This is a genomic window from Billgrantia sp. NRB1 (genome assembly GCF_056921725.1).
Genome location: NZ_CM167783.1, coordinates 2,144,181 through 2,199,937, shown reverse-complemented (window position 1 = coordinate 2,199,937; position 55,757 = coordinate 2,144,181). Strand labels below are relative to the sequence as shown.

The 55,757-nt window shown below is 67.0% G+C and carries 50 protein-coding genes (2 of these 50 cut by a window edge); 12 read left to right on the top strand and 38 right to left on the bottom strand.

Going from position 1 to position 55,757, the window contains the following annotated elements; all coding sequences use genetic code 11:
- Together ACZIYR_RS10090 and ACZIYR_RS10085 are read right to left on the bottom strand one after the other, a co-directional pair.
- A protein-coding gene (locus ACZIYR_RS10090) for a methyl-accepting chemotaxis protein (protein WP_483526597.1) crosses the window boundary here: on the bottom strand, window positions 1-504 show its 5' portion. Its footprint begins 1,320 nt before the window's first position; only the first 504 of its 1,824 coding nucleotides appear in the window; its start codon is at window positions 502-504; the stop codon falls past the left edge of the window.
- Between the two features lie 109 nt (window positions 505-613).
- A complete protein-coding gene (locus tag ACZIYR_RS10085) occupies window positions 614-1,618 on the bottom strand; it encodes a cytochrome-c peroxidase (protein ID WP_473033627.1) in 1,005 nt (334 codons plus the stop codon).
- Window positions 1,619-1,843: 225 nt separating this feature from the next.
- Here ACZIYR_RS10085 and msrP point away from each other — a divergent pair, with 225 nt between their 5' ends.
- Complete coding sequence (gene msrP / locus ACZIYR_RS10080; RefSeq protein ID WP_483526596.1) at window positions 1,844-2,809, top strand: protein-methionine-sulfoxide reductase catalytic subunit MsrP; 966 nt, start codon at window positions 1,844-1,846, stop codon at window positions 2,807-2,809.
- 36 nt (window positions 2,810-2,845) lie between these two features.
- A complete protein-coding gene (locus tag ACZIYR_RS10075; protein ID WP_473033625.1) occupies window positions 2,846-3,442 on the top strand; it encodes a protein-methionine-sulfoxide reductase heme-binding subunit MsrQ in 597 nt (198 codons plus the stop codon).
- A 44-nt stretch (window positions 3,443-3,486) separates the two neighbouring features.
- Here the strand turns inward: ACZIYR_RS10075 and ACZIYR_RS10070 are convergent, their stop codons facing one another.
- From ACZIYR_RS10070 to xdhA, 5 genes are all read right to left on the bottom strand, one after another.
- Window positions 3,487-4,842, bottom strand: a complete 1,356-nt coding sequence (locus ACZIYR_RS10070; protein ID WP_483526595.1) for an NCS2 family permease — start codon at window positions 4,840-4,842, stop codon at window positions 3,487-3,489.
- 342 nt (window positions 4,843-5,184) lie between these two features.
- A complete protein-coding gene (gene guaD, locus ACZIYR_RS10065; RefSeq protein ID WP_483526594.1) occupies window positions 5,185-6,501 on the bottom strand; it encodes a guanine deaminase in 1,317 nt (438 codons plus the stop codon).
- 143 nt (window positions 6,502-6,644) lie between these two features.
- On the bottom strand, window positions 6,645-7,547 hold the full coding sequence (xdhC, locus tag ACZIYR_RS10060) for a xanthine dehydrogenase accessory protein XdhC (protein ID WP_483526593.1): 903 nt from the start codon (window positions 7,545-7,547) through the stop codon (window positions 6,645-6,647).
- Window positions 7,547-10,030: a xanthine dehydrogenase molybdopterin binding subunit gene (gene xdhB, locus ACZIYR_RS10055; protein WP_483526592.1), complete on the bottom strand. Its 2,484-nt coding sequence runs from the start codon at window positions 10,028-10,030 to the stop codon at window positions 7,547-7,549. Before xdhB ends, xdhC begins: the two co-directional genes overlap by 1 nt.
- Window positions 10,014-11,471: a xanthine dehydrogenase small subunit gene (gene xdhA, locus ACZIYR_RS10050; RefSeq protein ID WP_483526591.1), complete on the bottom strand. Its 1,458-nt coding sequence runs from the start codon at window positions 11,469-11,471 to the stop codon at window positions 10,014-10,016. Before xdhA ends, xdhB begins: the two co-directional genes overlap by 17 nt.
- 260 nt (window positions 11,472-11,731) lie before the next feature.
- Here xdhA and ACZIYR_RS10045 point away from each other — a divergent pair, with 260 nt between their 5' ends.
- From ACZIYR_RS10045 to ACZIYR_RS10035, 3 genes are read left to right on the top strand one after another with little or no spacing between them, the layout of a single operon-like run.
- The gene (locus tag ACZIYR_RS10045) at window positions 11,732-12,409 is read left to right on the top strand and encodes a TetR/AcrR family transcriptional regulator (RefSeq protein ID WP_473033621.1); all 678 of its coding nucleotides are present in this window, start codon (window positions 11,732-11,734) and stop codon (window positions 12,407-12,409) included.
- Between the two features lie 37 nt (window positions 12,410-12,446).
- Window positions 12,447-12,635 (top strand): hypothetical protein, encoded by a 189-nt coding sequence (locus tag ACZIYR_RS10040; protein WP_473033620.1) that lies wholly within the window; start codon window positions 12,447-12,449, stop codon window positions 12,633-12,635.
- Window positions 12,620-12,925 (top strand): type II toxin-antitoxin system RelE/ParE family toxin, encoded by a 306-nt coding sequence (locus ACZIYR_RS10035; protein ID WP_483526590.1) that lies wholly within the window; start codon window positions 12,620-12,622, stop codon window positions 12,923-12,925. The genes ACZIYR_RS10040 and ACZIYR_RS10035 overlap by 16 nt, the downstream gene beginning before the upstream one ends.
- 3 nt (window positions 12,926-12,928) lie before the next feature.
- Here ACZIYR_RS10035 and arsJ read toward each other — a convergent pair whose 3' ends face one another.
- Window positions 12,929-14,131, bottom strand: a complete 1,203-nt coding sequence (gene arsJ, locus ACZIYR_RS10030; protein WP_483526589.1) for an organoarsenical effux MFS transporter ArsJ — start codon at window positions 14,129-14,131, stop codon at window positions 12,929-12,931.
- On the bottom strand, window positions 14,128-15,144 hold the full coding sequence (locus ACZIYR_RS10025) for an ArsJ-associated glyceraldehyde-3-phosphate dehydrogenase (protein ID WP_483526588.1): 1,017 nt from the start codon (window positions 15,142-15,144) through the stop codon (window positions 14,128-14,130). The genes arsJ and ACZIYR_RS10025 overlap by 4 nt, the downstream gene beginning before the upstream one ends.
- A 79-nt stretch (window positions 15,145-15,223) precedes the next feature.
- Here ACZIYR_RS10025 and hrpB point away from each other — a divergent pair, with 79 nt between their 5' ends.
- A complete protein-coding gene (hrpB, locus tag ACZIYR_RS10020) occupies window positions 15,224-17,674 on the top strand; it encodes an ATP-dependent helicase HrpB (RefSeq protein ID WP_483526587.1) in 2,451 nt (816 codons plus the stop codon).
- A 10-nt stretch (window positions 17,675-17,684) separates the two neighbouring features.
- Here the strand turns inward: hrpB and ACZIYR_RS10015 are convergent, their stop codons facing one another.
- The 13 genes from ACZIYR_RS10015 to hutC form a co-directional block, all read right to left on the bottom strand.
- Window positions 17,685-20,600: a proton-conducting transporter transmembrane domain-containing protein gene (locus ACZIYR_RS10015; RefSeq protein ID WP_483526586.1), complete on the bottom strand. Its 2,916-nt coding sequence runs from the start codon at window positions 20,598-20,600 to the stop codon at window positions 17,685-17,687.
- Complete coding sequence (locus ACZIYR_RS10010; RefSeq protein WP_483526585.1) at window positions 20,597-20,881, bottom strand: NADH-quinone oxidoreductase subunit K; 285 nt, start codon at window positions 20,879-20,881, stop codon at window positions 20,597-20,599. Before ACZIYR_RS10010 ends, ACZIYR_RS10015 begins: the two co-directional genes overlap by 4 nt.
- Window positions 20,878-21,801 carry a hydrogenase subunit MbhD domain-containing protein gene (locus tag ACZIYR_RS10005; RefSeq protein WP_483526584.1) on the bottom strand — a complete coding sequence of 308 codons (924 nt, stop codon included), beginning with the start codon at window positions 21,799-21,801 and terminating at the stop codon, window positions 20,878-20,880. The genes ACZIYR_RS10010 and ACZIYR_RS10005 overlap by 4 nt, the downstream gene beginning before the upstream one ends.
- Window positions 21,801-22,151, bottom strand: coding sequence for a monovalent cation/H(+) antiporter subunit G (gene mnhG, locus ACZIYR_RS10000; protein ID WP_473033607.1), 351 nt, complete (start codon window positions 22,149-22,151; stop codon window positions 21,801-21,803). The genes ACZIYR_RS10005 and mnhG overlap by 1 nt, the downstream gene beginning before the upstream one ends.
- Entirely contained in the window at window positions 22,144-22,443 is a 300-nt protein-coding gene (locus ACZIYR_RS09995; RefSeq protein WP_473033606.1) for an MrpF/PhaF family protein, read from the bottom strand. The genes mnhG and ACZIYR_RS09995 overlap by 8 nt, the downstream gene beginning before the upstream one ends.
- Window positions 22,440-22,931, bottom strand: coding sequence for a Na+/H+ antiporter subunit E (locus tag ACZIYR_RS09990; protein WP_473033605.1), 492 nt, complete (start codon window positions 22,929-22,931; stop codon window positions 22,440-22,442). The genes ACZIYR_RS09995 and ACZIYR_RS09990 overlap by 4 nt, the downstream gene beginning before the upstream one ends.
- A gap of 5 nt (window positions 22,932-22,936) precedes the next feature.
- The gene (locus ACZIYR_RS09985) at window positions 22,937-25,714 is read right to left on the bottom strand and encodes a cation-translocating P-type ATPase (protein WP_483526583.1); all 2,778 of its coding nucleotides are present in this window, start codon (window positions 25,712-25,714) and stop codon (window positions 22,937-22,939) included.
- 150 nt (window positions 25,715-25,864) lie between these two features.
- Window positions 25,865-27,211 (bottom strand): Na+/H+ antiporter family protein, encoded by a 1,347-nt coding sequence (locus ACZIYR_RS09980; RefSeq protein WP_483526582.1) that lies wholly within the window; start codon window positions 27,209-27,211, stop codon window positions 25,865-25,867.
- A gap of 107 nt (window positions 27,212-27,318) precedes the next feature.
- Window positions 27,319-28,866 (bottom strand): histidine ammonia-lyase, encoded by a 1,548-nt coding sequence (gene hutH / locus ACZIYR_RS09975; RefSeq protein ID WP_483526581.1) that lies wholly within the window; start codon window positions 28,864-28,866, stop codon window positions 27,319-27,321.
- A gap of 463 nt (window positions 28,867-29,329) precedes the next feature.
- Window positions 29,330-31,024, bottom strand: a complete 1,695-nt coding sequence (gene hutU / locus ACZIYR_RS09970) for a urocanate hydratase (RefSeq protein WP_483526580.1) — start codon at window positions 31,022-31,024, stop codon at window positions 29,330-29,332.
- 64 nt (window positions 31,025-31,088) lie between these two features.
- Window positions 31,089-32,036, bottom strand: coding sequence for a formimidoylglutamase (hutG, locus tag ACZIYR_RS09965; protein WP_483526579.1), 948 nt, complete (start codon window positions 32,034-32,036; stop codon window positions 31,089-31,091).
- Entirely contained in the window at window positions 32,029-33,246 is a 1,218-nt protein-coding gene (gene hutI, locus ACZIYR_RS09960; RefSeq protein ID WP_483526578.1) for an imidazolonepropionase, read from the bottom strand. Before hutI ends, hutG begins: the two co-directional genes overlap by 8 nt.
- 339 nt (window positions 33,247-33,585) lie before the next feature.
- Window positions 33,586-34,302: a histidine utilization repressor gene (gene hutC, locus ACZIYR_RS09955; protein WP_483526577.1), complete on the bottom strand. Its 717-nt coding sequence runs from the start codon at window positions 34,300-34,302 to the stop codon at window positions 33,586-33,588.
- Between the two features lie 229 nt (window positions 34,303-34,531).
- Here hutC and rluF point away from each other — a divergent pair, with 229 nt between their 5' ends.
- Window positions 34,532-35,590, top strand: a complete 1,059-nt coding sequence (gene rluF / locus ACZIYR_RS09950) for a 23S rRNA pseudouridine(2604) synthase RluF (protein ID WP_483526576.1) — start codon at window positions 34,532-34,534, stop codon at window positions 35,588-35,590.
- Between the two features lie 41 nt (window positions 35,591-35,631).
- Entirely contained in the window at window positions 35,632-36,225 is a 594-nt protein-coding gene (locus tag ACZIYR_RS09945) for a DUF938 domain-containing protein (RefSeq protein WP_483526575.1), read from the top strand.
- A gap of 2 nt (window positions 36,226-36,227) precedes the next feature.
- On the opposite strand, the gene ACZIYR_RS09940 is transcribed toward ACZIYR_RS09945, so the two are convergent.
- From ACZIYR_RS09940 to ACZIYR_RS09920, 5 genes are all read right to left on the bottom strand, one after another.
- Window positions 36,228-36,422: a hypothetical protein gene (locus ACZIYR_RS09940; protein ID WP_473033599.1), complete on the bottom strand. Its 195-nt coding sequence runs from the start codon at window positions 36,420-36,422 to the stop codon at window positions 36,228-36,230.
- Between the two features lie 95 nt (window positions 36,423-36,517).
- Window positions 36,518-37,777 (bottom strand): TRAP transporter large permease, encoded by a 1,260-nt coding sequence (locus ACZIYR_RS09935; RefSeq protein ID WP_483526574.1) that lies wholly within the window; start codon window positions 37,775-37,777, stop codon window positions 36,518-36,520.
- Window positions 37,774-38,316, bottom strand: coding sequence for a TRAP transporter small permease (locus tag ACZIYR_RS09930; RefSeq protein WP_483526573.1), 543 nt, complete (start codon window positions 38,314-38,316; stop codon window positions 37,774-37,776). The genes ACZIYR_RS09935 and ACZIYR_RS09930 overlap by 4 nt, the downstream gene beginning before the upstream one ends.
- Window positions 38,317-39,312 carry a TRAP transporter substrate-binding protein gene (locus tag ACZIYR_RS09925; RefSeq protein ID WP_473033598.1) on the bottom strand — a complete coding sequence of 332 codons (996 nt, stop codon included), beginning with the start codon at window positions 39,310-39,312 and terminating at the stop codon, window positions 38,317-38,319.
- A gap of 59 nt (window positions 39,313-39,371) precedes the next feature.
- On the bottom strand, window positions 39,372-39,893 hold the full coding sequence (locus ACZIYR_RS09920; RefSeq protein WP_483526572.1) for an N-acetyltransferase family protein: 522 nt from the start codon (window positions 39,891-39,893) through the stop codon (window positions 39,372-39,374).
- 166 nt (window positions 39,894-40,059) lie between these two features.
- Here ACZIYR_RS09920 and ACZIYR_RS09915 point away from each other — a divergent pair, with 166 nt between their 5' ends.
- Window positions 40,060-40,533: a Spy/CpxP family protein refolding chaperone gene (locus ACZIYR_RS09915; protein ID WP_473033595.1), complete on the top strand. Its 474-nt coding sequence runs from the start codon at window positions 40,060-40,062 to the stop codon at window positions 40,531-40,533.
- A gap of 136 nt (window positions 40,534-40,669) precedes the next feature.
- On the opposite strand, the gene ACZIYR_RS09910 is transcribed toward ACZIYR_RS09915, so the two are convergent.
- The 8 genes from ACZIYR_RS09910 to ACZIYR_RS09875 all read right to left on the bottom strand — a co-directional run bounded on the left by ACZIYR_RS09910 (window position 40,670) and on the right by ACZIYR_RS09875 (window position 49,694).
- Entirely contained in the window at window positions 40,670-41,776 is a 1,107-nt protein-coding gene (locus ACZIYR_RS09910) for a pyridoxal phosphate-dependent aminotransferase (protein WP_483526571.1), read from the bottom strand.
- A 34-nt stretch (window positions 41,777-41,810) separates the two neighbouring features.
- Entirely contained in the window at window positions 41,811-42,269 is a 459-nt protein-coding gene (locus ACZIYR_RS09905; protein ID WP_483526570.1) for an N-acetyltransferase family protein, read from the bottom strand.
- On the bottom strand, window positions 42,266-43,189 hold the full coding sequence (locus ACZIYR_RS09900; protein ID WP_483526569.1) for a DMT family transporter: 924 nt from the start codon (window positions 43,187-43,189) through the stop codon (window positions 42,266-42,268). The genes ACZIYR_RS09905 and ACZIYR_RS09900 overlap by 4 nt, the downstream gene beginning before the upstream one ends.
- A 7-nt stretch (window positions 43,190-43,196) precedes the next feature.
- Window positions 43,197-44,588, bottom strand: coding sequence for an FAD-binding oxidoreductase (locus ACZIYR_RS09895; protein ID WP_483526568.1), 1,392 nt, complete (start codon window positions 44,586-44,588; stop codon window positions 43,197-43,199).
- 17 nt (window positions 44,589-44,605) lie between these two features.
- Window positions 44,606-46,222, bottom strand: a complete 1,617-nt coding sequence (locus ACZIYR_RS09890; protein WP_483526567.1) for an ABC transporter ATP-binding protein — start codon at window positions 46,220-46,222, stop codon at window positions 44,606-44,608.
- A gap of 13 nt (window positions 46,223-46,235) precedes the next feature.
- The gene (locus tag ACZIYR_RS09885) at window positions 46,236-47,072 is read right to left on the bottom strand and encodes an ABC transporter permease (RefSeq protein ID WP_483526566.1); all 837 of its coding nucleotides are present in this window, start codon (window positions 47,070-47,072) and stop codon (window positions 46,236-46,238) included.
- Entirely contained in the window at window positions 47,069-48,046 is a 978-nt protein-coding gene (locus ACZIYR_RS09880; protein ID WP_473033590.1) for an ABC transporter permease, read from the bottom strand. Before ACZIYR_RS09880 ends, ACZIYR_RS09885 begins: the two co-directional genes overlap by 4 nt.
- An 88-nt stretch (window positions 48,047-48,134) precedes the next feature.
- A complete protein-coding gene (locus ACZIYR_RS09875; RefSeq protein ID WP_473035030.1) occupies window positions 48,135-49,694 on the bottom strand; it encodes an ABC transporter substrate-binding protein in 1,560 nt (519 codons plus the stop codon).
- Between the two features lie 211 nt (window positions 49,695-49,905).
- On the opposite strand from ACZIYR_RS09875, the gene ACZIYR_RS09870 reads away from it, so the two are divergent.
- The gene (locus ACZIYR_RS09870; protein ID WP_473033589.1) at window positions 49,906-50,589 is read left to right on the top strand and encodes a GntR family transcriptional regulator; all 684 of its coding nucleotides are present in this window, start codon (window positions 49,906-49,908) and stop codon (window positions 50,587-50,589) included.
- 17 nt (window positions 50,590-50,606) lie between these two features.
- On the opposite strand, the gene ACZIYR_RS09865 is transcribed toward ACZIYR_RS09870, so the two are convergent.
- Window positions 50,607-51,521 carry a hydroxymethylglutaryl-CoA lyase gene (locus tag ACZIYR_RS09865; RefSeq protein ID WP_473033588.1) on the bottom strand — a complete coding sequence of 305 codons (915 nt, stop codon included), beginning with the start codon at window positions 51,519-51,521 and terminating at the stop codon, window positions 50,607-50,609.
- Window positions 51,522-51,557: 36 nt separating this feature from the next.
- On the bottom strand, window positions 51,558-52,763 hold the full coding sequence (locus ACZIYR_RS09860) for a CaiB/BaiF CoA transferase family protein (RefSeq protein ID WP_483526565.1): 1,206 nt from the start codon (window positions 52,761-52,763) through the stop codon (window positions 51,558-51,560).
- 142 nt (window positions 52,764-52,905) lie between these two features.
- Here ACZIYR_RS09860 and ACZIYR_RS09855 point away from each other — a divergent pair, with 142 nt between their 5' ends.
- Window positions 52,906-53,826 carry a LysR substrate-binding domain-containing protein gene (locus ACZIYR_RS09855; protein WP_483526564.1) on the top strand — a complete coding sequence of 307 codons (921 nt, stop codon included), beginning with the start codon at window positions 52,906-52,908 and terminating at the stop codon, window positions 53,824-53,826.
- Here the strand turns inward: ACZIYR_RS09855 and ACZIYR_RS09850 are convergent.
- Window positions 53,797-54,567, bottom strand: a complete 771-nt coding sequence (locus ACZIYR_RS09850; RefSeq protein WP_483526563.1) for an SDR family NAD(P)-dependent oxidoreductase — start codon at window positions 54,565-54,567, stop codon at window positions 53,797-53,799. The two genes, ACZIYR_RS09855 and ACZIYR_RS09850, sit on opposite strands and share 30 nt — an antisense overlap.
- Window positions 54,568-54,809: 242 nt before the next feature.
- On the opposite strand from ACZIYR_RS09850, the gene ACZIYR_RS09845 reads away from it, so the two are divergent.
- Window positions 54,810-55,757 carry the 5' portion of a TRAP transporter substrate-binding protein gene (locus ACZIYR_RS09845; RefSeq protein WP_473033586.1) on the top strand. It continues 33 nt past the right edge of the window, so the window shows 948 of its 981 coding nt (coding positions 1-948); it begins with the start codon at window positions 54,810-54,812; the stop codon falls past the right edge of the window.

Genomic DNA, 55,757 nt, shown 5'->3' with positions numbered 1-55,757 from the left:
ACCGCCACCCTGCTGGGCGATCTCGATCATATCGCGGATCAGCGGTTTGCCGTCAGCATCCGTGGCGTTGAGCATCGCGGTGCCTTCCTGATCGGGCACGGCGGGCTGCACCAGCATGGTGCCGTCGTAGTCGAAGACGAACACATAGTTGTCGCCCTCGAAGCGCATCTCCCTCAGCAGGCTGCTGGCGGCCGCTTGGGCCTCTCGCTCGCTGTCGGTGCTCTGGGCGATCTGCTGCACCATCGACTGGGCCAGCTCGACGATGCTTTCGACCCCGCGCTGGCGGGAGGCCAGCATCAGCTCGCGCTGTTGATCGAGCTGGGCGCGATTGTCGGCGATCCGCTCCCTGGCTTCGAGGAGCAGCAGGCAGGAAGAAGAGATGATCAGCGGTACCAGCACCAGCAGCAGGATCTTGTTCTGCAGGTTTAGGCTGAAAAGTCGTTTGAGGCTGGCGGCAATGGGTGAGGAGGCAACGGGCTTGCGGTGTGTTTCGCTGGGCGTCATGTGCAGGTGATTCCGTTGTTATTGGTGGCCAATGAAAAAAACCCCCGGCCGGGCCGGGGGAGGGGGGCGTCGTGAAGCGTGATGACCGGGTGTTATGCCCGCGTCTCCCTTACGGCAGAGCCGGTACCTGGAAGTCTGGCATCTCGCCGGTCAGGGTGTGCAGGAAGGCGGTGATGTCGGCGATGGTGTCATCTTCGAAGTCGCGGCCGAGCATCTCGGTACCCATGATGGCTACGGCCTCTTCGAGGGTCTCGGTGGCGCCGTTGTTCATGTACGGGTAGGTCACGCCCACGTTGCGCAGGGTCGGCGTGCGGAACTTGTACATGTCGTCTTCATCGCCGGTGACCTCGTAGCGGCCCACGTCGGTGGAGCCGGGCACCTGAATCGCCCAGAAGTTGCTGTCGGTCATCGCCGGTCCGCTATGACAGGCGATGCAGCCGTTGTCGACGAAGGCCACCATGCCGCGCTTTTCCTGCTCGTCGAGCGCTTCAATGTCACCGCGCAGGTAGCGGTCGAAGGGCGAGTTGGGGGTGTTCAGGGTGCGCTGGAAGCTGGCCAGCGCCTTGGCCAGGTTGTCGGCGTTGATCGGGCTGTCGTCGCCCGGGTAGGCGGCGGCAAACTTCTGCTGGTAGAGATCGAACTCTTCCAGGCGCTCCAGCGCCATGTCCAGATCCATGGCCATTTCGATATCGGCCTCGATGGGGCCCAGCGCCTGGCCTTCCAGGTCGGGCTCGCGACCGTCCCAGAACTGGGCGCCGAGGAAGCCGGAGTTGAGCACGGTCGGGGTATTACGCTCGCCAACCTGACCGTCATGACCGGTGGCGCGTGGAATGCGGTCGGCCCAGCCCAGCGCCGGGTTGTGGCAGGTGGCGCAGCTGATCACGCCGCTGGAGGAGATGCGCGGCTCGAAGAACAGCATGTTGCCGAGCTCGACCTTTTCCGGGGTCAGGGAGTTGTCGGCCGGGATCGGCGGGAAGTGCGGCAGCGGCTCGAAGCGGTCGCGGTACTCCCCCAGGCCGTCGTCGGCAACCACGCTTCCGGAGAAGGCAAGTGCAGCGCCAAGCGACACCGCGGCGGCGAGTCGGGCGGGCCGTGTAAGAGCGTTATAGGTCATGGCGGTTCTCCCTGGTAGGCGATGCGTTACGGTCTATATTCGTTATCGCGGAATCAGGTTATTCCTTATCCTTGAGACATATCAACCAAGTGCCAAAGTCGGAATAGACCCGATCTTGCGCTGGGTCAAGTTATATGAGGATACTGAACGATAGAGATGGACAGGTCTTGTACAGAATGGCAAGGCTATCCGTCCTGCTGGCTTGGGTTCGAGGAGGCCGTTGACATGCCGCGCTATCGCTATCCGCAAATTGCCGAATCGGAAGTGACCCCCAGGGCGCTGTTCGAGACGCGACGCCGCTTCCTGCGCCAGGGGGTGGCGCTCGGCATGGCGGCGGCTGTGCCGGGTCTGCTCTGGTCGCCCAGCGCCAGGGCCTGGCCGGGCGTGCTCGATGACAAGCTAGGCGGCGATCTGCCGAGCCGGGAGCTGGCCGGCGGCGAGTCATTGACGTCGCTGCGTGACATCACCACCTACAACAATTTCTATGAATTTGGCACCGGCAAGCGTGACCCGGAGATCTATGGCCATACCCTGGTGACCGACCCCTGGTCGTTGACCATCGAAGGGGAGGTGGACAAGGCGGGCACATTCGCCCTTGAAGACGTCCTCAAGGGGCAGGATCTGGAGGAGCGTATCTATCGCCTGCGCTGTGTGGAAGCCTGGTCGAAGGTCGTGCCCTGGATCGGCTTTCCGCTGGCGGAGCTGTTGAAGCGCCACGAGCCGACCTCCCGGGCGAAATATGTGGTATTCGAGTCGATCCATGACCCCGACAACCTTCGCGGTCAGCGACGGGGCGTGCTCGACTGGCCCTATCGCGAAGTGCTGCGTATCGACGAGGCGATGCATCCACTGACGCTGATGGCGGTGGGACTCTACGGGGAAACCTTGCCCAATCAGAGCGGTGCGCCGATCCGCCTGGTGGTGCCCTGGAAATACGGGTTCAAGAGCATTAAGTCGGTGGTGCGGATCGCGCTGGTAGAGGAGCGACCGCTCAGCTCCTGGGAGGAGCGCAGCCCGGAGGAGTACGGGTTCTATGCTAACGTCAATCCCGAGGTGGATCATCCGCGCTGGTCCCAGGCCCGGGAGCGACGCATCGGCGAGAGCGGCCGCCGTGAGACGCTGATGTTCAACGGCTATGCCGACGAGGTCGCCCATCTCTATTCCGGCATGGACCTGCAGCGTCATTACTGAACGAAACGCAAGGAACGCTAAAGGAGTGCCGGCAGGATGAGCCCACGTATCGCGATCAATGCCTTTCGCCTGCTGGTACTGGTGGGTTGCAGCGCCCCGGCCGTGTGGCTGATCTGGCAGTGGTGCTACGGCGACCTGGGGGCGGTGCCCGGTGAGGCCGTGGTGCATTACACCGGCAATACCGGCTTGATCCTGCTGCTGGTGACCATCGGGTTCAGTCCCGCCTTTCGCCTGACCGGCTGGGTCGGTTTCATGATCGCCCGCCGCCAGATCGGCCTCTGGGCCTTCTTCTGGCTGGTGGCGCACATGCTGAGCTGGATGGGGCTCGACCAGTACTGGGACTGGCCCTGGATTCGTCGGGAGATGATTGAGCTGGAGTATGTGCGCTACGGGGTGGCGGCGCTTGCGCTGCTGGTTCCGCTGGCCGTGACCTCCTTCCAGCGCGTCCGGGTGGCCATGGGCAACCGCGCCTGGCACTGGCTGCATCGACTGGTGTATGTCTCGGCGGGCCTTGGCGTCACCCACCTATGGATCCTGACCCGCGCCGACTATCTGGTGCCGAGCCTCTATCTCGGGGTATTGGCCGCGCTGGTGGCGTTTCGTCTCGTGGATGCCATCATCCATCGTCAGTAAAGGGGCCGGCCTTCAGCCGGCCCCGGGCCTACTGTCGCCTGTCATTACTGGGTGGTCACCAGCATCACCACGCTGAGGGCCGCCGAGATCCACATGGCGGGCTTGATCGCCTCGATACGCCCGGTGAAGACCTTGATCAGCACGAAGCTGAGGAAGCCGAAGGCGATCCCCAGGGTGATCGAGTAGGTCAGCGGCATCAGGATGATCGCCAAGAAGGCGGGGAAGGCCTGCTCGAAGCGCGACCACTCGATCTTGCTGATCGGCGCCAGCATGAACAGCCCCACCAGCACCAGCGCCGGCGCCGTGGCGATTCCCGGCACCAGCGAGAGCAGCGGCGAAAGGAACAGGAAGGGCAGGAACAGGCAGGCGATAACCACGGCCACCAGGCCGGTACGCCCGCCCTGGGCGACACCGGCGCCCGATTCGATAAAGGTCTGAGCCGCGCTGGTGCCCAGCGGCGCGGCGATCATGGAGGCGAAGGCGTCCACGGTCATGGAGCGCTTGAGGTTGCGGGGATTGCCGTCCTTGTCCTTCAGGTCGGCGGACTCCGACAGCGCCATGAAGCAGGAGAGTGCGTCGAAGAAATTGGTGAACAGCATCACGAAGATGAACGGCAGATAAGCGACCTTAAGCGCGCCCCAGATGTCCACCTGCATGACGGCGCTAAAGTCGGGCCAGGCAGCCAGGCCACTCCATTCTACTACCACGTCACCGCCCCACAGGCGCCCCATCGGCGTGGCCAGCAGCGTGGTCAGGGCGATCCCCAGGATCAGGGCGCCATTGAGACGCATGATGACCATGATCGCCGTGGCCATCATGCCGACGAAAAAGGTGATCAAGGCCGGGTCCATGTTGCCCAGCGTTACCAGGGTGGCGTCGCTGCCGACGATGAAGCCCGCATTCTTGAACCCGATGAAGGTGATAAACAGGCCGATCCCGCAGGTAATGGCATAGCGCAGCGAGGCGGGAATGGCCTCGATGATGGCCTTGCGCACGTTGAAGGCGGCCAGCGTAGCGAACAGCACGCCGGACCAGAACACACAGCCCAGCGCCACCTCCCAGGAGAGCCCGGCTCCCTGCACCAGGGTGTAGGTGAACAGGGCGTTCATGCCCATGCCGGGGGCCACCAGGATCGGGTTTCTGGCATACAGCCCCATGGCCAGGCTGCTCATGAAGCTGATCAGCACGGTGGCCGACAGCGCGGCGGAGAAGGGGATGCCGGCATCGGAGAGAATCGCCGGGTTGACCACGATGATATACATCGAGGCCAGGAAGGTGGCGATGCCTGCCAGGACTTCGGTACGCAGCGATGAGCCGCGGCGTGTCACCCCGAAGTAGCGGTCGATCCAGCGGGTTGGCGCATCGGTATTGTCGTCAAGAGAAGTGGAGGTCGGTTCCATAGCAGCTGATCCATTGTTGTTGGAGGTCGGGATGGAATGAGGCCTTGAGGTTGTCCCGCAGAGTAAATGCGGTCTTGTCGGTCCAGCGTGGGTTAACAGCTCACTGTCTGACCATTCGGTCAGCATTGCTCGGAGTACAGCCTAGACAATTATTGACCGATTGGACAGTGCTGTTTCGACCATAGTGGTAGAGGCAAAATATCCCTAGGTTGTCATGGGAATTGGCGCCTGGTGCTTGACGGAGATGAGGCTGAAAGAGCACCGGTAGGTAACGTCCCGGCGCGTAACAATACGGCGATGACCGAGAGGCCATCGCCGTTGCATAGACACCATTCGAGAGACCTAGTCGCGACGATGCTGTCGCCTGCCGCCGGCCCAGGTCTCGGCCACGGTGCGATCATCCCCCAGCATCATCAGGGCGAACAGCTGCTCGGATAGGCCCCGACACCGCGCCGAACGTCGCGCCAGCAGCGGGGTGGCGGCGGGGTCGAGCACCACGAAGTCGGCCTCCATGCCCGGGGCGAGTCGACCGATGCGGTCGTCGAGAGAGAGCGCCCTGGCGTTGCCCAGGGTGAGCCCGTAGAAGCCCTGCCAGGCGGTCAGCGGCTGGCCCCGCAGCTGGCCTACCTGGTAGGCCGCCTTGAGGGTGGCAAGCCCCGAAAGATCCGTACCGCCGCCTACGTCGCTGGCGTAGGTGATCTGCAGTCCGGCGTCGCGAGCGGCCAGGCGATCGAAGAGCCCGCTGCCGAGGAACATATTGGAGCTGGGACAGAACGCCAGATTGGCGCCGCGCGCGGCGAGCCGTCCGCGCATCTCCTGGTCGAGATGGATGCCGTGGGCGAAGGTGCTTCGCGGCCCCACCAGACCGGACTGCTCGTAGACCTCAAGATAGTCGCGGCTACCGGGAAAGAGCTCGGCGACCCAGTCCAATTCTCCGGTATTCTCGGCCAGGTGAGTCTGAAGCCACAGGCTCGGGTCGTTGCGCAGCAGCCCGCCGGTGGCGTCGAGCTGCTCGCGGGTGGAGGTCGGCGCGAAGCGCGGCGTCAGGCTGTAGCCGAGGCGGTTCTTGCCGTGCCAGTCGCCGATCAGCCGTTCGCTGTCGCGGATGCCACCCTGAGTGTCGTCGGTCAGTGCCTCAGGGGCGTGACGATCCATCAGCACCTTGCCGGCCAGCATGCGCAGGTCGCGACGCCGGCTGGCCGTGAAGAAGGCATCCACCGACGCCGGGTGGCTGGAGCAGAACACCTGGGCGGTGGTGGTACCGACCCGCAGCATCTCGTCGAGAAAGGCGTTGGAGAGGGCCTCGGCATGCTCGCGCTGCGCGAACCGACACTCTTCCGGAAAGGTGTAGTCGTTGAGCCAGTCGAGCAGCTGGCGCCCGTAGGAAGCCATGATCTCGAGCTGTACATAGTGCACGTGGCTGTCGATAAAGCCGGGCGTGATCAGCTTGTCTCGATGGTCGATGATCTCGATCCCGGCGGGCAGCTCGGCGGCCAGTCTGGCGTAGTCATCGATGGCGCGGATGCGTCCGTTCTCTATCCATAGGATGCCGTCCACGATGTGGCGAACGCTGCCCTCGGCGGGAGTGTCCTGCTCGCCGGGGTCGGCGTCGAAGCTCAGCAGTTCGGCGCGTATCACGCGCGAGTCGTTCGTTGTCATGGTGTCAGAAGCTCTTTCGTGTCAGCCGTTATCGGAGCTGTTCCGGCGGCAGGCTTGCGAGGAGGCGCTGTGAATCCTTCCCTGGACGCTACATTCTTCATCCATGAAGAATGACCTCCTCTTCGGCCAGCCCCCGGCGCTCCTCAGGAGAGTCCGCTTCGACTCGCCTTCTGCGTTGATGCGTTGAACAGGGCGCGCAGGTCAGCCGGGTCGAGACCACGCTGATCGGGGCGCTCGGCGTGACCCATCAGCGGCAGCAGCTCGGCCAGGGTGGCCAGTGCAATGGCGTAGGGCGTCTTGTCGCCGCCGGTACCTCCGCAAGCCGTGCCGATGGGGCAGCGCACCTGAGCCAGGGCCGCCTCGTCATGGCCGGCGTCGGTGAGCCGCGACCGGAAGCTGGCCCACTTGCTCTTCGAGCCGATCAGGCCGATGGAGGCCATATCGCCCCGCCTGAGCAGGGCGTCGACCAGGGCGCGATCCTCGGCGTGGTCGTGGGTCAGCACGAGGGCATGGCTGCCCGCTGGCAGTGCCGCCACGGCAGCCTCGGGATCGGGGCTTGGCCGGCACTCGAGCCGGGGCTGCTGGGCGGCCCACTCCGGGAAGGCGTCGTCGCGACTGTCGTGCCACAGCACCCGCCAGGGCAGCGGGGCGGCCAGGCGCACTAGCTCGGTGCCGACGTGCCCGGCGCCGAAGATCGCCAGGGTCGAGGCGCTGCCGGGGAAGACCTCGATCAGCAGGTTGACGAAGCCGCCGCAGCACTGGCCGCTGCGCCCGCCCAGGGGAAAGGCCTCCAGGCTCATGCCGCCTTCCCCTCGATCCAGGCGCCCGCGGGCCAGCGCGATGGCCTGCCACTCGAAGGTGCCACCGCCCAGGGTGTCGAAGACCGCATGCTCGGTGATCACCATCCGCGCCCCGGGTTCCCGGGGCGTGGAACCAGCGCTGGTCACCTGGGTGACCAGGGCGTGGGGCAGCCCGTCGCGCTGCAGGCGGTGCAGCGCGGTGTGCCAGCTCTCCGGGCGCCGGGCCGGGTCGTGCGCGGGAGCCATCAGGCGTCCCCCTGTTCCAGCGGCCAGGGGTGGTACTTGGCGCGCAGCGCCTCGGCGGCGAGCAAGACGCGCTCCGGCGTCGCCGGGGTGTCGAGCCTCGGCGCCTCGGCATAGTCGGCCAGGCTGGCCAGGGCATCGCGCAGCGCTGACCACACTGCCATGCCGAGCATGAAAGGGGGTTCGCCTACCGCCTTGGAGCGGTAGATGCTCGCCATGGAGTTAGGGTGACCCTCCATCAGGGCAACGTTGAACACGGGCGGCAGATCGCCATAGGTCGGGATCTTGTAGGTGGCCGGGCCGTCGGAGATCAGCCGGCCGGCCTCGTTCCACTTCAGCTCCTCGCTGGTCAGCCAGCCCATGCCCTGGATGAAGCCCCCCTCCACCTGGCCGATATCGATGGCCGGATTCAGCGAATCGCCCACGTCGTGGAGAATATCGACTCGCTCGACCTGGTACTCGCCGGTGAGGGTGTCGACGCTGACCTCCGCCGCCGCGGCGCCGAAGGCGTAGTAGTAGAAGGGACGACCTTGACCGACGTTGCGGTCGTAGTGGATCAGTGGGGTGGCGTAGAACCCCTTCTCGGAGAGCGAGATGCGATTGAGATAGGCTTCCTGGACCAGTTCGCCCCAGGGAATGCGCCGCTCGCTCTCGCCGTGGCCCGCCACCAGGTGACCGGCTTCCAGGCGCATCGCCTCGCGGTCGAGCCCCTGATCCTTGTACAGATGGGTATGGGCGAAGTCGAACAGCCGCTGCTTGAGCTTCACGCAGGCGTCCCGGGCGGCCTGACCGTTGAGGTCGGCACCGCTCGAGGCCGCGGTGGGCGAGGTGTTGGGCACCTTGTCGGTGCGCGTGGCGGTGATGCGTACCTCGTCGACGTCAAGCCCCAGCTCGCGGGCCACCACCTGACAGATCTTGGTGTGCAGCCCCTGGCCCATCTCGGTGCCGCCGTGGTTGATCATCACGCTGCCGTCGGTGTAGACGTGGAGCAGCGCGCCGGCCTGGTTGAGGTGCTTGGCGGTGAAGGAGATGCCGAATTTCACCGGCGTCAGCGCCAGGCCGCGCTTGACGATCGGGCTGCCCGCATTGAACTCGGTGATGGCCTGGCGACGAGCCCAGTAGTCGCTGCTGCTCTCGAGTCGCTCGACGAGCTCATGCAGCAGGCCGATCTGATCCACCTGCTGGCCATAATGGGTGGTCTGGCGGCCGGCGCGATAGAAGTTGCGCTTACGCACCGTCAGCGGGTCCTCGCCGATGCGTCGGGCGATGTCGTCCATCGCCGCTTCGATCACCATCATCCCCTGGGGGCCGCCGAAGCCGCGGAAGGCGGTGTTGGAGGCCGTATGGGTGCGGGCGCGATGGCCGGTGACTCGCGCCTCGCCCAGCGAGTAGGCGTTGTCGCTATGGAACATGGCGCGGTCGACGATGGCATCCGAGAGGTCCGGCGAGTAGCCGCAGTCGCCGATCACGGTGATCTCGCCGCCCTGGATCACGCCTTGTTCATCGACCCCGAGGCGGTAGCGGTTGTGGAACGGGTGGCGCTTGCCGGTGACGCGCATGTCGTCGGCGCGGGGCAGGCAGACGCGGGCGCCGCGTCCGGTGCGGCGGGCGATCAGCGCGGCCATGCACGCCCATGGCGACGCCTGGGTCTCCTTGCCGCCGAAGCCGCCGCCCATGCGGCGCACTTCTACGGTCACCGCGTGGAAGGGGATACCCAGCACCTCGGCGACCAATTTCTGAGTCTCGCTAGGGTGCTGGTTGGAGGTGTAGACCGTGACGCCTTCGTCCTCGCTGGGCAGCACCAGGCAGGCCTGGCCCTCCAGATAGAAGTGCTCCTGGCCGCCGACGAACTGCTCGGACTCGACCACATGGGCGGCACCGGCCAGTGCCTGCTCCCAGTCGCCGCTCTGCTGCACATGGGTGGGGCGCACGAACTCCCCGCGCTCGGCGGCAGCCACGGGATCCAGGCGGGGAGCGCCCTCCTCGATCTCGGCGATCTCGGCTATCACGGCGGGGCTGGTCGCCTCGCGGGCGGCGCGCTGGCTCTCGGCGGCCACGGCGAAGAGCACCTGACCGGCGTAGCTGATCTCGTCCTCGACGAAGATAGGATCGCCGGGGAACACCGGGCCGATATCCGTGTGGCCCGGCACCTCGCCGATGGCGATGACGTCGACCACGCCGGGCAGTGCCCGTACCCGGTCGAGGTCTAGCCCCTTGAGCCGGCCGTGGGCCACCGGCGAAAGTCCCAGGGCGACGTAGAGGGTATCCGCCGGCGCCTTGAGGTCATCGATGTAGGCGGCGCGGCCGGTGACATGCTTGACCGCGCTCTCGTGGGCGCGGGCGTGGGGGCCTGCCCCGGTGGCGAGGGTGTCGCGGGCCAGGGGGCCGTCGCCCTTGATGCGCCCTACCTGCTCCTGCCGGGCCTTGGCGGATTCAGCGCTGACGTCGGCGTCGGCCATTGTGTCGAGCTTAGTGAGCGTACGCATGGAGCATGACCTCCCCCGGAGAGTGGCTTTCTTGCTGATTCATGACCAGCCGCAGGCGTTCCAGCAGGTTGGCCGCGGAGAGCTGGCGATAGTGTGCGCTGCCGCGGACATCGGACATCGGCTGGAAGTCCTGCTGCAGGGCCAGCCGGGCGGCCTGAAAAGCGGCCGGCGAGGGCGGCTGTCCCTCCAGCGCGGCTTCTGCCCTCGCGGCGCGCTTGGGGGTCGCGGCCATGCCGCCGAAGGCCAGGCGCACGTCGCGCATCTTGCCGGCCTCGCGCTTCCAGCTGAAGGCGCCGAGTACCGCCGAAATATCATCCTCTCTACGCTTGGACAGCTTCCACACCTTGAGGGTTTGTCCCTCTTCGAGCCGCGGCAGAAACACGGCGCGGATGACTTCACCTTCGCCCAGGGCGGTCCGCTTGTAGTCGAGGAAGAAGTCCTCCAGGGGGATCTCGCGCTCGCCCGCGGGGCCGGCTAGCCGCAGCCGCGAGCCCAGCGCCAACAGTACCGGCGGGGTGTCGCCGATCGGCGAGGCGTTGGCGATATTGCCGCCCAGCGTGCCGCGGTTGCGCACCTGAGCCGAGCCCAGGCGATGCAGCAGGTGGGCGAAAGGCTCGAGGTGTTGCGCCAGCAGGGGCTCGAGGCGGGTATAGGTCACGGCAGCGCCGACCCACCAGCCCTGGCGGCCGTCTTCCAGGGTCGCCTCGTCAATGGCGTTGAGTTCGGCAACGCGGGTGGTATCGATGAGATGTGCGAAGCGCTTCAGTCGTTGCGTCACCTCCAGCCAAAGATCGGTGCCGCCGGCCACCAGCGGGGCATCGGGGTAGCGACGGCGGTCCTCAACCAGCTCGGCCAGGGTGGCGGGCTGCGCAAAGGCGGTGTCGTTGTCGTCGGTTGCCTTGGGGGCGGTGGCGTCGGTCGCCAGATCCAACCAGTCGGGGCGCTGATGGGGATGGTCGCTCATGGAGAGTGCGGCATCGCGGATCGGCCGATAGCCGGTGCACCGGCACAGGTTGCCGCCCAGCGCGGCTTCCAGGCGCTCGGGAGTCAGCGGCGCCGGGCGATGTCGCTGCTCCTCGTGAAGGGTGAACAGCGACATCACGATCCCCGGCGTGCAGAAGCCGCACTGGCTGGCGTGGCACTCGACCATGGCCGCCTGGGCCGGGTGGAGGGCCTCGCCTTGGGCCAGTCCGTCCACCGTGACCAAATGGCGGCCGTTGAGCTGGTGGGCAGGGGTGATACAGGCATTGGCGCTGTGATAGTGCAGCTGACCGTCAGGACCCGGTTCACCGATAGCCACGGTACAGGCACCGCAGTCGCCTGAGGCGCAGCCCTCCTTGGTGCCGGTGCTGCCGAGGGTATCGCGCAGCAGCTCCAACACGCTGGTGTCGGGCGTGACGCTGCATTGCTGCGGCTGCCCGTTGAGCTTGAAGTTGATCATCGCCGTGTCTCGAGTTGGCTGTTGATGTTGTTAGGGGATCGCGCAAGCTGTCAGCTTGTTGACCATGTGGTCAGGATGCTTTCAGCATGGGACAGATTGTCGCGCTTTGCAAGTCGCAGCCGGTCGATTCCGACAAAATCCGCTGATCCTCGGGGAATGTCGCCGGCAGCGCGGTGCCAAGGAGGCTATGGGAGGATTTGCAGGCCGAAGCGGGCTGGGGCACTCTTTGCATTCCGAAACTTAGGGTGGGGAGCCTGTCGATGCCACAAACGCCAAGCCCAGAGAAACCGCGTACGCGAATCGTGAGTGTCAGCAACGGTGCCACCCGTGAGCGCAATGAGCGCGAGATTCTCGCCGCCGCCGAGCGGGTGTTCGCTCGGCACGGCTACCGTGGGGCCAGCGTGCAGGCCATTGCCGAAGCGGCGGGGCTGCCGAAGTCCAACGTGCTCTACTATATGGGCAGCAAGCGGGGCCTCTATGTACGGTTGCTGGAGCGCATGATGGCGCGCTGGAATGCGCTCTTGGATGATATCTCGGTGGAGGACGATCCCGCCGAGGTGCTCGAGGCCTTTATTCGTAGCAAGATGGAGCTGTCGCGGCGCCACCCGGAAGGCTCCCGGCTGTTCGCCGCCGAGATTCTCGGCGGTGCGCCTTTTCTGCAGGAGTATCTGAGCGGTGAGCTACGTGCCTGGGTGGAAGAGCGCGCGCGTATCTTCGAGCAGTGGGCCGAGCGCGGCCTAATGGACCCGGTAGATCCGGTGTGGCTGATCTTTTTGATCTGGTCCGCCACCCAGCACTACGCCGACTTCGAGGCCCAGGTGCTGGGGATTACCGGCAAGGAGGCGCTGACCGACCGCGACGTGGAACAGATCACCGCCTTCCTGACCCAGGTGATCCTCAAGGGGTGCGGGGTGAGACCGCCTGGGAGCGGGGCATGATAGAGTGTTGTCAGGCGCATGTTGAAAAGGTGAAGCCATGAATACGGCAAAGGACGATGTGCGGCAACTGCTCGAGTCCCTTCCCGAGGACTGTACGATGGAAGATATCCAGTACCATCTCTACGTCGTAGAAAAAGTACAGCGAGGCAGTCAGCGCGCCGAGACCGAGGGGGCTCTGAGCCAAGAACAGGTCGAGAGGAAGCTGGCAAAGTGGCTCGACCGCTAGCCTGGTCACCAGAAGCGCTCGAGGATCTGGCACTCATCGCTGAGTATATCGAGCGAGATTCGGCCTTCTATGCACGGGCTGTCGTAACCAAGTTGGTGGATACGGCTCGGGCGCTAGGGGAGTTTCCTGAGCTAGGCAGAGTCGTGCCCGAGCTTGCTGAGGTGAATATTCGTGAGCGCTTTGTCTATAGCTACCGCCTGATTTATCGCGTGGAGGCTGAGCGTATCCTGATTCTGGCAGTCATCCATGGGCGTCGACTGTTGGAAAATACAGAGCGCTTCCCTCAATAGACGTCAAGCCTCCCTCGGCAGGGCCAGGCTGATCGCCACCGTCGCCGCGAGCATCGCACTCGACACCCACAGCGTGGCGGTGAGGCCGCCGGTCATGTAGAGCCAGCCGGAGAGCAGGGTGCCGATCAACCGTCCCATGGCGTTGGCCATGTAGTAGAAGCCCACGTCCAGGGAGACCCCGTCGCTTCTGGCCAGCTTCACGATCAGGAAGCTGTGCAGGCTGGAGTTCACCGCGAAGACCGCGCCGAAGAGCAAGAGCCCTCCCAGCAGTACGACGTGTGGTTGAACCTCCATAAGGAGAGCAATCAGCGCCGGCAGGGCGGCCAGCGCCCCGGCCCAGGCGATGGCGGCGCCGCGCCCCGCGCTCCGTCCGGTGATCCTGGGGGCTGCGGCCTGCACCGCCCCGTAGCCGATCACCCAGAGCGCCAGGAAGCCCCCCACCCGCCAGCTGTCCCAGCCGAACTGGGTGGCCAGGAAGACCGGCAAGGCCACCACGAACCAGACGTCCCGGGCGCCGAAGAGACACAGCCGAGCCGCCGAGAGGATATTGATGGCGCGGCTCTTGGAGAGCATCTCGCGAAACTTCGGCTTGGCCTTGGCGCGGCCAAGGTCGCCGTCCAGGCGCATGAGAGAGAGCGCCAGCACCCCGGCCAGCATCACCGCCATGGCGAGTATCGCCCCCTGGAAGCCGATCAGGGTCAGCAGCAGCCCCCCCAGGAAGAAGCCCACCCCCTTCAGCGCGTTCTTGGAGCCGGTGAGCAGCGCCACCCAGCGGTAGAGCGAGGCGTGTCCGGCGTCGCCGGCCGGCACCAGGGTCTTGATGGCGCTCTTGGCGCTCATCTTGTTGAGATCCTTGGCGATGCCCGAGAGCGCCTGGGCGGCCATCACCCAGGGCACCGAGAGCCAGGCCACCGGCACCAGCAGCATGGCCAGTGCCGCCACCTGCAGGCCGAGCCCCAGGTTCATGGTGCGGTTGAGCCCGAGGCGCGCCCCCAGCCAGCCCCCCACCAGGTTGGTCACCACCCCGAAGAACTCGTAGAAGAGAAACAGCAGCGCCACCTCGAGTGCCGAGTAGCCGAGTCCATAGAAGTAGAGCACCACCAGCATGCGCAGGGCGCCGTCGGTGAGGGTGAAGGCCCAGTAGTTGCCGGTGACCAGCAGGTACTGGCGGATCTCCCGGGGCAGGGCGGCGACGCGGGCGATCATGCGTCCGCCATCCCCACCTTGGCGGCCAGCTCCGCAGTGCGGCAGGCGTAGCCGTACTCGTTGTCGTACCAGGCGTAGAGCTTCACCTGGGTGCCGGCCACCACCATGGTGGAGGGCCCATCGACGATGGCGCTGCGCGGGTCCGTGCGGTAGTCGATGGAGACCAGCGGACGCGCCTCAAAGCCCAGGATGCCGGCGAGCTCGCCCTCGGCGGCGGCCTTCAGCAGGGCGTTGACCTCCTCCTCGGTGGTCTCGCGGGCGACCTCGAAGACCATGTCGGTGAGCGAGGCGTTGGCGAGCGGCACGCGCACGGCGTGGCCGTTCAGCTTACCCTCGAGCTCCGGGAAGATGGCGGTGATCGCCTTGGCGGAGCCGGTGGTGGTCGGGATCAGGCTCATGCCGCAGGCCCGGGCGCGCCTGAGATCCTTGTGGGGAGCATCCAGAATCGTCTGCGTGTTGGTGATGTCGTGGATGGTGGTCATGGAGCCGTGGCGGATGCCGAGGTTCTCGTGGATCACCTTGACCACCGGGGCCAGGCAGTTGGTGGTGCAGCTCGCCGCGGTGACGAGGCGGTGCTCGGCCGGGTCGAACAGATGATCGTTGACGCCCACCACCAGGTTGAGCACGCCCTCGTCCTTTACCGGGGCGCTCACCACCACCCGCTTGACCCCCTGGTCCAGGTAGCGCTGGAGCTTCTCTCGCGTCTTGATCCTGCCAGAGGCCTCGATCACCACGTCACAGCCGGACCAGTCGGTGTCATCGATCTCGCGGTGTGACGTGAAGGCGATGTGCCGGCCGGCCACCGTCAGGGAGGACTCGTCCGCCGTGATATCATCGCCGCCGCCCGTCCACTGGCCGTGCACCGAGTCGAACTGCAGCAGGTGGGCGAAGGTGGCGGCGTCGCCGCCCGGGTCGTTGATCTGCACGAACTCAAGCTCCGGGTTCGTCCAGCCGGCGCGCAGGGCCAGGCGGCCGATGCGGCCGAAGCCGTTGATGCCGATGCGTATCGCCATGGGGGGCTCCTTGGGTGTCGCAGGAAAAAGCAGGAAGAGCATATATGGCGAATCGTATATGAAACAGGATGACAGTTCGATGACAGCGTCGCTGCCCATCGAGGCCAGGCTCGACGCCATCGGTGCCGCCCTGGCGGACCACTCCCGGGCGCTGCTGGTAGCCGAGCCCGGGGCCGGCAAGACCACCCGGGTGCCCCTGGCGCTGCTCGAGGCCCCCTGGGCCCGCGAGGGGCGGCTGCTGCTGCTGGAGCCGCGGCGGGTGGCGGCGCGGCTCGCTGCCGGCTTTATGGCGGAAAGCTTGGGGGAGAAGGTCGGCGAGACCGTCGGCTACCGGATGCGCGGGGAGAGCCGGGTGGGGCCCGCCACGCGCCTCGAGGTGGTCACCCAGGGGGTGCTCACCCGCATGCTCCAGGAGGATCCGCTGCTGGAGGGGGTGGCCGGCATCCTCTTCGACGAGTTCCACGAGCGCAGCCTGGAGGCGGACCTCGGCCTGGCGCTGGCCCTGGACGCCCAGTCGGTGCGCGACGACCTGCGCCTGCTGGTGATGTCGGCGACCCTGGACGTCGAGGCCCTGCTCGGCGTGCTGGGGGAGGGCACCCCGGTGATCGACTGCCCCGGGCGTACCTTTCCCGTCGCGACCCGCTACCGCGCCCTCAACGCCCGGGAGGAGGCCGCGCCCCAGCAGGCCCGGGCGCTGCTCGACGCCATGGGGCAGCAGGAGGGCGACGCCCTGGTGATCCTCCCCGGTGTGGCGGAGATCCGCCGCCTGGCCCGGGAGCTCTCGCACCGCTCGCCCGAGCTTGCCGTCATGGAGCTTCATGGACGCCTGCCCCTCGAGGCTCAGCGCCGGGCCCTGCGCCCCGACCCCGAGGACCGCCGTCGGGTGGTGCTGGCCACCGCCATCGCCGAGTCCAGCGTCACCGTGGACGGCGTGCGCCTGGTGGTGGACGCCGGCCAGGAGCGGGTGCCGGTGTTCCAGCCGAGAAGCGGCCTGACCCGCCTGACGACGCGCCGGGTCAACCGCGCCAGCGCCGACCAGCGCCGGGGCCGTGCCGGCCGCCAGGGCCCCGGCCTCTGCCTGCGTCTCTGGGCCGAGGAGCAGCCGCTCATCCCCCACGGCGAGCCGGAGATCCGCCAGGCCGATCTCGCCCCGCTGGCCTTCGAGCTGGCGCGCTGGGGCGTCACCGACCCGGGTAGCCTCGCCTGGGTCACCCCGCCCCCCGCCGCGGCGCTTTCCGCCGGGCGCGAGCTGCTCCGGCGCCTGGGGCTGCTGGATGCCGAGCACCACCTGACCGAGCTGGGACGGCGAGCGGGTCGCTGGCCCACCCACCCGCGTCTCGCGGCCATGCTGGAGCGCGCCCGAGGGCTCGACGCGCTGCCGCTGGCCTGCGCCCTGGTGGCGCTGCTGGAGGGGCGCGGCCCGGACGACGAGCGGGACCTGGAGCAGGCGCTGCGGGGCCGGCTGCGCGAGCCCCGGGAGCACCGCCAGTGGCAGCACGACGCCAAACGCCTGGCGCGCATTGTGGGGGTGTCACTGGACGTGGCGAGCCTTTCGCCGCTCGGCGAGCTGCTGGCGCTGGCCTATCCGGAGCGCATCGCCCAGCGCCTGGACGCCCCGGGCCGCTTTCGCCTGGCCGGCGGGGGCCTGGCGACCCTGCCCGACCGCCACCCCCTGGCCCACGCCGAGCTGCTGGTGGCGGTGGAGCTCGACGGCGAGGCGAGCGGGGCGCGCATCTTCCGCGCCGTGGGGCTCTCTCGGGAGCGGCTCGAGGCGCTCTATCCAGAGTGCGGCCAGTGGCGAGCGAGCCTCGAGTGGTCCGACGACCAGGGCCGTCTGCTCGGCGAGCAGGTGCGTGGCCTGGGCGCGGTGGTGCTAGAGCGCAAGCCCCTGTCCAAGCTGCCTCCGGAGGCAGTGAGGGCGGCGCTGCTCGAGGCGCTGCGCCGCCGGGGCCTGCCCCGGGATGACGCCCTGACCCAGCTGCAGGGGCGGGTGGCGCTGCTGCGATGGAGGCTGGGTTCCGACGGGCCGGCGGCGTGGCCCGACTGGTCCGACGAGGCCCTGCTGGCGAGCCTCGAGGCGTGGCTGGGGCCGCACCTCGACGGCATCACCCGGCTCGACGCCGTGGAGCGCCTGCCCCTGGCGCGACTGCTCCTCGACACCCTCGACTGGCGCCTGCGCGCCCGCCTTGACGAGCTGGCCCCGGCGCGACTCCCGGTGCCCAGCGGCGCCAGCCACCGGATGGACTACGCGCCCTGCCGGGAGGGCAAGCCGCCGGTGCTGGCGGTGAAGCTGCAGGAGTGCTTCGGCTGGCAGGCCTCGCCTCGCGTCGCCGACGGCCGCGAGGCGGTGCTGCTGCACCTGCTCTCGCCGGCCCGACGCCCGCTGCAGGTCACCGCGGACCTTTCGAGCTTCTGGGCGGGCGGCTACCCGGAGGTACGCAAGGAGATGCGCGGCCGCTACCCCAAGCACCCCTGGCCCGAGGATCCCACCACCGCCCAGGCCACTGCGCGCACCAAGCGGCGGGGGTAGTGCCAGTCGCCTAGGCGGTCACCAGGCTCACCGCGCCCATGGCCAGCGCCAGCAGCCCCAGGCTAATGCCGAAGGCGGGCCAGGGCAGCAGCCTGGCGTCAGCGCGGCGTAGTTTCCAGCCCAGCAGGCGTAGCTGGCGAGCCAGCCGCTGGTGGCGCTGGCCAAGGTGGCGGTGATAGGCCGCTCGCCGGGCGGCAAGGTGGGCCTGCAGGCGTGTTGCCGGCAGCACCAGGGCAGCCAGTGCCAGGGCCGTCAGCGGTGCCACGCTGCCCTTGGCCAGCGACTGGGCGGGGGCATCGGTCAGGGTGGCGGCCGCCTGCCATGCCCAGGGTAGCAGGGCGGCGGCAGCGCCTAGCCCCCACCAGCCGAGCCACAGGCCGAGCGGCAGCGGCGTCGCCAGCGCGGTGGCTGGCTGTCGACGCAACAGCCAGAACAGCCGCAGCATCAGCAGGGCGGTGGCCACGCCGCTGAGAGTGATTGGCCAGCTGGGCAGGCCGCTGCCCGTCAGCGCCGCATCCATTCCGGCCTTGATCAGCACGCCGCCGGTGACCGGGACGCCGGCCAGCGTCAGAGCGGGCAGGAGCATGCCCAGAATCACCCAGCGGCGAGTGGCCGGCAGGGCCCGGAGCAGCATGCCGACGCCGAGAAACAGCGCCGCCTTGGCGAGGGCGTGGACCGCCACCAGCAGCAGCAGGACGCCGAGTGCCTTGCTATTGGCGCCTTCCATCAGCGCTAGCCCGAGCAGCGCGGTGATCAGCCCCATCTGACTTACGCTCGACCAGGCCAGCAGTGTCTTGGGATCGTCCTGGGGGAGCCCGCGAAGGGCGCCGTAGAGGGCGCCCGCGAGCCCAGCCACGACCAGCGGCGGGCCCCAGGCGGCCATCTCCCCGGCGGCCGGCAGCAGGCGCAGCACACCCAGCACGCCGGCCTTGATCATCAGTCCCGAGAGCAGTGCACTGGCCATGGGAGGCGCCACCGGGTGGGCCAGCGGCAGCCAGGCATGCACGCCGATTACCCCGGCCTTGATGGCGAGTCCCGCGGCCAGGCAGGCCATCGCCAGCGGCGGCAAGCCGCTTGCTGCCAGCGCGGTGAAGCGCAGATCGCTGGTGGCGGTGACCGTCAGCGCCAGGCCCGCCAGCATGGCCACTTCGGCCAGCAGCATCATGGCCAGGTAGCCGCCGCCGGCGCGCCTGGCCTGCGGAGTACCATGATGCTGCACCATCGCCCAGCAGAGCAGGCCGAGCAGGGCGATGCCGGTGTAAAAGCTCAGCAGGTCCTGGGCCAGCAGCGTCAGCGCGTGCGCTGCGGCCGTCGCGGCCAGCACCCACAGCAGTCGGCCGGGAGCCGGGATATGCGCGTGGCTGCGGGCGGCAAAGGCGATAGCCAGGGGCCAGATCGCCAGCGCCGGCAGCACGAAGGCCAGGCCGAGCGGATCGGGCCAGGGCATCGCCAGCTGGGGGGCGCCACCGGACAGCAGCGCGGCGGGGCCCAGCAGCCAGGCCAGCAGGGCCAGGCCCAGCCCCAGCGCAGAGAGCCGGACGATACGCGGATTCCGGCCGTCGCTGGTAAAGGGGTCAGGTGGCGTCGTCGATCGTGACGCGGTCGGGCTCAGGGCCAGATCGAGCAGCCGGCACAGCCAGGCGGCGGTCAACAGGGTGCCCAGCAGCAGGCTCAGGGCGATTACCGCCTGGCCCTCGACCAGGGCCGCCTGCAGCAGCCCCCACTTGCCGATGAAGCCGCCGGTGGGGGGGATGCCCACCAGGCTGATCCCGCCCAGCGCCACGGCGCACCAGGCCTGCGGCAGCGATGCGGCACTTCCGGTCAGACCGGCCAGGCGGTCGTGTCCGTGGGCGGCGGCGATGGCGCCGGCGGCCAGGAACAGCGCCGCCTTGGCCAGGCCGTGGGCCAGCAGCATCAGCAGCGCGCCCTGCGTGGCTAGGAGGGTAGCGTCACTGCCGCTGGCCCAGCCGGTGTCGCCGGCGAATCCCAGGAGCAGCAGGGCGTAACCGCTCTGTGACAGGGTGGACCAGGCGATCAGTCGCTTGAGGCGCGACTGCAACAGGGCCTGTATCCCGCCCCACACCAGCGCGGCGCTGCCCAGCAGCATCAACAGCGTCGCCAGGGGGAGCCGGAGGTGGGCGAACGGGCCAAGCCACAGCTGCCACAGCACGAACAGCGCCACGGCGACCACCACCGCCGAGAGCATGGCGCTGACCGGCGGTCGGGCGCGGGCATGGGCGTCGGGGAGCCAGGCGTGCAACGGCACCATGGCGGCCTTGATCAAGAGTCCCAGGCTGATGGCGACCGCCGCCAGTCGCGCGGCGCCTCCGTCCTCGAGGGCCTCGGCAAGCAGCGTCATGTCCAGGCGGGCGGTCTGGCCGTAGAGCAGGGCGACACCTAGGAGATAGAGCAGTGAGGCGAGCAGCGAGGCGAGCAGATAGCGTAGCGCGGCACGCCCCCGAGGGTCGTCTCGCGACATGGCGACCAGACCCACCGCCGCCAACGCCACCAGCTCCAGGGTCACGTAGAGGTTGAAAAGATCGCGGGAGAGCAGCAGGGCATTGAGCCCACCCCATAGCAGCCACCACAGGCTCCACAGATAGCGATCCTGGCGGATGTCGTGTTCCAGCAGCAGGGCGAGGCTGCTGGCGCCGGCCACCAGCGCCGTCATCGCGAGCATCAAGGCGCGCGGCGGGTCGAGCTGCCAGAGGATGCCGACCGGGGGATGCCATCCGCCCAGGGCGATGTGGCTGTGGAGGTCTGGCAGCAGGGAGAGGGCGGCACTGCCCAGGGCGATCGGCATGATCGTCAGGCCGAAGGCCACCTGACGGCGTGGGCTGGCAAGCCCCAGGAAGGCCGTCAATGCCAGGGTCAGCGGGATGACCACGACCAGCGGCAGCGCCCAGGCCGTCAGCGTCTCGGTCATGGCGACTCCTCGGGGTCGCGGTGATGCCTCTGGCCGCGCACGATCAGCGCCAGGGCCGCCGCCGTGGTGCTGATCGCTACCACGATCCCGGTCAGCACCATGGCGTGGGGCACCGGATCGATCCCCTCGGCACTGTGAGCCAGGGTGACGAGGAGCAGGAAGATGGCGCTGGCCAGCACGTTGAGGGCCAGCACCCGGCGCAGCAGGTCGGCGAAGCGGAACAGGCCGACCAGGGCCATCCCGCACAGTACGGCCGAGAGCAGGGCGTAGAGTGGGGTCATCGTCCCGGGTCCCCGTAGAGGTAGAAGGCCATCATCATCAGAGCGATGGAGAGCGCCGTGGCCACCTCCACGGCCAGGATCAGCGTCGGCGCCAGGGAGGAGGGGATGGCGAAGAAGGTGCCGGTGAGCAGCAGACCCCCCAGGGCCACGCAGAGAAACATCAGCAAGCCGGCGGCCAGCAGGCTCCGCAGCAGCCACTGGTGCTGCGCCCGGTGCATCCAGGGCACGCTGCCGGCGAGCAGCAGCAGCACCCCGCCGGCGCCCAGCACGGCCCCGGCGGGGAAGGCGCCTCCTGGGGCGTGACTGCCACGCCACAGCAGGTAGGCAGGCACCAGCAGGAACAGCGGATGCAGCAGGTGCGACAGTGCCGGTAGGCCCGGCAGGGCGGTGGCTGGAGCGAAGGGGCGTAGCGCCGGCCCCAGCGACCAGACCAGCGCCACCGCGGTCAGCATCACGGCCACCTCCAGCAGGGTGTCCAGGCCGCGCAGGTTGAGCAGCACCGCCGTGACCGCATGGCTGACGCCGGAGGCCTCCAGCTCGCTGGCCACCTCTGCGGCGAGGCCCGGCCGCGGCAGCCGGTGGGCGACCCAGCCGAGCCAGGCGGCGATCAGCCCGGCTGCCGCCAGGGCCGGATAGAGTAGCCGTCGCTGCAGGGGACGAAGACCAGCGGTAGGCCATGGGTGTGCCGGTAACCGGCCCAGCGCCGAGAGCAGCAGGGCGCCGGTGACGCCGGCGCCGATGGCGGCTTCGGCCAGGGCGATATCGGGAGCGTTCAGGCGTACCCAGACCAGGGCCATCAGCAAGCCGAAAGCCATGAAGCTGACCACCGCCGCAAAGCGGTGGTGGCCAAACAGGGTCTGCCAGGCCAGCCCGATCAGGCTGGCGGCCAGCAGCAGGTCGAAGGCCCAGCTCAGTACCATCACCGTGTCGATGGCCTCGGCGGCTCCGACCGCTCGGTTTCAGGCTGAGACGCGGTACGCGGCCTGATGCCGCAGGCCAGCGCGGTGGCGGCGATCAGGGTGGCGCCGACGCTGGAGGCCACCAGCATCAGCACCCAGATCAGCAGGTACTTCACGGCCACCGCGAGACTGGCTGACTGCAGGGCCAGGCCCAGGCAGATCAGACCCAGGCCCAGGGTATCGGCCTTGGTCAGGGCATGAAGGCGGGCATAGACATCGGGGAAGCGCACCAGGCCGAGGCTGCCGGCGCCAAAGAACAGCACGCCGAGCGCCACCAGCACGGGGCTTAGCCAGGCCAGCGGCTCAGTCACGGCGAGCCTCCTCGCGGGTACTGCCGTCCTCCCTGAGCAAGGTCCAGGTGCGGGTGACGAAGTTGGCGGTGGCGATGGCCGCCAGCAGGGCGAAGAGCAGCGCCACATCGACCAGCGCCGGCAGGTCCAGGGCGGTGCTGAGCAAGAGCAGCACGGCGATGGCCGAGGTGCTGATCAGCTCGGCGGCGAGCATTCGGTCGGCGCTGGTGGGGCCGCGCCAGATGCGCCAGATGCCGACGCCGGCATTGATCAGCAGCAGGGTGGCGCCGGCCACGTAGAGCTGGGAGATCATGGCTTGGCCCCATCGGGCGGGGTGACGCCATAGAGGCGGGCGATGCGTTGCTCCAGCCGTGCCAGTGCCCGTGATGTGTCGTCATGGTGGTGAAGCACGTGGACGTGAAGGGCGTCCTGGGTCAGGCGCAGGGTCAGGGTGCCCGGCACCAGGTTGATCAGGGAGGCCATGAACAGTCGCGCCGGGCCCTCGGGAAGCTGCTGCCAGGGATATTCGATCACTCTGGTGTCAAGCGCCAGGCGTCCCCGGCAGGCCAGCCGAGCTACCTGCATTCCCCCGCGCAGCGAGAGCATGAGGGCCTGGGGCAGGAAGGTCAGGGCGACCAGCAACCGCCAGCGCCAGGCCCCGGGCGCCGGCATCAGCAGCGCCGTGGCAACGATGGCCGGCAGCCCCCAGCGCCAGGCGCGTGGGTCGCCGGCACTCAGTGCCCACCACAGCAGGGCTAACAGGGCGAGGCGCCAGGCCCAGGCTGTCCATTGTCGACCCATCACCATCACGAGGCTTCGGTGCTGGCGCGCTTGCGATCGCCTGAGGCCGGTCGATCGGCGGCGTCTCGCCGTCGCAGCACCCACTTTTCCCCCTCCACGATCAAGAAGATCGCCACGCTGGCGGCGAGGATGACCAGCCAGTGGTCGAGGCCCAGGGCATCGCTGCCGAAGATAAGCTGCATGAACGGCAAGTAGGTCCAGGCGAGCTGCAGGGCGAGCACCAGGGCGATGGCGATCCATACCGGCCGGCTGCCGAAGATGCCCCTCACCGAGAGCGAGCTTGCCACCATGAAGCGGCTGTTGATGAGGTAGGCGGCGCTGCCCGTGACCAGCATGTTCACGGCGCCGGTGCGGGCCAGCTCCTCGCTGCCCTCCTGGTAGAGCAGGATCCAGGTGAACATGGCAAAGACGCCCGCCAGCAGCAGGAGAGAGACAAACACCACCCGCCATAGCAGGAAGAGATCCAGCAGGGCGGCCGAAGGGTCGCGGGGCTGGCGCTGCATCAGGTCGGACTCGGCATCCTCGAAGGCCAGGGCGAGGCCGAGCGTCACCGCCACCACCATATTGACCCAGAGTGCCTGTAGCGGCGTCACCGGCAGCAGGGTACCCCCCAGCACCGCCAGCATGATGGCGAGCCCCTGGCCGCCATTGGTCGGCAGGATGAAGGTAATGGTCTTGCGGATGTTGTCGTAGACCTTGCGGCCCTCTTCGACAGCAGCCTCGATGGTGGCGAAATTGTCGTCGGCAAGCACCATCTCGGCCGCCTCCTTGGCCGCCTCGGTGCCCTGGATGCCCATGGCCACCCCAACGTCGGCGCGTTTCAGCGCCGGTCCGTCGTTGACCCCGTCGCCGGTCATGGCACAGATGCCGCCCTGGGCCTGCATGGCCTTGACCAGGCGCAGCTTGTGCTCAGGGGCGGCGCGGGCGAAGACGTCCACCTCCAGGATGCAGGCTTCGAGCTCCTCGTCGCTCATGGCCTCCAGCTCGCGTCCGGTCACGGCGCGCTCGGTCTGGGAAAAGCCGAGCTGCTTGGCGATGGCCAAGGCAGTGGCGGCGTGATCGCCGGTAACCATCACCGGGCGAATGCCCGCCCCCAGGCACTGGGTCACCGCCTCGATGGCCTCGTCGCGGGGCGGGTCGAGCAGTCCCACCAGGCCCAGCAGCACCAGGCCCTCCTCGGCGTGGGCGTCGTCCAGCTCGCCGCCGATGTCGCCGAGGTCCTTCTCCGCCAGGGCGAGCACCCGCAGCCCCCGGGAGGAAAGATCGTGGATGCGTGCCTCCCAGGTCTCGTGATCCAGTTCGGTATCGCCGTTGTCACCGCGCACCGACTGGCACATTTCGAGCAGGCGGTCGGGGGCCCCCTTGACCAGCAGGCGAGCTTCACCATCGAGCTCGTTGAGAGTGGCCATGTACTTTCGCTCGGATTCGAAGGGGATCGCATCCCGGCGCGGATGGGCCTCTCGTAGCTCGGCGGTCTCGAGCCCGGCCTTGGCAGCGGCCACCACCAGGGCGCCTTCGGTGGGGTCGCCGTGGATGGTCCAGTTCCCTTCTTCCTTGGCCAGGTCGGCGTCGTTGCAGAGCACGCCGACCTTGAGGAAGTGGGCCAGCGCTGGGTGATCATCGAGGCGTAGCGGCTCGCCATTGGCGTCGCTTTCCGGATCGCTGGGTGCGGCGCGCAGCTCGCCTTCCGGAGCGAAGCCGATACCGGAGAGCCGGCACTCTCCATCGGGTAGCCAGATCGCCTGGGCGGTCATCTCGTTGCGGGTCAGGGTGCCGGTCTTGTCGGAAAAGATCGTCGAAATCGAGCCCAGGGTCTCGACCGCTGGGAGGCGGCGAATGATGGCGTTGCGTTTCGCCATCACCTGCACGCCAAGCGCGAGGGTGATGGTGACGATGGCCGGCAGGCCTTCGGGGATGGCAGCTACTGCCAATCCCACTGCGGCCATGAACATCTCGCCCAGCGGCTGGCCGTGCACCAGGGCGCCGAAGGCCCCGGTGATGGCGGCGGCCCCGAGAATGAAGGCGGCCAGTACCCGGCCGGCCCGGTCGAGCTGCTGCAGCAGCGGTGTCTTGAGCTGCTCCACGCCGCGAAGCATCTCGGAGATACGTCCGATCTCGCTGCGAGTCCCGGTCTCCACTACCAAGCCGCGGGCGTTGCCCTGAACCACGATGGTACTGGCGTAGGCCATGCCGTGACGATCGCCAAGATCGGCATCGTCATCCACGGCTTTGCAGTCCTTGTCCACGGGAGTCGATTCGCCGGTGAGCGCGGCCTCTTCGGTACGCAGCCGCTTGGCTTCGATGAGCCGCAGGTCGGCGGGGACTCGGTCGCCGCTCTCGATCAAGACGATATCGCCGGGGACCAGCTCCTCGGCCGGCAGCGTACGGCGCTTGCCGTCGCGCAGCACATTGGCCTGGGGCGAGAGGAGATTACGGATGCTTTCCAGCGCTTGCTCGGCTTTGCCTTCCTGAATGAAGCCGATCAGGGCGATGATGATCACCACACCAAGAATGGCGAAGGCGTCGAGGGTGTGGCCGAGCACCAGACTGGCCGCGGCCGCCACGATCAGGATCATCATCAGGATGTTGTTGAACTGCTCCAGCAACCGCCGCCACCAGGGACGGCCCTGGGCCTGCTGCAGGCGGTTGGGGCCATACCGCTGCAGACGGGACTGCGCCTCGTCGTTGGACAGCCCCTCGGGGGAGCTCTCGAGTCTTTCCAGGGCGCCTTCACCGGGCAGCGCATGCCAGGCAGTGCGTTGGGGCTCGCGATCTTCGGGCATCCTTTTCCTCCGACATGGGGCGTTCAGCAACGGGTGGCTGAAGGTGTAGCATAGACTATGCTGCACTGCGGTGATTCAGGGCAAGGTCTGCTTGCCAACACCTTCAGCCGGCGTTGTCTTTTGCGCCCGAGCCAGGAGGCGGTCGCTATCTCACAGGATCATGGCGGCGACCCAGCCGAAGGCGATCAACGGGATATTGTAGTGCAGAAAGGTCGGCACCACGCTGTCCCAAATATGGTCGTGCTGGCCGTCGGCGTTGAGGCCGGCGGTGGGGCCGAGCGTCGAATCCGAGGCGGGCGAGCCGGCGTCGCCCAGGGCGGCGGCGGTACCCACGAGGGCGACGGTGGCCATGGGGGAGAAGCCGAAGCTAAGCGCCAAGGGCACATAGAGGGAGGCGATGATCGGGATGGTCGAGAACGACGAGCCGATGCCCATGGTGATGAAGAGGCCCACCAGCAGCATGATCAGTGCCGCCAGTCCCTTGTTATCGCCGATCAGCTCCGCCGAGCTCTGCACAAGGCCGCTCACCTCGCCGCTGGCCTGCATCACACTGGCAAAGCCCGCCGCCGAGATCATGATGAAGCCTACCAGGGCCATCATGCGCATGCCCTCGGTGAAGATGCCGTCCTGCTCGTGCCAGCGGAAGACACCGCTTAGCGACAGCACCGCGAAGCCGAAGATTCCCCCCAGCACCATGGAGCCGGTGTAGAGCTGTACCGCCACGGTTCCTACCAGGGCCACCCCCAGCACCGCTTTCTGCCACCCGGCCAGGTGGCGAGCGGCCTCCGCCGGCGTCTCGTCGCCGTGGGCGAGGTCGCGGTCCTCGTAGTCGCGCCCCTTGCGGTAACTGAACAGCACCGCCACGGCGAGGCCCAGCGCCATGCCGCCGATGGGGATGACCATGGCCATGGGCACCATCTGACGGGTTACCTCCAGCCCTAGCTCGGCACCGCTCTCGTTGAGGTTGGCCAGCAGGATGTCGTTGAGGAAGATAGCGCCGAAGCCCACCGGCAGCAGCATATAGGGCGCGGTGATGCCGAAGGTGATCACGCAGGCCGCGAGGCGCCGGTCGAGACGCAGATGATTCATCAGCTTGAGCAGCGGCGGCACCAGCACCGGAATGAAGGCGATATGCACCGGAATCAGGTTCTGGGAGCTCACCGCCGCAGCCAGCAGCGCCGCCAGCAGGGTGTAGGTGACCATACGGCGACTGCTGCCCGACTCGTCGACATGGAAGCGGCGGATGGCGCGATTGGCCAGCAGCTCGGTGATCCCCGAGCGCGACAGGGCCACGGCGAAGGCGCCCAGTACCGCATAGGAGAGGGCGATGGTGGCGCCGTTGCCCAGACCGTCGTTGAAGGCGTCGAGAATCTCGTCCAGCGGCATGCCCGCATAGAGGCCGCCCACCAGGGTGGCGGCGATCAGGGCGAAGACCACGGAGACTCGCGCCAGGCTCAGGCCGACCATCACTAGAATGGCGAGAACGATGGCATTCATGTGGTGATTTACTCTTGTCGTTGGATGTAGCGGTGAGAGGAGGGCGCCGGTGCCCCGCCGGGGAGCGAATGGGCTCCCCGGCGCGGCATGGCAGGTCGATCCGGCGGTCAGTCGCTCGGCAGCAGGCCGGCGGGCATCGCCTCGCTCAGGCGGCGTGCTTCGAGCAGCGCGGTGGCGACTTCGATATCCGGGGCGAAGAAGCGATCTCGCTCGTAGTGGCCGACCCGCTCGCGCAGCAGGGCGCGGGTCTGTTCCAGTGCCTCGGAGGTGGTGAGGCGCCGGCCGTTGCCGTCGGTGCGCAGGTCCAGCCCCTGGCAGGCGGCCAGCCACTCGATGGCGACGATGCCACGCACGTTGGCGGCCATCTCCCAGAGCCGCTTGCCGGCGGCCGGGGCCATGGAGACATGGTCTTCCTGGTTGGCGGAGGTGGGCAGGCTGTCGACGCTGTGGGGATGGGCCAGGGCCTTATTTTCGCTGGCGAGCGCCGCCGCCGTGACCTGGGCGATCATAAAGCCGGAGTTGACCCCGCCCTTCTCCACCAGGAAGGGGGGCAGCTGGGACATGTGCTTGTCCATCATCAGCGAGACGCGCCGTTCGGTGAGCGAGCCGATCTCGGCGATGGCCAGCGCGAGGTTGTCCGCCGCCATGGCCACCGGCTCGGCGTGGAAGTTGCCGCCGGAGATGATGTCGTCGCCGTCCACGAAGACGAGCGGATTGTCGGAGACGGCATTGACCTCGACGGCCAGCACCTCGGCGGCCTGGCGCAGCTGGGTCAGGACGGCGCCCATCACCTGGGGCTGGCAGCGCAGGGAGTAGGGGTCCTGCACCCGGTCGCACTGAGCGTGGGAGTCACCGATGGCGCTGCGTTCGCCGAGCAGGTGGCGATAGGCGGCGGCGGCATCGATCTGGCCGCGCTGGCCGCGCACCTCGTGGATGCGCGCATCGAAGGGGGAGCGGGAGCCGAGGGTGGCCTCCACGGTGAGGGCGCCGCAGACGGTGGCGGCGGCGTAGAGGTCCTCCGCCTCGAACAGGCCGCGCAGGGCATAGGCGGTGGAGACCTGGGTGCCGTTGAGCAGTGCCAGGCCCTCCTTGGGGGCGAGGTTCAGGGGTTCGAGCCCAGCGATCGCCAGGGCCTCCCGGGCGGGCAGCCACTCGCCTTTATGGCGGGCCTTGCCCTCGCCGAGCAGCACCACGCTCATATGGGCGAGCGGGGCCAGGTCGCCGGAGGCGCCCACCGAGCCCTTGAGGGGAATATGGGGGTAGACCTCGGCGTTGATCATGGCGATCAGGGCATCGAGCACCTCGCGGCGGATGCCGGAGAAGCCGCGGGCCAGGCTGTTGACCTTGAGCACCATGATCAGGCGCACCAGGGCGTCGTCCATGGGCTCGCCGACCCCGGTGGAGTGGGAGAGCACCAGGGAGCGCTGCAGGTCTTCCAATTCGTCGTTGGCGATGCGGGTCTGGGCCAGCAGGCCAAAGCCGGTGTTGATGCCGTAGACGGTGCGGTTTTCGTCAACGACGCGGTTGACGCAGTCGACGCTGCGCTGGATGGCGGCGTCGGCGCTGGCCGGTAGGCTGACCTGGAGGGGGGCTTCATAGACCCGGCGCGCCTGGGCCAGGGTCATCTTGCCGGGTTGGATATCGAGATGGGTCATGACTGGGATTCCTGTTTGCCACATGGGCGTGTTTCAGCACCTCGCTGGATCGGAGCTGTTCCGGGGGCAGACCTGCGAGGAGGCGCTGTGAACCCCTCCCTGGGCGCTACCGATTCCCTGCGGCGCTCTTGCGTCCTGCGCCGCTTGCAGGGCCGGTGCTGGCCATCCATGGCCAGCCCGTTCGGAGCAATGCTCCTCACCCCTGGAATCGGACCTCCTCTTCGGTCTGCCCCCGGCGCTCCTCGCCAGGGCAGGGTACCTTGGCATGTCGCGATGTAAGGGCGCTTATTTATGGTTCATCACATACTGGCGTGAACTGGCTTTGTGGGAGGGAGCTTCAGCTCGCGAAGTAGCGCGCAGCGCTACCAAAGGGGCGCCTGCGGCGCCTTCGTCGAACCGCCGGCAGAGCCGGCCTCCTACCTTGAAGCTTGCCAAACATGTTCACGTTAAAATGCGAAGAACCTTATTTATCCAGCATCGGCAGGTCGAGGCCGTTGTCCCGGGCGCACTGCTTGGCGATGTCGTAGCCGGCGTCGGCGTGACGCATCACCCCGGTGCCCGGGTCGTTGTGCAGCACCCGGCCCAGGCGAGCGTGGGCGTCATCGCTGCCGTCGGCGACGATCACCACCCCGGCGTGCTGGGAGTAGCCCATGCCCACCCCGCCGCCATGGTGCAGCGAGACCCAGGTGGCGCCGCCGGCGGTATTGAGCAGGGCGTTGAGCAGCGGCCAGTCGGAGACGGCGTCGCTGCCGTCCTGCATCGCCTCGGTCTCGCGGTTGGGGCTGGCCACCGAGCCGGAGTCCAGGTGGTCGCGGCCAATGACGACGGGCGCCTTGAGCTCGCCGTTGGCGACCATCTCGTTGAAGGCCTGGCCGAGGCGGGCGCGATCCTTGAGGCCCACCCAGCAGATCCGCGCCGGCAGCCCCTGGAAGCTGATCCGCTCCCGGGCCATGTCGAGCCAGTTGTGCAGGTGCGGGTCGTCGGGGATCAGCTCCTTGACCTTCTGGTCGGTCTTGTAGATGTCCTCCGGGTCGCCGGAGAGCGCGGCCCAGCGGAAGGGGCCGATGCCCTGGCAGAACAGCGGGCGGATGTAGGCTGGCACGAAGCCGGGGAAGTCGAAGGCGTTGGCGACGCCCTCTTCCATCGCCATCTGGCGGATGTTGTTGCCGTAGTCGAAGGTGGGCACGCCCATCTTCTGGAAGTCGAGCATGGCCTGGACATGCACCGCCATGGACTGCTTGGCGGCCTTGACGGTGGCCTCGGGCTGGGTCTTGCCGCGGGCCACGTATTCATCCCAGGTCCAGCCCTGGGGCAGGTAGCCGTGCAGCGGGTCGTGGGCGCTGGTCTGGTCGGTGACCATATCGGGGCGCACGCCGCGCTTGACCAGCTCCGGCAGCACATCGGCGGCGTTGGCACAGAGGCCGATGGAGACCGCCTTGCCCTCGGCGGTGTAGCGCTCGATGCGCGCCAGGGCGTCGTCGAGGTCCTCGGCCTGCTCGTCCAGATAGCGGGTGCGCAGGCGGAAGTCGAGGCTCGACTGCTGGCACTCGACGTTGAGCGAGCAGGCGCCGGCCAGGGTCGCCGCCAGGGGCTGGGCGCCGCCCATGCCGCCGAGGCCGGCGGTGAGGATCCAGCGGCCCTTGAGGTCGCCGTCGTAGTGCTGGCGGCCGGCCTCGACGAAGGTCTCGTAGGTGCCCTGGACGATGCCCTGGGAGCCGATGTAGATCCAGGAGCCGGCGGTCATCTGGCCGTACATCATCAGGCCTTTCTTATCCAGCTCGTTGAAGTGCTCCCAGTTGGCCCAGGCCGGCACCAGGTTGGAGTTGGCGATCAGCACCCGGGGGGCGTCCTTGTGGGTCTCGAAGACGCCCACCGGCTTGCCGGACTGGACCAGCAGGGTCTGGGTGTCTTCCAGGCGCTGCAGGGTCTCGACAATGGTGTCGTAGCACTGCCAGTCACGGGCGGCGCGGCCGATGCCGCCGTAGACCACCAGGTCCTCGGGGCGTTCGGCCACGTCCGGGTGGAGGTTGTTCATCAGCATGCGCAGCGGCGCCTCGGTGAGCCAGCTCTTGCAGCTGCGCTCGGTGCCGGTGGGGGCGCCGATCTTGCGGCCGGCGTCCCGGCGGGACGGGTCGTGACGGGGATCGCGCTGGGTCATGGGAGTCGCCTCTTGGTTGGGTCGTTCGGTGTAGGGTGTCGTGATGTTCGGCGGGCCGTACGGCTTAGCCGTTTAGCGTCAAATGATGAATCAGCCGCGCCGCCGCCCGGGCGGTGCGCCTGTCGATATCGACGTCGGGGTTGAGCTCGGCCAGGTCGATCAGCGCCAGCTTGCCGCTGTCGCGCACCCGGGTGAGCAGCGGCTCGATCAGGGCCAGCGGCACGCCGTGGGCGGCGGGGGCGCTGACGCCGGGTGCCTCGCAGGCCGGCAGCACGTCGATATCGATGCTCAGGTAGATTCGGTCGCACTGGCCGATAAAGTCGGTGAGCTCCTCGCCGAGGCTGTCCAGGCGGGCCGCGGTGATCTCGTGATCCTCGCGGACCAGCACGCCAAGCTCGGCGGCACGCTGGAAGAGCGCCCGGGTGTTGGCGGCCCGGCTGACGCCCAGGCAGGCGTAGCGGAAGGGCCAGCCGCGGGCCTGGCTGGCCTCGGCGATCTGGGCGAAGGGGGTGCCGGAGGAGCGCACATGACGCGAGTCGCGCAGGTCGAAGTGGGCATCGAAGTTGATGATGCCGACCTTGGGGATCGAGGTGTCGCCGGCTTCCAGGTGGCGGGCCAGACCCGACCAGCTGCCGAAGGCCACCTCGTGACCGCCGCCCAGCACGATGGGCAGGTGGCCCTGGGCCATGAGCTCGGCGACCCGCTCGGCCAGCCGCGCCTGGGCGGTTTCCATGTCGCCATCGCCATGGCAGACGATATCGCCGGCATCCAGGGCAGGGCCTTGGCGGTGCCAGGCCAGCGGCGCCAGGGCCTGACGCAGGGCCCGGGGGCCCTTGGCGGCCCCGATTCGCCCCTGGTTGCGGGCCACCCCGGCGTCGCAGGCGAAGCCCACCAGGGCCACGCCCGGGGTGGTGGAGGCCTGAAGCGGCTCGACCACTTGGTGCCAGCGCAGGCTATCCGCCTCGGGATCCTCGCGACCGGCCCAGGGGGACATGTCGATGAGCTTAGTCATGGCTCACCTCCCCGTTGAACACCCGCTGGCGCAGGCGGCCGGGCTGGACCGCATAGGCGAGCGCCGCCGGGGTGTCGGCGTTCCACAGGCAGAGATCCGCCGGGGCGCCCTCGACGATGCGGCCGAGCTGCCGGTCGTGAAGCCCCAGCGCCCGGGCGCCGTGGGCGGTCATGCCGGCCAGGGCCTCCTGGGGTGTGAGGCGGAAGAGGGTGCAGGCGAAGTTGAGCATCAGGGTGGGGTCGAAGATCGGCGAGCTGCCCGGGTTGGCGTCGGTGGCCACCGCCATGGGCACGCCGGCGCGCCGCAGCGCGGGTATCGGCGGCAGCTTGGTCTCGCGCAGGGTGTGAAAGGCGCCGGGCAGCAGCACGGCGACGCTGCCGGCGTCTCTCAGCGCGTCGACCCCGTCCTCGTCCAAAAACTCGATATGGTCGGCGGAGAGCGCCCCATGGCGGGCGGCCATGGCGCTGCCGCCCAGGTTGGAGAGCTGCTCGGCGTGGGCCTTGATGGGCAAGCCGTACGCCTCGGCGGCCTCGAAGACCCGCTCACACTGGGCCACCGAGAAGGCGATGGTCTCGCAGAACACGTCCACCGCATCGGCCAGCCCCTCGGCGGCGGCTGCCGGGATCATCTGTTCGCAGACCAGGCGAATGTAGCCGTCGCTGTCGTCGGTGAACTCCGGGGGCAGAGCGTGGGCGCCCAGCAGGGTGGTGACTACTCGCACCGGCAGGGCCTCGCCCAGGCGGCGGGCCACCCGCAGCATCTTCAGCTCGTCGGCGACCGTCAGGCCGTAGCCGGACTTGATCTCCACAGTGGTGACGCCCTCGGCCATCAGAGCCTCGAGGCGCGGGCGGGCGGCGGCGAAGAGCGCCTCCTCGCTGGCCTCGCGGGTGGCGGTGACGGTGCTGAGGATGCCGCCGCCGCGGCGAGCGATCTCCTCGTAGCTGACGCCTTCCAGGCGCTGCTCGAATTCGTCGGCCCGGGAGCCGCCGAAGACCAGGTGGGTATGGCAGTCCACCAGGCCGGGGGTCATGACGCCGCCGCTGGCCATCAGCTCGCAGCCGGCGAGGGTCTCGGCGTCTAGCTCGCTCATCGGAACGACCCGCTCGAGGCGCTCGCCGGCCACGATCACCGCCATGGGCTCGGGCAGGGTGCGTAGGCCATCGAAGAGGGTGATATCGCGCCAGAGGCGGCGAGTGGCTGGGGATGGCATGGCGGCCTCCTTGTTGAACTCGTTATGTATATACAATTAGCCTAGCCGGAAAATGGCGTCAAGTCACCCCGTGATGCGGAATTGTCAGGGGCCGTGGATATCAGCCCAAAAAGACAGAGAATCGCTTTAACTACAGTGGGTTATTTGGTTGTTGTCGCACAACGACAGGTGCTGGCTACGGGGTTGTTAAGACAAAAGTATAAGGCTTCGAGAAAGATATGGAGGAGGCTTTCTCGATTGCATGTATATACATTAAGCGGATTGGGTAGTTGTCTGGTGGCAGCGCAACGACCCGCGCCTCCCGGGGCCGGCCCGGGAGGCGTTCCTGTGTCAGGGGAGCTAGTCGCGGCGGCTGTTGACGGTGGAGCGCAGCTTGTAGCGGTCGCCGGGGTGGATCAGGCGCGCATAGCTGATCAGCTGCTCGCCGGACCAGGTGCGGCGCACCATGCTCAGACAGGGAGTGGCGGTATCGATGGCCAGCCAGTCGGCGGTCTGGGCATCCACCAGCACCGCCTCGACGATATGCTCGATATCGGTGATCGGGCAGGCGGCCACCAGCACCTCGTTGGGCGTGTGGCGGGAAAAGTCGGTCTCCAGGTAGTCCGGCACCCAGCGGGGATTGACGTAGCGATTCTCCAGCTGAATGGGTACCTCGTCCTCGTAGTGCACCAGCAGGGTGTGGAAGACCCGGCTGCCGAGCCGCACGCCCAGCCGCAGCGCCACCTCGTCGTCGGCGTCGATGGCCTCTCGGGTCAGCACCTCGTTGCGGTAGGCGTGGCCGCGCCCGCGCACCTCCTCGGCGATATTGTGCACGTCGAGCAGCGAGGACTCCGCCTTGCGGTCGGTGACGAAGGTGCCGAGCCCCGCCTGGCGGGTCAGGTAGCCTTTCTGCACAAGGTCGCGGATCGCCTTGTTGGCCGTCATGCGGCTGACCCCGAAGTCCCGTGCCAGCTGCTCCTCCGGCGGAATCTGGTGGTGGGCCGGCCAGTCGCCGCTGTGGATCTTGTCCAGCAGGTGCTGCTGGATCTGCAGGTAGAGCGGGGGAGAGCTGCCCATGGTCTGCGCCGCGTCCTTTTACGAATGGCAAATGTATAGACGAATAGTCTACCTGGCTCAGGGGTGCCAGGCACGCGGCATTGGGCCCTGCGGCCTTCGGCTTGGCGGTCGGTTGGTGCCGCCGTGAGCCGGCATGCTATGTTGGGGCCACGCATCTGCTGCAGTGCCGCCCGGCGCCCCGCATTAGGCGGCCAGGGCAGGCTATGATCCCGGGAGTTCTTGGACGGCTATGGCCTTCAAATCATCGACACGAATCAATAAATACATCAGCGAGAGCGGCCTGTGCTCACGCCGCGAGGCGGACCGCTACGTCGAGCAGGGCAATGTCCAGCTCAACGGTAAGCGTGCCAGTACCGGGGATCAGGTGTATCCGGGGGATGTGGTCAAGGTCAACGGCCAACGGATCGAGCCCCAGGAGGCCGAGGACCTGGTCTTTATCGCTCTCAACAAGCCGGTGGGCATCGTCAGCACCACCGAGCCCAGCGAAAAGGCCAATATCGTCGATTTCGTCAAGCATGGGGTCCGCATCTTTCCCATTGGCCGCCTGGACAAGGACTCCCAGGGGCTGATCTTTTTGACTAACAATGGCGACCTGGTCAACAAGATCCTCAGGGCTAGCAATCACCACGAGAAGGAATACCGGGTCACGGTCGACAAGCCGATCACCGACGATTTCATCGCGGGCATGGCGGCCGGGGTCCCCATCCTGGGGCAAGTCACCAAGCGCTGCCGCGTGGTGAAGGAGTCGACCTTCGTCTTCAACATCACCCTGGTGCAGGGGTTGAATCGCCAGATCCGTCGCATGTGCGAAGTGTTCGGCTATGAGGTCACCCGGCTCGAGCGAATCCGGATCATGAACGTGTCCCTCAAGGGGCTGGCCTTGGGGGACTGGCGCGACCTGACGCCGCAAGAGGTGGAGACGATTTTAGCGCTTACCGAGCGCTCCAGTGCCGATGCCGAGGCTACCGGCCAGCGAGGCGGCCAAAAGCCGGCGAGAGGCAAGCCGACGGGCGGAAAGCGCGGTATCGCCAAGGGGCGCGGGAAGTCCGGAGCGCCGCATCGTCGCGATACGGCCAAGTCGAAGGCGGGTGGCAAGGCGACGCCAGGCGGGAAGGCCGCGGATCCCAAGGCCAAGGCAGCGGCGAAGAAAGCCGCCGGGACCAAGACGTCGAGCAAGCCGGCAGGCAAGGCGGCTAGCAAAGGGGGCGGTCCCGCTCACAAGTCCGGCAGGCGGCTGGCCAAGCCTGCCAAATCCGGCAAGGGACGCCGACCCAAGCCCGGCCGCTGATCATGGCGCCGGCTTAGCCGTGACGACTGGAGGAATATGCCGTGCGCTTGACAAGTCCTGCCGCCGAGCGCAACCGTCAGCCAATTCTGGCCGTGTTGCAAGACGTACTGCCTGAACGGGCGAGGGTGCTGGAGGTCGCTAGTGGCAGCGGTGAGCACGGCGTTCACTGCGCCACCGCCATGCCGGGCTGGGAGTGGCAGCCAAGCGATCCCAACCCCCATGCCCGTGACTCCATTGCCGCTTGGCGTGAGCATAGCGAGCTGCCCAATCTGTTGCCGCCGCTGGCGCTGGACGTGACGCTCAGCTGTCCCCCCGGGCCTTTCGACGCCATCGTGGCGATCAACCTGATTCATATCTCCGCCTGGGAGGTGACTCAGGCGCTGATGGCCTGTGCGGGGCGGCGCTTGACCGCAGGCGGCGTGCTGTTTCTCTATGGCCCCTATCGGCGCGAAGGGCACCATACCGCGCCCAGCAATGCGGCCTTCGATGCCGATCTCAAGGGCCGCGATCCGCGCTGGGGCGTACGCGACCTCGAGGCGGTGGTGGCAGAGGCCGAGCGGCAGGGCCTCGCCCTGGACCGAGTGGTAGAGATGCCCGCCAACAACCTCAGCGTGGTACTGCGGCGGCGTGGATGAGGCTACTCCTCGATCTCGCCGGGCACACGATAGCGCACCCCCTCGGCCTGGCGATCATCCTCGTAGCGGTGGGTTTCCGGCTCGGCGGGCACGCCCCACAGCGTCTCGCGGCTGCCGTCGTGAAAGGTATAGGTGGTGCAGCCGGCCAGCAGGGCGAGGGCCAGGCCGGCGGCGGCCAGCACAGTCGGGTGAGGCATGGGGCATCCTTGGCGTGTGGGGTGGCAGGTAACGATACTTTAGCTTTTCTCATCATGGCCCGCCCCGGCCGTTTACCACAAGCCGTTCGAGGCCCTCAGCCCGACCAGCCGGCGAGGATCGGCACATAGACCACCATCAGCAGCACGCTGATCAGCCCCAGCAGGTAGGGCACGATGGCGCGGGTGATGCGCTCCAGCGGTAGCTGGGTCACCGAAGAGGCCACATAGAGGTTGATCGCCACCGGCGGGGTGATCATCCCGACGGCGAGCCCCATGACGATGATGATGCCGAAGTGGATCGGGTCGATGCCGAGCTGGGTGACCAGGGGCAAGAGGACCGGGGTGAGAATGATCAGCGCGCTGGCGGTTTCGATGAACACCCCGGTGAGCAGGATCACGGCGACGACCAACAGCATGATCACGAAGGGATCGGTGGACAGTGAGAGCACTGCCTGGGCGATGGCCCCCGGGACCTGCCAGCTGGAGAGCGTCCAGCTGAGTACCGCCGAGGTGGCGATCACCAGCATGATCACCGACGTCGTTATCGCCGAGCGGATGAGGATGCGGTAGACGTCGGCCAGGCGCAGGTCGCGGTAGATAAACAGCGACACCAGCAGGGCGTAGTTGACCGCTACCACGGCGGCTTCGCTGGGCGTGAATACCCCGGAGAAGATACCCCCCAGGATGATCACCGGTGTCATGAGCCCCCAGCTGGCGCTGCGGAAAGTACGCCAGATGGTGGCAGCCGAAAGCGCGGTGCCGCGGGGGTAGTTCCTGCGGTAGGCCTGGACGATGGCGATGGCACCAAGCCCGAGGCCCATGACAAGCCCGGGGATGACGCCGTTGAGGAACAGCGTCGACACCGACTGCTGGGCGATCACCGCGTAGATGATCATGGGAACCGAAGGGGGAATCACCACCCCGATGGTCCCGCTGGCGGCGATCAGGCTGGCGGCGGCAGCCGGATCATAGCCTTTCTTGCGCAGCTCCGGCACCAGGGTTGAGCCCACCGCCGCGGTAGTGGCCGCTCCAGAGCCGGAGATGGCGGCGAAGAACATACCGGCCCCCACCGAGACGATGGACAGACCGCCCTTGAGGAAGCCGAACAGGGCATCGGCAAAATTGACCAGCTTCTCACTGACCTTGCCCTGGGCCATCAGATCCCCGGTGAGGATGAACATGGGGACCGCCACCAGAGCAAAGGAGTTGATGCCCTGGAACATCTGCTGAGTGACGACCATTAGCGGTACGCCCTGGGCATTGAGGGCCAGCAGGGTGCTGGCGCCAATGGCCAGGGCAATGGGAACGCCCAGCAGCATGAAGCAGAAGAACAGTACGAATAGCAGCCCGGTCATGCCGGCGGCTCCTCGGGGATGCGGGGCCCGGGGTCACCGCCCCTGGGGCCCTGGATCAGCAGTTCGACCAGATCCACCAGGGCGTACCAGGCCATGATCGCCGCCGAGATCGGGATGACCGCATAGACATAGGTCATGGAGAGGCGCAGCGAGGCGGACTTCTGGAAGCTCTGTGCCTGCATGTAGCGATAGCCGATCAGGATCAGGGCCACCATGAAGCTCAGGGCCACCAGGAGGGCGGCAATACGCGCCAGCTGCTTCAGGCGGCCGGGCAGGGCGTCGACCACGAAGGTCACGGCGATATGGCGGCCGCGCTGGAAGGCGAGGGTGGCGCCCAGAAAGGTGATCCACACCAGCAGAAAGCGGGCAACCTCCTCGGTCCAGCCCACCGCCGTGAAGAGCACGCGCGAGACGATCTGCAGGGTGATCACGCCGATCAGCGCCGCCATGCCCGCGAAGACCACGGGCTGAATGGCGGCGTCGAGAGCGTGCTCAATTCGCTGCAGTGCCTTGAGCAAGGCGGCGGTCAGGCTCGTCACTTAGTCCAGCGCCGCCCGGATCCGGGTCAGGTAGTCGCCAAACTGCTCGCCGTATTTTTCGTAGACCGGTGCTACAGCGGCCTGGAAGGCCTCGAGGTCGGCGTCATCAACGATCTGCATGCCGGCATCGCGCAGCTCCGCCAGCTGTTCGGCTTCCATCTCGGCATTGACACGGCGCTCATGCTCGGCAGCTTCCTGGGCCGCCTGCAGCATGACCGCTTGCGCGGGTTCCGGCAGCTCGTTCCAGACCGGCATGCCCATCACGAAGATCGCCGGGGCATAGGTGTGCCGTGACAGCGTCATGTGGCTCTGGGTTTCATGGAGCTTGAAGGAGTGGATGACGTTGACCGGGTTTTCCTGGCCGTCGATGGTGCCCTGCTGCATGGCAGTGAGTGCTTCCGTCCAGGCCATGGGAATGGCGTTGGCGCCAAGCTCGCGAAAGGTGTCCGTGTAGACGGGGTTCTCCATGACCCGGATACGCAGCCCGTCGATGTCGGCCGGCGAGCGCACCTCCCGCTCGCTGTTGGTCAGGTTGCGAAAGCCCCGTTCGGCGTAGGCCAAGCCCTTGAGGTTGACCTCGGATAGCTTGTCGAGCAGCTCCTGGCCGATCTCGCCGTCGAGGACCTCGTAGGCGGCCTCGGGGGAGGGAAACAGGAAGGGGAGCTCGAAGACTGCCATCTCCTCGACGAAATTCGCCACCGGACCATTGGTGATCACGCCCATGTCCACGGTGCCGATCTGCATGCCCTCGAGCAGGGTGCGCTCGTCGCCGAGGCTGGCGTTGGGGTAGATATCGATACTCACCGCCCCCTCGGTGCGTGCCTCTACCAGTTCCTGGAATTTCACGGCGGCAATATGGAAACCGTCTTGCTCGTTGACGACGTGGGCCAGGCGCAGGGTGACCGGGTCCATGTCGGCAAAGTCGGAAGCATTGGCGGCGGTGGTCAGGGCCAGCGAGATGCCCAGTGCCAGCGTGCGGGATGCGAAGCCTTTCATTGTTGTTTTCCTCTCTTGGTTCAGTCCATCGGTGAGCATGCCCATGGCAGCCCATAGGGTCAATCCGCTTCGGCTAAAGCAGTAGGGCATGACGACAGCATGCGGTACATCACGTAGGCGTCCACGGGGCCCTGTTCGGGGTGGCGGAAGGCGTGGGGCAGGGTGCCGATGATGGCAAAGCCGTGGCGCTGCCAGAGACGGATCGCCACCTCGTTGGTGGCCACCACCAGGTTGTACTGCATGGCGGTGAAGCCGAGCGTGAGGGCCTGGTGAATCGAGTCTTGGCACAGCCGGCTGGCGATGCCTTGCCCGCGGGCCGATTCGGCAACCAGGTAGCCGCAGTTCGCGACATGATCACCGGGTCCCGGCTGATTGGGCTTCAGGTAGTAGGTGCCCAGCACTCGGCCGGTTTCGTCAACGGCCACGCGTACTGCCCGGGGGAGCTCCACCCACATGCGGTGGGCGTCCTGTTCGGTGATATCGCGGGGCACGGCGTAGGTCTCGCCGGCACGAAATACCGGCGCCATGAGCGACCAGAGGGCAGGCCAGTCTTCTGGCTGATAGGGACGAATAGCGGGCATAGAGGGTCCAGTCACTGTCAATCGTCACGATGGGGAAAGGCCAATAGTACGCCATCCCCATGGCCTGTCGATGGCCTTCCCAGTACAAACGGTTACGCTGAGGGGTGTCGTCGGCGGGGGGAATCGCGTTAGGGTGGGCGCATCCATGAATGGCAACGGAGTTTTCATGACATCAGCCAAGTATTTTGCAGCGGCGCTTCTGGCACTGGCCATGGCGGCCCCGGCGGCGGCTCAGCAGATGGCGCCTCAGGGCGCTGCGCCAACCCCGGAGCAGCAGGTGGATCAGCTCGACGAACTGCTGGGGCTGGATGATGGGCAGCGCCAGGAGCTAGTGTCGCTGCTCACCGAGATGCAAAACGGCATGCAGGAGCAGCAGAGCGAAGCCCAGGCGCTTCAGCAGCAGCTCCATGGCCACATTGGGCCCGACTATGACGAGCAGGCGATTCGTCAGGATGCGGCGCGGCTTGGTGAGCTGACCGGCGAGATGGCCGCAAACAATGTGCTGTTCCAGGCCCGCATGGAGTCGGTGTTTACTGACGAACAGCGCGCCGAGCTGGAGCGACAGGCCCAGCTGCGAGAGCAGCAGATGCGCCAGATGCAGGAGCAGATGCAGCAACAGCAGCAGCAAGCGCCGCAGTAAGTCTGCACGCTCGATCGCTGCCACGCAGCGAGACGCTATCGAAAAACGGCTGCCCGTGAAGGGCAGCCGTTTTTTGTCGGTGCACCCCCGGCCGCAAGGGGGCCGGGAGTGGCGGGGGTCGCCGCCGCGGCCTGGCTCAGGGGCCGGCCAAAGCGCGCTCGAGGATCTCGAAGCGTCCCGGCTGCAGGGCGTCCTCCACCGCGGTGATGCGCAGGATATGCCCCAGGTCCGGGTGGGCGGGGCGAGCGATCAGGCGTCCGGCCTCCAGCAGCTCGCGGTTGAGGCGCTCCGCCAGCTCGGCGTCACCCAGGCGTAGCGCGATGAAGTTGGTGGCGCTGGGCAGTACCTCGGCGCCGAGCCCCCGGAAGTAGTCGGCGAGCCGCGCGCGGCGCGCCTTGACCTCGCGGACGTGCCGCTCCACCTCGTCATTGTGATCCAGGACCGTTTCGGCGGCGGCCTGGGTCAGGGTCGAGACGGCGTAGTGAATGCGCACCTTCATCATTATCGCCAGGGTCTCGGGCTCGGCGATGGCGTAGCCGATGCGCAGGCCGGCCAGGCCGTGGGCCTTGGAGAGGGTGCGCAGTCGTACCACCCCGGGGAGTGCCTCGCGGCTGAAGGGGCTGTCGGCATCGTCGCGGAAGTCGTGGTAGGCCTCGTCGAGCAGCAGCCAGCAGTCGTCGGGAAGTGCCTCCCGCAGGCGGCGGATGGCGTCGTCGTCATGGAGGTGGCCGCTGGGGTTGTCGGGGTTGGCCAGATAGACCAGCCGCGCCTTTTCCTTGATCGCAGCGCTGAGCAGGCTCTCCAGATTGGGGGCCAGGACCCCGGGCGCTTCATGGTAGGGAAGCTCGACCAGCCGGCAGCCGTGCCCCCGGGCGAAATAGCCGAAGGTCGGGTAGGTGCCGCCGGCACTGATTACCCGCTCCCCCGGGACGGTGAGCGCGCGCAGCGCCAGGGCGATCAGGCTGTCGGCCCCGGCGTCCACCAGGGTGTTGTCCAGCGGAAGCCCATGGAGGGCCTGCAGCCGCTGGCGCACGCCCAGGGCCTCGGCGTCCCCGTAGCAGTAGACGTGCTCAGCCAGGGCGTCGCCGAACCGTTCGCGCAGCGCCCGGTGGGGCATGTCCAGGCCCTCGTTGGAGCCCAGGCGATGGGGAATCTCGCGGCCGATCCGGCGCTCCAGCACCTTGATGCCGGGGAAGGGGTTGTCGGGGCCTTGGCCGGTGAGATGGTCGGGAAAGCGGGGCATAGGGAGCCTTTCGAATCATCCAGGGTGAATGGAACTAGTCGACCGGCGGCACGGCCAACTCATAGGTCTGCCAGTCGGTATGCCGCGCGCAGCGGTCGTAGACGGCGCGGGCCCGATAGTTGTGCTCACGGGTGATCCAGCGTACCAGCGGCCAGCCATGATGGCGCGCCTCTTCTCTAAGGGCGTCGAGCATGGCATCGGCGATCCCGCTGCCCCGGTGGGCGGGGTCGACGAAGAGATCGTCGAGAAAGCCGATTCGGGTGCCGCGCAGCGGCGAGGGCATGGGGCGATAATGCATCAGGCCGATGGCCTCGCCGTTGTTGCTGCGCGCCAGGCGGCAGTGGAAGGGTTCGTCCGGGGCGTGAATCCAGCCCCATACGGTGTCGAGGATCTCCTCGCTCATGGGCATGCCGTAGTAGTCCGCGTAGCCGCGGTAGAGACGCTGCCAGTCGGCGCGATCCTGATCGGTGGGAGAGTGAAGCGTTGGGGTCATGGTGACGGCCTCCTTTGCGTCATGACGATACCCACAGCCGCCAGGGTCAAGGCAAGGGCTGCCACAACCCTCGGGCCAAGCGGCTCATTCAGCAGCACCGCGGCGCTTATCACGCCGACCACCGGGATGATCAGGGTGCTGATGGTCGACTGACCGATGGTCAGGCGGTTGACGTTGCGAAACCACAGCATCTGCGCGAGGCAGATAGCGAAAATCAGGTGATAGCCCAGCCCCAGCCAGGTGGTGCGCTGCCATTGTACCGGAGGCGGCGGCGCCTCGAGCCCGATGGCAAGCAGCAGCATGGGGATGGCGCAGAGGGCAAACTGCCAGCCGGTGATGACCACCGGATGGCCCTGCCAGTCACCGCGCCGCTTGATGAGTACGGTGCCAAAGGCCCAGGAGAGCGCGGCTCCAAGCACGAACAGCGGTCCGATGAGCCCGTCGAGACCCGCTGCCAGGGCGGCCGGGCCGAGCAGCAGCAGGCCGATCTGTCCGAGCCCGAGCCCCAGCCACTGGCGGCCGGTGATCCGCTCGCCTAGCAGGCCGATGGCCATCAGCAGGGCCCAGCAGGGCATGGTGAAGGCGATAATGGCCGCCTGGGAGGTAGGCATGTTGAGCTGGGCGAAGGCGGTGCCAACGTTGAAGCCGAGAATGGTGAAGCCCCCGGCGACCGCCAGCCAGGGTAGCTCCTGCCGGCTCACTCGCAGCGGCAGTCGACGGGCCCAGGCCCAGCCCAGCAGCATCAGGGCGCCGCTGGTGAAGCCGATGGCGCGCAGGCTGAAGGGGGGCAGATCCATCAGGGCGAAGCGTACCGCCGGCCAGTTGCCTCCCCAGAACAGGCCGATGGCGGCGATCAGCAGCGCCGCCGAGATGCCGGGGCGCGCCTGCAGCTTGGCGTTCAAGGTGTCGGAAATCGACATGGGCACGTCAGCCGTCCGGCGCCAGTACCTTATGGCGGTTGAGCAGTCCCCTTGGGTCCAGCGCCCGCTTTAGGGTGTGCATCAGGGCGATCTCCTCCGGGCTTCGTGATACCGCCAGGTAGTCGCGCTTCTCCAGGCCGATGCCGTGCTCGGCGGAAATTGACCCGCCGAGTCTGGCCAGGGGGGCATAGACCAGCCCCTCGACGGCGCGGCGCGCCTCGGGGGCCTGACTGCCCACGCTGATCGAGACGTGCAGGTTGCCGTCGCCCAGATGCCCGAAGACCACCATGCGAGCCGTGGGCCACTGCCTTGCCAGGCTGGCTTCGAGGGTGTCGACATAGGCCTGCATGGCGGCGATCGGCAGGCTGATATCGAAGGTGAACATGGGGGAGAGCGCCTGCAGTAGCCCCTCGATATCCTCGCGGATTGCCCATAGGCCCTGGCGCTGGGTCTCCGAGTGGGCCACCACGGCGTCCTGGATCAGGCCGTCATCGAAGGCCGATTCCAGCGCCTGGTTGAAGCGTGCGGCATTGCTGTCATCATCCACGCCAAGCGATTCGATCAGCGCATAGTAGGGTGATGTGGTGGCCAGGGGCGGGGCATGTCGGCCGCTCTCCTCGGTGAGCAGGCGATAGTGGTTACGCCACATCACCTCGAAGGTACCCAGGGCGCCGCCTAGCTGGCGTCCCATCTGCTGCAGCAGCCCGGTCAGCGCCTCGAAGGAGGGGCAGGCCACCAGGGCCGTCTGCTCGCTGGGCTGGGTCGGCTGCAGCTTGAGCACCGCCCGTGTCACGATGCCCAGCGTGCCCTCGCTGCCGATGAACAGCTGCTTGAGGTCGTAGCCGGCATTGTTCTTGAGCATGTGGTTCATCGAGCTGATCACGCGGCCATCGGCGAGCACCGCTTCTAGCCCCAGTACCTGCTGGCGCATCATGCCGTAGCGAATCACCCGCACGCCGCCGGCGTTGGTGGCGATATTGCCGCCGATGGTGCAGGAGCCGCGGGCGCCGAGGTCGAGTGCGAACTGCAGGTCGTGGGCGGCCGCCGCCTCCTGGACCCGCTGTAGGGCGACCCCGGCCTGGACGGTCATGGTGCCGCCCACGGGGTCGATGGCCTCGATGGCGTTCATGCGCTCCAGGGAGACGACCACCTCGTCGGGGGCGGCCTCAGCGCCGTGCACCAGGCCGGTCAGGCCGCCGTGAGTCACCACCGGCTGGTTGGCCTCATGGCAGAGGCGCATCACCGCCGCCAGTTCGTCGGTGTCGGCAGGCCGCACGATGGCACCGGCGCGACAGCCGGCGCCGGTCATCCAGTCGACGCGCCGGGCGGCAACGTCGTCGCCGATGAGCAGGCCGGCGTTGCCGACACGCTCGGCGATATCCTTCAGGAGTGCATCCATGGGGTGTCCTGTGTGCATCATGCGCTGGCCAGCTCCGCTTCCCTACCGGGAATGGCCTCCAGCAGCTGCCGGGTGTAGGCCTCCTGGGGAGAGAGAAAGACCGCCTCGGCGCTACCCTGCTCGACGATGCGGCCGTGTTGCATGACGATGATGTGGTCGCAAATCTGGGCAGCCACCCGCAGGTCGTGGGTAATGAACAGCAGCGACAGCGACAGCTTTTGCTTGAGATCCTCCAGCAGCTCGAGGATCTGGGCCTGGATGGAGACATCCAGCGCCGAGACGGCCTCGTCCGCCACGATCAGCTCGGGGTTCAGCGCCAGGGCCCGGGCGATACCGATACGCTGGCGCTGCCCGCCGGAAAACTCATGGGGGTAGCGGTCCACGGCGACGGCGCCCAGGCCTACCAGATCGAGCAGCTCCCCGGCCTGCTTCATGGCGTCCCGGCGCGACACGCCGTTGGCCATGGGGCCTTGGGCGATGGCATAGCCGACTCGGGTGCGCGGATTGAGCGACGCGTAGGGGTCCTGGAAAATCATCTGCACCCGCCAGCGCTGTCGGCGCAGCTCGTCTTTTCGGAGTGACGAGAAGTCGGTGCCGGAGAGCAGCAAGGTGCCGCTGTCGGGGCGTTCCAGACGCACCACGCAGCGCCCGAGGGTCGACTTGCCCGAGCCCGACTCGCCGACGATCCCGACCGTCTCGCCGGGGGCCAGCTGGAAGGAGACATCGCGCAGCGCCACCACCTCGCGGGCCGGCTTGAATAGCCCGCCTCGGGAGCGGAACACCTTATTGAGCCCCCTGACCTCGAGAAGCGGTGCCTGTTGCTCTGGGCCGTGCGCCTGGGGAATGAGGTTGCTGGGGATGGCGTCGATCAGCGCGCGGGTATACTCATGCTGAGGGTGGTTGAGGACCTCGTCGGCGCTGCCCAGCTCGACGATTCTGCCTTCGCGCATCACGCAGACCCGGGTGGCGACCTCGGCCACCACGCCGAAGTCGTGGGTGATGAACATGACCGCCATGCCGCGACGGCGCTGCAGATCTCGAATCAATTCCAGGATCTGTGCCTGGGTGGTGACATCGAGCGCCGTGGTGGGCTCGTCGGCGATCAGCAGTTCCGGCTCCAGGGCCAGTGCCATGGCGATCATCACCCTCTGGCGCTGGCCCCCGGAGAGCTGGAAGGGGTAGGCGCGAATCGCCTTGTCCGGCTGCGGTATGCCGACCTCTTCCAGCAGCGCCAGGGCCCTGGCCTGGCGCTCCTTGGCGGTGTATCGACCATGGGCCTCGAACACCTCGGCGATCTGGGCGCCGACCCGCATCAAGGGGTTCAAGGCCGTCATCGGCTCCTGGAAGATCATGCCGATGCGCAGGCCGCGCAGCTGACGGTGTTGTTTTTCGGTGAGCGTGAGCAGATTCTGGCCGTCGAAGATCACCTCGCCGCCGGTGGCTCGCACGCCCTTGGGGAGCAGCCCCATGAGGGCGTTGGCCGCCATCGACTTGCCGGAGCCGGATTCCCCGACCACGCACATGATCTCGCCGCGCTGCACGTCATAGCTGACGTCTTCCACGGCATGCTGGCGATCGGCTCCCTTGGGCAGGGCAATGGTGAGATCGCGAATGCTCAACAGGGTATCGGGCATGGGAGGTTCCTCGTCAGGAGCGTTCGCGGGCGAGCTTGGGATTGAGCGCATCATCGAGCCCTTCGCCCACCAGGTTGAGCGCCAGCACCGTGAGCAGGATGGCCACGCCGGGGAAGAAGCTCAGCCACCAGGCCTGGCGGATCACGGTGCGCGCCGCGCCGATCATATAGCCCCAGGACATGACGTTGGGATCGCCAAGCCCCAGGAAGGAGAGCGCGGACTCCAGCAGGATAGCGGTGGCCACCATCAGCGAGGCCAGCACGATGATCGGTGACAGGGTGTTGGGCAGGATTTGGCGCAGGATGATGGTGCGGTTGGTCTGGCCCACCAGGCGCGCCGCCTCGACGTATTCACGGTGGCGTAGCGACATGAACTCGGCCCGGACCAGACGCGCCACCGGCGGCCAGCTGACGATGGCAATCGCCAAGACGATAGAGGTAATGCTGGGCTGCATGATCGCCACTAGCACGATGGCCAGGGCGAAGTTGGGAATGGTCTGGAAGAACTCGGTGAAGCGCATCAGCGCATCGTCGACCAGGCCGCCATAGTAGCCGGCGATGGCCCCCAGTGGCACCCCGATCATCAGTGCCACGGTGGTCGAGACCAGGCCGATCAGCAGCGAGACCCAGGCGCCGTGCATCAGGCCGGCGGCCACGTTGCGTCCCATGGTGTCGGTGCCCAGCGGGAAGCCCTCCACCTCCAGGGGCGGCAGGAAGGGCCGCTGGACCATGCGCCAGGGGGACTCGGGGAACACGAAGGGCGCCAGGATCGCCATCAGGATGATCGCCATCAGGATGATCAGTCCGACCAGGGCGCCGCGGTTCTGGGCGAAGCGGGCAAAGAAACTCATGACGCCTCCTTGATACGCGGGTCGGCCAGCCGGTAGACGAGATCCGTGATGATGTTGAACACGATGACCAGGGCCGCGGAGAAGAAGAAGATGCCCAGCAGCAGGTTATAGTCGCGCTGCTGCAGCGCCTCGAACATCAGGCGGCCGATCCCGGGCCAGGCGAATACCGTTTCGGTGAGAATGGCGCCGCCCACCATCTGACCCGCCTGCAGGCCCGCCAGGGTGATGATCGGCAGCAGGGCGTTGCGCAGGATGTGGCGTCGCTGGATCACGCTGTTCTTGAGCCCCTTGGCGCGGGCGGTCTTGACGAAGTCCTGCTGGCTGGCCTCCAGCATGGAGGCGCGGGTCATCCGGGTGTAGATGGCCATGAAGAACAGCGCCAGGGTGGTGGCCGGCAGGATCAGGTGCTTGCCCACGTCCAGCACCAGCGCCATCCCGGTATGGCCGGCGCCCACGGTGTACATGCCGTAGGCCGGGAGCAGGTCCAGATAGACGGAGAAGAGTACCACCGACATCAGCGCGACCCAGAACAGCGGGGTGGCATAGAAGAGTAGTGCCAGGGCCATGATGACCGAGCCAGACGGTTTCTTGGCGCGGGCGGCGGCCAGGGAGCCGGCGACGATGCCCAGCGCCAGGGAGAGCACGAAGGCCGTGCCGGTGAGCAGCAGAGTCGCGGGCAGGCGGGCGAGGATCAGGTCGAGCACCGGCACCCCCTGGCGATAGGAGAAGCCGAAGTCGAGCATGGCAATGCCCGAGACATAGCGCCATAGCTGCACATAGACAGGCTGGTCGAGGCCGAAGCGCTCGCGCAGCTGGCGCAGGAACTCCTCGTCGGTGGCGCCCGCCTCGCCGGCCAGAATGGCGGCGGGATCACCGGGTGCCAGCTGGATCAGCACGAAGTTGAAGATGATGATCATGAACAGCACGATGACGGCTTTTAACAGCCGCATCGTGATCAGTCGGACGTAGAGCATGCGATGGCCTCGGCGGCAAGCAAGACGCGATGGGTGTCAGGGAGGGGCGGTGGGGGCCGCCCCTCCTCAGGCTGCGAATCTCGACGCGTCAGCGATCGAGCCAGGCGTCCTTGAAGCCATCGTTGACGCCCACCCCTGAGGTAATCAGGTCTTTGACATCACAGCGATAGATGGTCGGGAAACCGAGCTCCATCAGCCAGCCCACCGGGACATCCTCGTGGAGGATCTCCTGGGCCTCGCGATACAGGGCCTCGCGCTCCTCGTCGGGGAAGGCCGTGGCGGCGGCGTTGAAGAGCTCGTCGACCCGTTCGTTTTCGTAGCCGCCGACGTTGTTCCAGGGCGAGCCGCGCTCGATGTTGTCGGACAGGTAGGAGCGGGTGATGCCCAGCGCCGGGTCGCCGTACTGGTAGAGGAAGGTGAAGGCCATGTCGTAGTCCCACTCCGAGAGCCGCTGGTTCCAGCCGCCCACGTCGGTGGACTGGGTACGCACGTTGACGCCTACCTCGCGCAGGTTCTGCTGAACCGCCTCGGCCCAGCGGGTCCAGGTCTCGCCGTAGGGCAGCGGGAGCAGCCGGACCTCCTCGCCGTCATAGCCCATTTCCTCGAGCAGCTCTCGGGCGCGTTCTGGGTTGTGGTCGTAGGGCTCGAGACCGTCGTGCTGGAACCGCGCGTTGGAGCCGAAGGCCGAGAGGGGTACCTGGCCCAGCTCGTTCCACAGCACGCTGTGGGCGAAGTCGCGGTCCATGGCATACATCACCGCCTGGCGGAAGCGCTTGTCGGCGGTGGGGCCTTCGCGATTGTTCATCCACAGCATGGCGAAGGGGCTGAAGTACTCGTGCCCTTTGTCGGTGATGCAGGTGTTGTCCATGGCGGAGAGCCGCGGGATATCGAAGTTCTCCACGGTCCCGTTGGGGAGCACGTCGACGGTACCGTTCTCGTAGGCCACGGCGCGGGAGGCACCGTCGGGAATGATGTGCCAGTTGATGCCGTCGAGGTAGGGCAGCTCCTCCTCGTAGTAGTCATCGTTGCGAACCAGCTGAATGACGGTCCCGCGGTCCCAGTTCTCGAACTTGAAGGGACCGGTGCCGATGGGATGGTTGTTATGCTCATTGTCGCGGAAGTCGGTGCCCTCGTAGAGATGCTTGGGCACCATGGTGAAGGTTCCCGCCTCGAAGGAGAGAAGGAAGGGACCGAAGGGCTCGGCGAGGGTGAACACCACGGTATGGTCGTCGGTAGCCTCGATGCTCTCGACGTGCTGCAACACCGCTCGGGCGCTGGGGTTGAGCTCTCGATGGAACACATCGGCGGAGAAGACCACGTCCTCGGCGGTGAACGGTTCGCCGTCGTGCCACAGCACGTCGTCACGCAGCTGGAAGGTCCAGGTCAGACCATCGTCACTGACCTCCCAGGATTCAGCCAGCTGAGGCATCGGGTCAAGGTCGGTGGAGTAGCGAAGCAGCCCCTCGTAGATGTTACCGGCCACGGTGCGCGTCGGGGCATTCTGGATCATGCCCAGTACCAGGCCCGGCGGTTCGGGCTGGATGATGGTGTTGATGGTGCCGCCGCTTCTGGGCTCGTCGGCGTTGGCAATGGCGGTGGCGGTGGTAAAGGCGAGGGCGGCGATGGCGGTGGCCAACGGAGTCTTCATCATGATGCGGTACCTTGTTGTTGTGTCGTTGCCTTGTTGAAGGGTCGTTGCCATGCACGGCGGGCCGTCGCGCTGGTGCGACCGAAGACGTAGCAGCCTTCTTGAACATAGCAGCGGTTGGAAAAACTGTCGACAGTCGGCAATCGGCAGTCGACAGCCCGTACCATTGCGTCATACTGACGTCAGCGATACGCCATAGAGTCTAGCCAGAATGCCCTCATCCAGAGCCCTAGGAGATTTCACGGTCATTCAGCAGCGCAACCTGGTAGATCAGGTCGCCGACTTTCTCACCCAGGCCATCATCGTCCAGCGCTTTGCCCCCGGCGAGCGCCTCTCCGAGGTGCAGCTGGCCCGAGAGCTTGGGGTGAGCCGGGCCCCGGTACGTGAAGCCGCCCGGCTGCTGGAAAGTCGCGGGCTGCTGGTCAGCCAGCCGCGCCGGGGTTTCTTCGTGCGTGCCCTGGATGGCCGTGAGCTGGACGATATCTTCGATTTGCGGCTCTGCCTGGAGCGCCACGCCATCGAGCGGCTCGCGCAGGATGCCGCATCCGAGACCCTTGACACCCTGGCTCGCCAGGTGGACGTCCTCTGCGAGGCGGCCGCCAGCGGCAACGAGAGTCGGCGCATCGAGGAGGACCTGAATTTTCACCGCCTGCTCATCGCCTCGGCGGGCAATCGCCGCCTGCTCAAGACCTTCGATGACCTGGCTCATGAGCTGCGTTTGTGCATCACCCTGATCACCAAGACCCATGAGAGCCCCGACACCATCGCCGACAGCCACCGCTGGCTGCTCGAGGCGCTGGCCAGCGCCTCGCCGGCACGCTGTCGCGAGGCCATCGATTACCATATCGGCGTGGCAAGGGATTACGTGGTGCGGGGAGTCGGCGATTCGGCATGAGAGGCGCCGGGTTCGGGTCACCCCCGGGGCATGGGATAGCGCCGGTCTGCCTTGCCGGCCTTGACCACCTGCCCCGGGGTATCGTGTCCCACCAGCGCCGGCAGCCCCGCGGCCACCGCCAGCAGGGCGTCCAGGTCGACGCCGGTGTCGACCCCCATCTGCTCGAACATATGGACCAGATCCTCGGTGCAGACGTTGCCGGTGGCGCCCGGGGCGAACGGGCAGCCCCCGAGACCGCCGAGTGAGGCATCGAAGCGCTGGATCCCGGCCTGCCAGGCGGCTAGTGCGTTGGCCAGCCCCATGCCTCGGGTATTGTGGAAGTGCAGGGTGAAGGGCGTGTCGGGCCAGCGCGCCACTACCGCTTCGCACAGCCTTCCGACCTGGGCGGGGTTGGCCATGCCGGTGGTGTCGCAGAGGGTAACGCCATCGATACCCAGCGCTAGCAGCCGCTCCACCAGTTCGATCACCCGGGCCTCGGGGACTTCGCCCTCGAAGGGACAGCCAAAGGCGGTGGAGAGCGAGGCGTTGAGGAAGACGCCGCTGTCACGCGAGGTGGCCACGATATCGGCAAACCGCTCGAGCGACTGTTCCGGCGTCATGCGCAGGTTAGCGCGGCCATGGGAGTCGCTCGCCGACATGACCAGATTGATTTCGTCCACCCCGCAGGCCAGCGCCCTTTCGCAACCTCGCCGGTTGGGCACCAGCACGGTGATGCCGACATCGTCGCGGCGCTGAATACCGTTTATCACTTCCTCGGCATCGCGCAGGTTGGGAATCGCCTTCGGCGAGGTAAAGGAGGTCGCTTCGATACGGGCCAGGCCGGTGGTCGATAGGGCATCGATCAGGCGTATCTTGGCGTCTGTGGGTACGAAATCGGCTTCGATCTGCAGGCCGTCTCGGGGCGCTACCTCATTGATCTGTAAGCGTGTCATAAGCTCTCCTGAGGGTGGCCGATCGAGGCGGCCGAATCAGATAATGCCGGCCTGGCGCAGCTTCTCGCGGGTCGCCGTATCGATGCCCAACTCGTCGAGTACCTCGTCGGTGTGCTGTCCCAGCGCCGGCCCACCGTTGCCTAATCGTCCCGGGGTGGCGCTGAGCTTGGGCAGAACCCCCGGTACCTTCAGCGGCTTGCCGTTGGGCCGGGTGATGCTTTGGATCATCTCGCGGGCGAGGTAGTGGGGGTCGCTGGCGATGTCGGCCGCGGTATAGGGGTAGCCGGCCGGCACCCGGGCTGCATCCAACTGGGTGAGGATGTCGTCACGCTCTCGCGTTAGGGTCCAGGCCTGGATGGCGCCATCGATACGCTCGGCTTGGCGAGAGCGCCCATCGTTATGGGCCAGCGCCGGGTCGTCGGCGAGATCGGGACGTTCGATCACCTGCATCAGGCGCTTGAAGATGCTGTCGCCGTTGCCGGCGATCAGCACGTAGTCGCCGTTGCGGGTCCGGTAGGCATTCGAGGGCGTGATTCCCGGCAGCGCACTGCCGCTGGGCTGGCGGATATCGCCGCTGGCGTCGTACTCCGGCAGCAGGCTTTCCATCATGGCGAAGACCGACTCGTAGAGGGCGATGTCGACTTCCTGCCCCTGGCCGCTGCGGGCCCGCTCCTGGAGGGCTAGCAGGGTGCCGATGACGGCATACAGGGCCGATAGCGAGTCGCCGATACTGACGCCGACTCGCACCGAGGGCTGGTCGGGATGGCCGGTCAGGTAGCGCAAGCCGCCCATGGCTTCGCCGATGACCCCGAAGCCGGGCTTGTCGCGATAGGGGCCGGTCTGACCGTAGCCCGAGACGCGCACCATGATCAGTCCGGGGTTGATGGCCGAAAGCGCTTCCCAGCCGAGGCCCCAGGATTCGAGGGTGCCAGGGCGAAAATTTTCCACCAGCACATCGGCCTCGGCGACCAGGCGGCGCACCAGGTCCTGGCCCTCCTGGCTGCGCAGGTCCAGCGATACCGAGCGCTTGTTACGGGTCTGCACGTGCCACCAGAGCGAGGTGCCGTCCTCGATCATTCGCCAACTGCGAAGTGGATCTCCGGTGCCCGGCGGTTCGATCTTGATGACGTCGGCACCAAATTCACCGAGCAGCTTGGTGGCGAAAGGCCCGGCAATCAGCTGGCCCAGCTCCAGCACCTTGAGGTCATCCAGCGGCAGGCGCCGGACATCCGATCGCGTCATGGTTGGCACTCCTTGGGCGAGATGGGATCAGCATGGGCGAGACCGAGCGGCGCAACAATTCAGGATAGAGGAAGTGTGGTTTCGTTTTTAACGAAGTCTTGTCGTAGCATGGTCCTTCCTGCTCTGCCGACGAGGATGCGACGTGCGCCGATTCGACTTTGTCACCCTGAAGCTGTTCGTGTCGATTGCCGACGAAGGGCGGCTAACCGCTGCCGCGGAGCGCGAGCATATGGCGCTGGCCGCAGTCAGCAAGCGGATCAGCGATCTGGAGTCGCTGGTGGGTACGTCGCTGCTGTATCGCAGGCCGCGAGGGGTCGAATTGACGCCGGCCGGACACGCCTTTCTCCACCATGCGCGGCGTATTCTGGAAAATCTCGAGCGCCTCTCGGCAGAGCTGAGCGAATACGGGGAGGGGATCAGGGGCCATGTGCGGATCCATTCCAATACGTCGGCCATCATCGCCTTCTTGCCCCAGGATCTGAGTACCTTTTCTCGGCAGTTTCCACAGATCAAGATCGATCTGCAGGAGCGGGTCAGCTCCGAGGTGATCTCCGCGGTACGCGATGGCCTGACCGACGTCGGCGTCTTTGCTGGCCATGTGCCCTGCGATGGCCTGCAGATCCTTCCCTACCGTAGCGACCGGCTAGTGCTGATGACGCCCAGCGACCATCCTCTGGCACAGCGTGAGACGCTGCAGCTGCACGAGGCGACCCCGTACGATTTCGTCGGACTGCAGCAGGACACGTCGCTGCAGGCTCTGTTGCACGAGCAGGCGAATCAGGCGGGCAAGACGCTGCGGATGCGCATCCAGGTGCGCAGCTTCGATGCCATCTGCCGCATGATCCACCACGGCATGGGGGTAGGGGTGCTGCCCGAGCGCACCATCTATCGCGACCTGCGCGACCTCAAGCTGCACAGCATCCCCCTGAGCGATCCCTGGGCACGTCGCGAACTGGTGATCGGCATTCGCCAGTATGAAGGGCTACCGGTCATCGCGCGGCACCTGGTCGATCATCTAAGCGCCAGCGACGGGTCATTCGTCGCGCAGGATGGTGAAAGGTGACCATTGCTGGCAGAGCGGTGCGACCTCGAGCCGGGTAATGTTGACATGAGGGGGCAGCTCAGCGATGTGCAGTGCCTGGGCCGCAACATCGGCCGGCTGCAGGGAGCGAGTGCCGGCGTAGTAGCGTTCGGCGAAGTCTCGGTCGCCCTTCATGCGTACCTCGGTGAATTCACTCACGGTCATGCCCGGCGCCAGGTCGGTGACACGCACGCCTGCGGCGCTGACATCGCAGCGCAGGTTGTAGCTGAACTGTTCGACGAATGCCTTGGTGGCGCCATAGACGTGCCCCCCAGGGTAGGGGGTGTGCCCGGCAATGGAGCCGATGTTGATGATGCTGGCGCCCTGACCATGGGCGATGAGATTCGGAAGCAGCAGGCGTGTCACTGTGACCAGCCCCTTGATGTTGGTATCGATCATTGCATACCAGTCGTCGAGCTCAGCGTGTTGTGCGGGTCCCTTACCCAGGGCAACACCCGCATTGTTGATCAATACCTGGATGTCCCGGAAAGACGCGGGGAGCGAGTCGACGAGCTGTTCGACGGCCTTGCTGTCGGTCACGTCGAGAGCGGCGCTATGGATGGGCACCGAAGCCCCGAGATCATGGCGCAGGGCGTCGAGTCGACTCTGTCGGCGACCGGTAAGGACGAGGCCCCAGCCAGCGGTGGCGAAGGCCTCGGCACATGCCCGGCCGATGCCTGAGGTGGCGCCGGTGATGAATGCGATCGGTGCGGTTTCGTGCATGATGAATGCTCCATTATGCGACTCGTTATTGAGGTGCCGGCGGCGTTCGGGTTGATATTAGCCATTGGTCGCACTTTTCAGGGGGGAGCGGCGAAAAGCGCCCAGGCTAGTGGGCTGCAGAGCCATCGTGAAATGCGAAGGCTCCCTTCATCAAAACCGATTTGAGCGCGGCGGGGGCTTGTTTCAAGATCAGGACACAGCACAACGAAGCCCCTCATAACCATAACGATCAGGAGAGCATCATGCGCAAGTCCATGCTTGCCACGCTGGCCACCTTCGGCATGCTGAGCGCCCCGTTCGCGCTGGCCGATTCCATCGAAATTCAGGTCAATAACACCATGAGCGAGGGCGGCTCGGAAAGCGCTGCCGTCGAGCGCTTTGCCGACTATCTCGAAGAGCAGGCCCCGGGGCGGTTCAACGTCCGGCCCTTCCTCGCCGGCTCGCTGGGCAGTGAGGATGGGGTGCTCGAGCTGCTCAACCTCGGCCAGACGCAGATCTCCATCACCGGAGGCAACTGGCGACAGCAGTACGCCCCGGAGTACGACGCCATCACCGTGCCATTCCTCTTCTCGACCTGGGACGAGGTGGACGCCTACATGGAGAGTCCTTCCGGCCAGCGGTTGGTGGAAATCGCCGAGGAGAAAGGCGGTCTCAAGTATTTTGGTACACAGCATCGCGGGCCACGCCATATGACCGCCAACAAGGCGATTCATACGCCCGATGACCTGCAGGGCTTCCGTCTACGGCTGCCGTCTCTGCCGGTGTGGCTGGAGGTCTGGGAGGAGATCGGTGCCCAGGTGGTCAACGTTCCGGCACCGGAAATCTATCTGGCCATGCAGACACGGCAGGTCGACGGGCACGAGAACTCGCTCTCTTCTCCCTACACCCGTCGGCTGTGGGAGGTGCAGGATCACATCATCCTCACCAGCCATGTCATGTTCCCCTGGAACTGGGTGGCCAGCTCGCGCTGGTGGGATGGGCTCGAGGAAGATGACCAGGCCTTGATCACCGAAGCGATCCACGTGGCGCGCCAGCACGGCACCGAGGTGGAGCGCGAACTGGACGAATACTACCTCGAGGAGCTTCAGCAGGCGGGCATGACGGTTATCGAGCCTGACATCGACAGCTTCCGTGAGGCGGCCTTGCCGGCGATCGAGCGCGTCATGGCCGACATGGCCGATGGCGTAATG

What these genes read in the sequence shown, in the direction of transcription:
- hutG (WP_483526579.1), bottom strand. Translation starts at nt 32,036, where the DNA reads ATGACTAAGCTCATCGACATGTCCCCCTGGGCCGGTCGCGAGGATCCC.
- ACZIYR_RS10070 (WP_483526595.1), bottom strand. Translation starts at nt 4,842, where the DNA reads ATGGAACCGACCTCCACTTCTCTTGACGACAATACCGATGCGCCAACC.
- ACZIYR_RS10015 (WP_483526586.1), bottom strand. Translation starts at nt 20,600, where the DNA reads ATGACCGAGACGCTGACGGCCTGGGCGCTGCCGCTGGTCGTGGTCATC.
- ACZIYR_RS09920 (WP_483526572.1), bottom strand. Translation starts at nt 39,893, where the DNA reads ATGCCCGCTATTCGTCCCTATCAGCCAGAAGACTGGCCTGCCCTCTGG.
- ACZIYR_RS09885 (WP_483526566.1), bottom strand. Translation starts at nt 47,072, where the DNA reads ATGAGTTTCTTTGCCCGCTTCGCCCAGAACCGCGGCGCCCTGGTCGGA.
- ACZIYR_RS09985 (WP_483526583.1), bottom strand. Translation starts at nt 25,714, where the DNA reads ATGCCCGAAGATCGCGAGCCCCAACGCACTGCCTGGCATGCGCTGCCC.
- ACZIYR_RS09850 (WP_483526563.1), bottom strand. Translation starts at nt 54,567, where the DNA reads ATGCACGAAACCGCACCGATCGCATTCATCACCGGCGCCACCTCAGGC.
- ACZIYR_RS09895 (WP_483526568.1), bottom strand. Translation starts at nt 44,588, where the DNA reads ATGGATGCACTCCTGAAGGATATCGCCGAGCGTGTCGGCAACGCCGGC.
- ACZIYR_RS09905 (WP_483526570.1), bottom strand. Translation starts at nt 42,269, where the DNA reads ATGACCCCAACGCTTCACTCTCCCACCGATCAGGATCGCGCCGACTGG.
- hrpB (WP_483526587.1), top strand. Translation starts at nt 15,224, where the DNA reads ATGACAGCGTCGCTGCCCATCGAGGCCAGGCTCGACGCCATCGGTGCC.
- xdhB (WP_483526592.1), bottom strand. Translation starts at nt 10,030, where the DNA reads ATGCGTACGCTCACTAAGCTCGACACAATGGCCGACGCCGACGTCAGC.
- ACZIYR_RS10040 (WP_473033620.1), top strand. Translation starts at nt 12,447, where the DNA reads ATGAATACGGCAAAGGACGATGTGCGGCAACTGCTCGAGTCCCTTCCC.
- ACZIYR_RS10085 (WP_473033627.1), bottom strand. Translation starts at nt 1,618, where the DNA reads ATGACCTATAACGCTCTTACACGGCCCGCCCGACTCGCCGCCGCGGTG.
- ACZIYR_RS09860 (WP_483526565.1), bottom strand. Translation starts at nt 52,763, where the DNA reads ATGACGCGATCGGATGTCCGGCGCCTGCCGCTGGATGACCTCAAGGTG.
- ACZIYR_RS09910 (WP_483526571.1), bottom strand. Translation starts at nt 41,776, where the DNA reads ATGCCCCGCTTTCCCGACCATCTCACCGGCCAAGGCCCCGACAACCCC.
- ACZIYR_RS09880 (WP_473033590.1), bottom strand. Translation starts at nt 48,046, where the DNA reads ATGCTCTACGTCCGACTGATCACGATGCGGCTGTTAAAAGCCGTCATC.
- ACZIYR_RS09925 (WP_473033598.1), bottom strand. Translation starts at nt 39,312, where the DNA reads ATGAAAGGCTTCGCATCCCGCACGCTGGCACTGGGCATCTCGCTGGCC.
- ACZIYR_RS09875 (WP_473035030.1), bottom strand. Translation starts at nt 49,694, where the DNA reads ATGAAGACTCCGTTGGCCACCGCCATCGCCGCCCTCGCCTTTACCACC.
- ACZIYR_RS09935 (WP_483526574.1), bottom strand. Translation starts at nt 37,777, where the DNA reads ATGACCGGGCTGCTATTCGTACTGTTCTTCTGCTTCATGCTGCTGGGC.
- hutU (WP_483526580.1), bottom strand. Translation starts at nt 31,024, where the DNA reads ATGACCCAGCGCGATCCCCGTCACGACCCGTCCCGCCGGGACGCCGGC.
- xdhC (WP_483526593.1), bottom strand. Translation starts at nt 7,547, where the DNA reads ATGGCTCCCGCGCACGACCCGGCCCGGCGCCCGGAGAGCTGGCACACC.
- ACZIYR_RS10025 (WP_483526588.1), bottom strand. Translation starts at nt 15,144, where the DNA reads ATGGCGATACGCATCGGCATCAACGGCTTCGGCCGCATCGGCCGCCTG.
- rluF (WP_483526576.1), top strand. Translation starts at nt 34,532, where the DNA reads ATGGCCTTCAAATCATCGACACGAATCAATAAATACATCAGCGAGAGC.
- guaD (WP_483526594.1), bottom strand. Translation starts at nt 6,501, where the DNA reads ATGACAACGAACGACTCGCGCGTGATACGCGCCGAACTGCTGAGCTTC.
- ACZIYR_RS09900 (WP_483526569.1), bottom strand. Translation starts at nt 43,189, where the DNA reads ATGTCGATTTCCGACACCTTGAACGCCAAGCTGCAGGCGCGCCCCGGC.
- hutI (WP_483526578.1), bottom strand. Translation starts at nt 33,246, where the DNA reads ATGCCATCCCCAGCCACTCGCCGCCTCTGGCGCGATATCACCCTCTTC.
- ACZIYR_RS09915 (WP_473033595.1), top strand. Translation starts at nt 40,060, where the DNA reads ATGACATCAGCCAAGTATTTTGCAGCGGCGCTTCTGGCACTGGCCATG.
- msrP (WP_483526596.1), top strand. Translation starts at nt 1,844, where the DNA reads ATGCCGCGCTATCGCTATCCGCAAATTGCCGAATCGGAAGTGACCCCC.
- ACZIYR_RS09865 (WP_473033588.1), bottom strand. Translation starts at nt 51,521, where the DNA reads ATGACACGCTTACAGATCAATGAGGTAGCGCCCCGAGACGGCCTGCAG.
- ACZIYR_RS09940 (WP_473033599.1), bottom strand. Translation starts at nt 36,422, where the DNA reads ATGCCTCACCCGACTGTGCTGGCCGCCGCCGGCCTGGCCCTCGCCCTG.
- ACZIYR_RS10075 (WP_473033625.1), top strand. Translation starts at nt 2,846, where the DNA reads ATGAGCCCACGTATCGCGATCAATGCCTTTCGCCTGCTGGTACTGGTG.
- hutC (WP_483526577.1), bottom strand. Translation starts at nt 34,302, where the DNA reads ATGGGCAGCTCTCCCCCGCTCTACCTGCAGATCCAGCAGCACCTGCTG.
- ACZIYR_RS10005 (WP_483526584.1), bottom strand. Translation starts at nt 21,801, where the DNA reads ATGGTACTGAGCTGGGCCTTCGACCTGCTGCTGGCCGCCAGCCTGATC.
- ACZIYR_RS09890 (WP_483526567.1), bottom strand. Translation starts at nt 46,222, where the DNA reads ATGCCCGATACCCTGTTGAGCATTCGCGATCTCACCATTGCCCTGCCC.
- ACZIYR_RS09980 (WP_483526582.1), bottom strand. Translation starts at nt 27,211, where the DNA reads ATGAATGCCATCGTTCTCGCCATTCTAGTGATGGTCGGCCTGAGCCTG.
- xdhA (WP_483526591.1), bottom strand. Translation starts at nt 11,471, where the DNA reads ATGATCAACTTCAAGCTCAACGGGCAGCCGCAGCAATGCAGCGTCACG.
- ACZIYR_RS09870 (WP_473033589.1), top strand. Translation starts at nt 49,906, where the DNA reads ATGCCCTCATCCAGAGCCCTAGGAGATTTCACGGTCATTCAGCAGCGC.
- ACZIYR_RS09995 (WP_473033606.1), bottom strand. Translation starts at nt 22,443, where the DNA reads ATGATCTCCCAGCTCTACGTGGCCGGCGCCACCCTGCTGCTGATCAAT.
- ACZIYR_RS10045 (WP_473033621.1), top strand. Translation starts at nt 11,732, where the DNA reads ATGCCACAAACGCCAAGCCCAGAGAAACCGCGTACGCGAATCGTGAGT.
- hutH (WP_483526581.1), bottom strand. Translation starts at nt 28,866, where the DNA reads ATGACCCATCTCGATATCCAACCCGGCAAGATGACCCTGGCCCAGGCG.
- arsJ (WP_483526589.1), bottom strand. Translation starts at nt 14,131, where the DNA reads ATGATCGCCCGCGTCGCCGCCCTGCCCCGGGAGATCCGCCAGTACCTG.
- ACZIYR_RS10010 (WP_483526585.1), bottom strand. Translation starts at nt 20,881, where the DNA reads ATGACCCCACTCTACGCCCTGCTCTCGGCCGTACTGTGCGGGATGGCC.
- ACZIYR_RS09990 (WP_473033605.1), bottom strand. Translation starts at nt 22,931, where the DNA reads ATGGGTCGACAATGGACAGCCTGGGCCTGGCGCCTCGCCCTGTTAGCC.